At 69.1% G+C, this 57171-nt stretch carries 49 protein-coding genes, 1 tRNA gene and 1 pseudogene (2 of these 51 running past the window's edge); 27 read left to right on the top strand and 24 right to left on the bottom strand.

Features of this window, described 5'->3' with window-relative positions; genetic code table 11:
- Window positions 1-68: the start of a PucR family transcriptional regulator gene (locus tag BC102111_RS00505; protein WP_101623354.1), read on the bottom strand. Its footprint begins 1090 nt before the window's first position; 68 of the gene's 1158 nt are visible here — the first part of the coding sequence; its start codon is at window positions 66-68; its stop codon lies beyond the left edge, outside the window.
- Between the two features lie 201 nt (window positions 69-269).
- Here BC102111_RS00505 and BC102111_RS00500 point away from each other — a divergent pair, with 201 nt between their 5' ends.
- Both BC102111_RS00500 and BC102111_RS00495 read left to right on the top strand, forming a co-directional pair.
- Window positions 270-1601: an MFS transporter gene (locus BC102111_RS00500; protein ID WP_101623353.1), complete on the top strand. Its 1332-nt coding sequence runs from the start codon at window positions 270-272 to the stop codon at window positions 1599-1601.
- Between the two features lie 31 nt (window positions 1602-1632).
- Complete coding sequence (locus tag BC102111_RS00495) at window positions 1633-2904, top strand: M20 family metallo-hydrolase (protein ID WP_101623352.1); 1272 nt, start codon at window positions 1633-1635, stop codon at window positions 2902-2904.
- 137 nt (window positions 2905-3041) lie between these two features.
- On the opposite strand, the gene BC102111_RS00490 is transcribed toward BC102111_RS00495, so the two are convergent.
- The 4 genes from BC102111_RS00490 to BC102111_RS00475 all read right to left on the bottom strand — a co-directional run bounded on the left by BC102111_RS00490 (window position 3042) and on the right by BC102111_RS00475 (window position 7337).
- Window positions 3042-3758: a hypothetical protein gene (locus tag BC102111_RS00490; RefSeq protein ID WP_101623351.1), complete on the bottom strand. Its 717-nt coding sequence runs from the start codon at window positions 3756-3758 to the stop codon at window positions 3042-3044.
- Window positions 3759-3858: 100 nt separating this feature from the next.
- Window positions 3859-5706 (bottom strand): selenocysteine-specific translation elongation factor, encoded by a 1848-nt coding sequence (gene selB, locus BC102111_RS00485; RefSeq protein ID WP_101623350.1) that lies wholly within the window; start codon window positions 5704-5706, stop codon window positions 3859-3861.
- A complete protein-coding gene (gene selA / locus BC102111_RS00480) occupies window positions 5706-7166 on the bottom strand; it encodes an L-seryl-tRNA(Sec) selenium transferase (RefSeq protein WP_101623349.1) in 1461 nt (486 codons plus the stop codon). Before selA ends, selB begins: the two co-directional genes overlap by 1 nt.
- A gap of 75 nt (window positions 7167-7241) precedes the next feature.
- A tRNA-Sec gene (locus tag BC102111_RS00475) sits at window positions 7242-7337 on the bottom strand.
- A 160-nt stretch (window positions 7338-7497) separates the two neighbouring features.
- Between BC102111_RS00475 and BC102111_RS00470 the strand changes: the two genes are divergently transcribed.
- From BC102111_RS00470 to BC102111_RS00460, 3 genes are all read left to right on the top strand, one after another.
- The gene (locus BC102111_RS00470; RefSeq protein ID WP_101623348.1) at window positions 7498-8436 is read left to right on the top strand and encodes an SMP-30/gluconolactonase/LRE family protein; all 939 of its coding nucleotides are present in this window, start codon (window positions 7498-7500) and stop codon (window positions 8434-8436) included.
- Between the two features lie 96 nt (window positions 8437-8532).
- Window positions 8533-9585, top strand: coding sequence for a glucose 1-dehydrogenase (locus BC102111_RS00465; protein ID WP_101623347.1), 1053 nt, complete (start codon window positions 8533-8535; stop codon window positions 9583-9585).
- A 2-nt stretch (window positions 9586-9587) separates the two neighbouring features.
- Window positions 9588-10295, top strand: a complete 708-nt coding sequence (locus BC102111_RS00460; protein WP_101623346.1) for a YczE/YyaS/YitT family protein — start codon at window positions 9588-9590, stop codon at window positions 10293-10295.
- A gap of 87 nt (window positions 10296-10382) precedes the next feature.
- On the opposite strand, the gene BC102111_RS00455 is transcribed toward BC102111_RS00460, so the two are convergent.
- The 3 genes from BC102111_RS00455 to BC102111_RS00445 are packed head-to-tail and all read right to left on the bottom strand — an operon-like array spanning window position 10383 to window position 14372.
- On the bottom strand, window positions 10383-11168 hold the full coding sequence (locus BC102111_RS00455; RefSeq protein ID WP_101623345.1) for a ferritin-like domain-containing protein: 786 nt from the start codon (window positions 11166-11168) through the stop codon (window positions 10383-10385).
- Window positions 11158-12162 (bottom strand): hypothetical protein, encoded by a 1005-nt coding sequence (locus tag BC102111_RS00450; RefSeq protein WP_101623344.1) that lies wholly within the window; start codon window positions 12160-12162, stop codon window positions 11158-11160. Before BC102111_RS00450 ends, BC102111_RS00455 begins: the two co-directional genes overlap by 11 nt.
- Window positions 12156-14372, bottom strand: coding sequence for an HAD-IB family hydrolase (locus tag BC102111_RS00445; protein ID WP_101623343.1), 2217 nt, complete (start codon window positions 14370-14372; stop codon window positions 12156-12158). The genes BC102111_RS00450 and BC102111_RS00445 overlap by 7 nt, the downstream gene beginning before the upstream one ends.
- A 130-nt stretch (window positions 14373-14502) precedes the next feature.
- Here BC102111_RS00445 and BC102111_RS00440 point away from each other — a divergent pair, with 130 nt between their 5' ends.
- The 5 genes from BC102111_RS00440 to BC102111_RS00420 all read left to right on the top strand — a co-directional run bounded on the left by BC102111_RS00440 (window position 14503) and on the right by BC102111_RS00420 (window position 20249).
- A complete protein-coding gene (locus BC102111_RS00440; RefSeq protein WP_101623342.1) occupies window positions 14503-15300 on the top strand; it encodes an SDR family NAD(P)-dependent oxidoreductase in 798 nt (265 codons plus the stop codon).
- A 160-nt stretch (window positions 15301-15460) separates the two neighbouring features.
- A complete protein-coding gene (locus BC102111_RS00435) occupies window positions 15461-16399 on the top strand; it encodes a lysophospholipid acyltransferase family protein (protein WP_146001375.1) in 939 nt (312 codons plus the stop codon).
- Window positions 16396-18165 carry an FAD-binding oxidoreductase gene (locus BC102111_RS00430; protein ID WP_101623340.1) on the top strand — a complete coding sequence of 590 codons (1770 nt, stop codon included), beginning with the start codon at window positions 16396-16398 and terminating at the stop codon, window positions 18163-18165. Before BC102111_RS00435 ends, BC102111_RS00430 begins: the two co-directional genes overlap by 4 nt.
- Before the next feature lie 33 nt (window positions 18166-18198).
- Window positions 18199-19197, top strand: coding sequence for a selenide, water dikinase SelD (selD, locus tag BC102111_RS00425; protein ID WP_101623339.1), 999 nt, complete (start codon window positions 18199-18201; stop codon window positions 19195-19197).
- 8 nt (window positions 19198-19205) lie between these two features.
- Window positions 19206-20249 (top strand): ankyrin repeat domain-containing protein, encoded by a 1044-nt coding sequence (locus tag BC102111_RS00420; protein WP_101623338.1) that lies wholly within the window; start codon window positions 19206-19208, stop codon window positions 20247-20249.
- A 47-nt stretch (window positions 20250-20296) separates the two neighbouring features.
- Here the strand turns inward: BC102111_RS00420 and BC102111_RS00415 are convergent, their stop codons facing one another.
- The gene (locus tag BC102111_RS00415) at window positions 20297-20899 is read right to left on the bottom strand and encodes a TetR/AcrR family transcriptional regulator (protein WP_101623337.1); all 603 of its coding nucleotides are present in this window, start codon (window positions 20897-20899) and stop codon (window positions 20297-20299) included.
- A gap of 135 nt (window positions 20900-21034) precedes the next feature.
- On the opposite strand from BC102111_RS00415, the gene BC102111_RS00410 reads away from it, so the two are divergent.
- Window positions 21035-22258: an MFS transporter gene (locus BC102111_RS00410; RefSeq protein WP_101623336.1), complete on the top strand. Its 1224-nt coding sequence runs from the start codon at window positions 21035-21037 to the stop codon at window positions 22256-22258.
- A gap of 45 nt (window positions 22259-22303) precedes the next feature.
- Window positions 22304-23944, top strand: coding sequence for an amidohydrolase (locus BC102111_RS00405; protein WP_101623335.1), 1641 nt, complete (start codon window positions 22304-22306; stop codon window positions 23942-23944).
- A 329-nt stretch (window positions 23945-24273) separates the two neighbouring features.
- Here BC102111_RS00405 and nrfD read toward each other — a convergent pair whose 3' ends face one another.
- From nrfD to BC102111_RS00370, 6 genes and pseudogenes are all read right to left on the bottom strand, one after another.
- On the bottom strand, window positions 24274-25653 hold the full coding sequence (gene nrfD / locus BC102111_RS00400) for an NrfD/PsrC family molybdoenzyme membrane anchor subunit (protein WP_101623334.1): 1380 nt from the start codon (window positions 25651-25653) through the stop codon (window positions 24274-24276).
- Window positions 25650-26756, bottom strand: coding sequence for a 4Fe-4S dicluster domain-containing protein (locus BC102111_RS00395; RefSeq protein WP_009376796.1), 1107 nt, complete (start codon window positions 26754-26756; stop codon window positions 25650-25652). Before BC102111_RS00395 ends, nrfD begins: the two co-directional genes overlap by 4 nt.
- 506 nt (window positions 26757-27262) lie before the next feature.
- Window positions 27263-30427 (bottom strand): annotated as a pseudogene (fdnG, locus tag BC102111_RS00390) (formate dehydrogenase-N subunit alpha); the annotation flags it as partial.
- A gap of 47 nt (window positions 30428-30474) precedes the next feature.
- Window positions 30475-31212, bottom strand: a complete 738-nt coding sequence (locus BC102111_RS00380) for a class I SAM-dependent methyltransferase (RefSeq protein ID WP_101623332.1) — start codon at window positions 31210-31212, stop codon at window positions 30475-30477.
- The gene (locus BC102111_RS00375; RefSeq protein ID WP_101623331.1) at window positions 31209-31625 is read right to left on the bottom strand and encodes a thioredoxin family protein; all 417 of its coding nucleotides are present in this window, start codon (window positions 31623-31625) and stop codon (window positions 31209-31211) included. Before BC102111_RS00375 ends, BC102111_RS00380 begins: the two co-directional genes overlap by 4 nt.
- Window positions 31626-31693: 68 nt before the next feature.
- The gene (locus BC102111_RS00370) at window positions 31694-32443 is read right to left on the bottom strand and encodes an ABC transporter permease (RefSeq protein WP_197907825.1); all 750 of its coding nucleotides are present in this window, start codon (window positions 32441-32443) and stop codon (window positions 31694-31696) included.
- Between the two features lie 300 nt (window positions 32444-32743).
- Between BC102111_RS00370 and BC102111_RS00365 the strand changes: the two genes are divergently transcribed.
- The 8 genes from BC102111_RS00365 to BC102111_RS00330 all read left to right on the top strand — a co-directional run bounded on the left by BC102111_RS00365 (window position 32744) and on the right by BC102111_RS00330 (window position 42434).
- Window positions 32744-32947 carry a cold-shock protein gene (locus tag BC102111_RS00365; RefSeq protein ID WP_009376805.1) on the top strand — a complete coding sequence of 68 codons (204 nt, stop codon included), beginning with the start codon at window positions 32744-32746 and terminating at the stop codon, window positions 32945-32947.
- A 496-nt stretch (window positions 32948-33443) separates the two neighbouring features.
- A complete protein-coding gene (locus BC102111_RS00360; protein WP_101623330.1) occupies window positions 33444-34817 on the top strand; it encodes a putative PEP-binding protein in 1374 nt (457 codons plus the stop codon).
- A gap of 209 nt (window positions 34818-35026) precedes the next feature.
- Window positions 35027-35806 carry a DeoR/GlpR family DNA-binding transcription regulator gene (locus BC102111_RS00355; RefSeq protein ID WP_101623329.1) on the top strand — a complete coding sequence of 260 codons (780 nt, stop codon included), beginning with the start codon at window positions 35027-35029 and terminating at the stop codon, window positions 35804-35806.
- 161 nt (window positions 35807-35967) lie between these two features.
- On the top strand, window positions 35968-37212 hold the full coding sequence (locus BC102111_RS00350; RefSeq protein WP_232252524.1) for an XdhC family protein: 1245 nt from the start codon (window positions 35968-35970) through the stop codon (window positions 37210-37212).
- On the top strand, window positions 37209-38138 hold the full coding sequence (locus BC102111_RS00345; protein WP_232252525.1) for an FAD binding domain-containing protein: 930 nt from the start codon (window positions 37209-37211) through the stop codon (window positions 38136-38138). The genes BC102111_RS00350 and BC102111_RS00345 overlap by 4 nt, the downstream gene beginning before the upstream one ends.
- Window positions 38135-41005 carry a molybdopterin-dependent oxidoreductase gene (locus tag BC102111_RS00340; RefSeq protein ID WP_101623327.1) on the top strand — a complete coding sequence of 957 codons (2871 nt, stop codon included), beginning with the start codon at window positions 38135-38137 and terminating at the stop codon, window positions 41003-41005. Before BC102111_RS00345 ends, BC102111_RS00340 begins: the two co-directional genes overlap by 4 nt.
- On the top strand, window positions 41002-41715 hold the full coding sequence (locus tag BC102111_RS00335) for a nucleotidyltransferase family protein (protein ID WP_101623326.1): 714 nt from the start codon (window positions 41002-41004) through the stop codon (window positions 41713-41715). Before BC102111_RS00340 ends, BC102111_RS00335 begins: the two co-directional genes overlap by 4 nt.
- A 50-nt stretch (window positions 41716-41765) precedes the next feature.
- Window positions 41766-42434, top strand: a complete 669-nt coding sequence (locus tag BC102111_RS00330; protein WP_101623325.1) for an HAD family hydrolase — start codon at window positions 41766-41768, stop codon at window positions 42432-42434.
- A gap of 16 nt (window positions 42435-42450) precedes the next feature.
- On the opposite strand, the gene BC102111_RS00325 is transcribed toward BC102111_RS00330, so the two are convergent.
- From BC102111_RS00325 to BC102111_RS00310, 4 genes are all read right to left on the bottom strand, one after another.
- The gene (locus tag BC102111_RS00325; protein WP_223289833.1) at window positions 42451-42894 is read right to left on the bottom strand and encodes an acyl-CoA thioesterase; all 444 of its coding nucleotides are present in this window, start codon (window positions 42892-42894) and stop codon (window positions 42451-42453) included.
- An 80-nt stretch (window positions 42895-42974) separates the two neighbouring features.
- Window positions 42975-43421, bottom strand: a complete 447-nt coding sequence (locus BC102111_RS00320) for a DUF6841 family protein (RefSeq protein WP_101623324.1) — start codon at window positions 43419-43421, stop codon at window positions 42975-42977.
- Between the two features lie 20 nt (window positions 43422-43441).
- Window positions 43442-44233 (bottom strand): SDR family NAD(P)-dependent oxidoreductase, encoded by a 792-nt coding sequence (locus tag BC102111_RS00315; RefSeq protein ID WP_101623323.1) that lies wholly within the window; start codon window positions 44231-44233, stop codon window positions 43442-43444.
- Complete coding sequence (locus BC102111_RS00310; RefSeq protein ID WP_101623322.1) at window positions 44230-44958, bottom strand: type 1 glutamine amidotransferase domain-containing protein; 729 nt, start codon at window positions 44956-44958, stop codon at window positions 44230-44232. The genes BC102111_RS00315 and BC102111_RS00310 overlap by 4 nt, the downstream gene beginning before the upstream one ends.
- 94 nt (window positions 44959-45052) lie before the next feature.
- Between BC102111_RS00310 and BC102111_RS00305 the strand changes: the two genes are divergently transcribed.
- The 4 genes from BC102111_RS00305 to BC102111_RS00290 all read left to right on the top strand — a co-directional run bounded on the left by BC102111_RS00305 (window position 45053) and on the right by BC102111_RS00290 (window position 49258).
- Window positions 45053-45625, top strand: a complete 573-nt coding sequence (locus tag BC102111_RS00305; protein WP_232252526.1) for a TetR/AcrR family transcriptional regulator — start codon at window positions 45053-45055, stop codon at window positions 45623-45625.
- Window positions 45626-45797: 172 nt separating this feature from the next.
- Window positions 45798-46706 carry an acetoacetate decarboxylase family protein gene (locus BC102111_RS00300; protein WP_101623321.1) on the top strand — a complete coding sequence of 303 codons (909 nt, stop codon included), beginning with the start codon at window positions 45798-45800 and terminating at the stop codon, window positions 46704-46706.
- A 30-nt stretch (window positions 46707-46736) separates the two neighbouring features.
- The gene (locus BC102111_RS00295; RefSeq protein ID WP_101623320.1) at window positions 46737-48317 is read left to right on the top strand and encodes a succinic semialdehyde dehydrogenase; all 1581 of its coding nucleotides are present in this window, start codon (window positions 46737-46739) and stop codon (window positions 48315-48317) included.
- A 2-nt stretch (window positions 48318-48319) separates the two neighbouring features.
- Window positions 48320-49258, top strand: coding sequence for an NAD-dependent epimerase/dehydratase family protein (locus BC102111_RS00290; protein ID WP_101623319.1), 939 nt, complete (start codon window positions 48320-48322; stop codon window positions 49256-49258).
- Here the strand turns inward: BC102111_RS00290 and BC102111_RS00285 are convergent.
- The 5 genes from BC102111_RS00285 to BC102111_RS00265 all read right to left on the bottom strand — a co-directional run bounded on the left by BC102111_RS00285 (window position 49218) and on the right by BC102111_RS00265 (window position 55293).
- Complete coding sequence (locus BC102111_RS00285; protein ID WP_101623318.1) at window positions 49218-50225, bottom strand: LysR family transcriptional regulator; 1008 nt, start codon at window positions 50223-50225, stop codon at window positions 49218-49220. The two genes, BC102111_RS00290 and BC102111_RS00285, sit on opposite strands and share 41 nt — an antisense overlap.
- Window positions 50226-50298: 73 nt before the next feature.
- The gene (gene dnaB / locus BC102111_RS00280; protein ID WP_009376829.1) at window positions 50299-51636 is read right to left on the bottom strand and encodes a replicative DNA helicase; all 1338 of its coding nucleotides are present in this window, start codon (window positions 51634-51636) and stop codon (window positions 50299-50301) included.
- A gap of 164 nt (window positions 51637-51800) precedes the next feature.
- The gene (locus tag BC102111_RS00275) at window positions 51801-53177 is read right to left on the bottom strand and encodes an FtsX-like permease family protein (RefSeq protein ID WP_101623317.1); all 1377 of its coding nucleotides are present in this window, start codon (window positions 53175-53177) and stop codon (window positions 51801-51803) included.
- Between the two features lie 26 nt (window positions 53178-53203).
- On the bottom strand, window positions 53204-54568 hold the full coding sequence (locus BC102111_RS00270) for an FtsX-like permease family protein (protein WP_101623316.1): 1365 nt from the start codon (window positions 54566-54568) through the stop codon (window positions 53204-53206).
- Window positions 54568-55293: an ABC transporter ATP-binding protein gene (locus tag BC102111_RS00265; RefSeq protein ID WP_232252527.1), complete on the bottom strand. Its 726-nt coding sequence runs from the start codon at window positions 55291-55293 to the stop codon at window positions 54568-54570. Before BC102111_RS00265 ends, BC102111_RS00270 begins: the two co-directional genes overlap by 1 nt.
- Before the next feature lie 189 nt (window positions 55294-55482).
- Between BC102111_RS00265 and BC102111_RS00260 the strand changes: the two genes are divergently transcribed.
- The 3 genes in view from BC102111_RS00260 to BC102111_RS00250 are tightly spaced (at most 55 nt apart) and all read left to right on the top strand, a layout consistent with a single transcriptional unit that may run on beyond the window.
- The gene (locus BC102111_RS00260; protein ID WP_101623315.1) at window positions 55483-55875 is read left to right on the top strand and encodes an ArsR/SmtB family transcription factor; all 393 of its coding nucleotides are present in this window, start codon (window positions 55483-55485) and stop codon (window positions 55873-55875) included.
- Window positions 55872-56261 carry a VOC family protein gene (locus tag BC102111_RS00255; protein WP_101623314.1) on the top strand — a complete coding sequence of 130 codons (390 nt, stop codon included), beginning with the start codon at window positions 55872-55874 and terminating at the stop codon, window positions 56259-56261. The genes BC102111_RS00260 and BC102111_RS00255 overlap by 4 nt, the downstream gene beginning before the upstream one ends.
- A 55-nt stretch (window positions 56262-56316) precedes the next feature.
- Window positions 56317-57171: the 5' portion of an FUSC family protein gene (locus BC102111_RS00250; protein ID WP_232252528.1), read on the top strand. 207 nt of this gene lie beyond the right edge of the window; only the first 855 of its 1062 coding nucleotides appear in the window; the start codon lies at window positions 56317-56319; the stop codon falls past the right edge of the window.

Here is a 57171-nt window from a genome sequence, read left to right as displayed (position 1 = left end):
AGTTCGAACCACCGCTGCCGATCGCCGGGCAGCGGCCGATCATGTAGGCGGCCGTCGTTCGCACTCATGTCGTCAGTGTATGTGCATATGCACAATCCCGACCGGGATAACTGCGGCATTTCTCCGTGGAGACCGAGCGATCTCACTCGGTAATGTTCTGAGTCACACAGTCGTCCGCCACCACCCGCCCACCCGAACGCCCGACCCACGCAGGCGGACGCCCGCCCCCACAATCGCAGAACCGCCCACGCAATCGACGGAGATCACGCATGAGCAACGACCCCACCACCTCGGCGATCGAATACGACGCGACGCAGGAACTCAGCGTCAAGGACGCGAACAAGGTCGCCGTCGGGGCACTCATCGGCACCGCGCTCGAATGGTATGACTTCTTCCTCTTCAGCGCCGCCGCCGCGCTGATCTTCAACGTCCAGTACTTCACCTCGGAGAACGCCACCGCCGCAGCCCTCGCATCGTTCGCGACCTTCGGCGTCGGTCTGGCCGCGCGGCCCATCGGCGGCATCATCTTCGGTCGGATGGGTGACAGGATCGGACGTCGTCGGGTCCTCATGATCACGATCGTCGGCATCGGCATCGTCACCGGCCTCATCGGCATGCTCCCGACGTACGCGGCGATCGGGTTCGCCGCCCCGGTCCTCCTCGTCCTCCTGCGCATCGCGCAGGGTCTCTTCGTCGGCGGCGAATGGTCGGGGGCGATGACGCTCGTCGTCGAGAACGCCCCGCTCCACCTGCGCGCCCGCTACGCCGCGATCCCGCAGATCGGCTCGCCGATCGGCACGATCCTCTCCTCGGGCGGCTTCTTCGTCATGACCCTGCTCCTCTCACAGGAGAACTTCAACTCGTGGGGCTGGCGGATCCCGTTCCTCGTCGCCATCCCGCTCCTCCTCGTCGCCGTCTACATCCGCAGCCGCCTCGAGGAGTCCCCGGTCTTCCGCCAGCTCGAGGAGTCCGGTGAGGTCGAGAAGAGCCCGATCTCGACGACGCTCAAGCGCAGTTGGAAGCAGATCATCGTCGGCATGGCTGCGGCACTCCTCGGCGTCGGCGGCTTCTATCTCGTCACCGCCTTCTGCGTCTACTACGGCGTGAACATCCTCGGCTACGATGACTCGCTCCTCCTGCTCGGCAGCATGGTCGCCGCCGCGGTCGAGATCCTCATCCTCATCTGGGGAGGGATGCTCGGGGCGAAGTACGGCGCGAGCAGGGTCATCCTCTGGGGCGGAATCGCCTCGGCGGTCATTGCGGTCCCCGCGTTCCTCCTCTTCGAGTCCGGTCAGCCGGTCCTCATCGTCATCGCGATGACCATCGCCGTCGGTGCGCTCTCCCTGCCGTATGCGGCATCGGGCACGGTGCTCACCGGGCTCTTCCCCGCGACGACCCGCTACACCGGGGTGGGCATGGCGCAGAACGCCGCGGGCATGCTCTCGGGCTTCATCCCGCTGCTCGCGACCGGGTTCGTCGCCTCGGCGAACGACCATTGGTGGCCGGCCGCGGCGATGCTCGTCTTCCTCTCCCTCTTCACGGCGTTCGCCGGAGCGATCGCGCCGAGGCTGAGCGTCGACCTCCCCGGCTTCAAGCACTGAGCACTCGGCTCCCGCACGGAAAGTCCACACGATGAACGAGAACCCCAGCACCCCGACCCAGGCCACCCGCGACGCAGACTTCCTCGCCGACTGGGCCGTCCACTCCCGCTTCGGCGCGGTCGAGGGGACCAACGGGGTCGATCGGCAGGCCGCGAGCGAGGCCGACGGGCAGCAGCGGACGTGGTTCGCCCGGCTCCTCGAGGACCACGGGTTCACCGTCGAACGGGACGCGATCGGCAATCAGTTCGGACTGCTCGAGCTCGCCCCCGGCGCCCCGTACGTCCTCACCGGATCGCACATGGACTCGCAGCCGACGGCCGGTCGCTTCGACGGCGCGTACGGCGTGATGGCGAGCGCGCACGCGTGCTTCGCGATCGCCGATGAACTCCGCGCCGACCCCTCGCAGGCGCGGTTCAACCTCGCCGTCGTCAACTGGTTCAACGAGGAGGGTTCGCGGTTCAAGCCCTCGATGATGGGCAGCAACGTCTTCACCGGCAAGGCCGACCTCGAGGCGGCGCTCGCGACGACCGACCCGCACGGGGTCACCGTCGCCGAGGCGCTCGATGCGATCGGCGAACGCGGGGACTTCACCGCCCCGGAGATCGCCTCGTACGCCGAGATCCACGTCCAGCAGGGGCGCAGCATGGAGGAGGACGGCGTGACGATCGGGCTGGTCGATGCGACGTGGGCCGCGCACAAGTTCGAGTTCCGCGTCCACGGCGCGCAGGCCCACAGCGGGTCGACTCTCATGGCCGATCGGCGTGATGCGCTGCTCGGCGCGGCGCGACTCGTCGTCGCCGCACGCGAGCTCGTCGACGAGTTCGAGCCCGGAGCGCTGCACACCGCGTGCGGTGAGCTCAACGTCTACCCGAATTCGCCGGTCGTCGTCGCGAGCGAGGTCGAGCTCCTCCTCGACCTCCGCTCCCCCAGCGCCGAGGTCATCGCCGCCGCCCATGCCTCGCTCATGGGCACGGTCGCGAAGATCTCCGAGGAGGTCGGGGTCGACATCGAGATCACCGCCGAGCACAGCTGGGATCAGAACCCCTACGGCGAGGACGGCGTCGAGCTCGCCCGCGCGGTCGCCGATGACCTCGGGCTCACCTCGGCGACGGTGATGACGGTGGCCGGGCACGACTCGACGAATCTCAAGGACACGGTGCCCACGGTCATGCTCTTCGTACCGAGCGTCGCCGGGATCTCGCACAACCTTGAGGAGTTCACGAAGGACGAGGACCTCCTCTCCGGTCTCCATCACCTCACCGAGGTGGTCCGGCGGTTGGCAGGCGGTGCGCTTGCGGGGTGAGGGGTGCGCACGGGGCGGATCGCGAATCGGTCATCGCTCGGTTCCGATCCACATGGCATGGATCGATCCAGCGCGGTGGGATCGAAACCGAGCGGTTGCCGGCGGTCAGCGTCCCGGCGGGTTCGCGCCGACGCTCCTCAGTCGTCGTCCGGGCCGAGCGCGAAGTCGACGACGGTGACCACCGCGTCCTCGGGCATGTCGGGATAGTGGCCGCGCAGACCAGCGACGTACTCCTCGACCACGCCGACATCGTCGACGCCCAGGTCCTCAGGAGTGAGATCGCGCAGAGCGACCTTCGAGGTGCGCAGGACCTCCCCTTTCAGAGGTCCTCGCTCGTCGTCCTCGAAGTAGAGGATGGCAGGACCCTCCTCGACCCACTCCCTCCATCGCACCGTCGTGGTCTTCGTGCCGGCGACGACGCTGTCGTAGTAGCGCGCATTGAAGCGGAGGATCCGCGCCGCCTGGGCATCGGGGTGGCGGTAGGTGTCGGGCAGCAGCTCGCGGATCGCTCGGATCGTCGGTCGCTCTTCGCTCGGCACGGCGACGGTGACGTCCGGGTGGAGATCGAGGAGCACCTGTCGGCACCGCCCGCAGGGAGGGATCACGCCGCGGCCGTCATCGCCTGCCGCAGCCACGGCCACGAGCGGTCCGGCATGAGCAGCGGCAGCAACGCCGAGGGCGACGAGTTCGGCGCACGGTCCGCCCGTGAAGTGGAAGACGTTGACCGCCGTGAAGATGCGCCCACGGGTATCCATGACTGCTGCGGCCACCGTGTGGTTCGGGTTGCCGACCAAGGTCGCCGCCAGCGACTCGGCGGCGGCGATGACGCGACGTTCGGACGTGAGAGGTTCCATCCCCCAATTGTGCCGCCTCCCCAATTGTTCCGCCGGAGCTCGGACATCTGGTCAGCGGCCCTGACTGCACCGCGGACCGCCTGCCGCTTTCCAGCCCGTCCTACCGCACGACCTCGCGATGCGAACCGTCGAGCCGCCTCGTCCACCCGCGGGAGTCGAGGTGCTCGAGCAGCGGGATGACGACGCGCCGCGTCGTCCCCAGCGCCTGCCTGGCCTGACTCGTCGTGAACGGCTGATCGAGTCCCGCGAGCAGTCGCATCGCCTGCGCCGGGGTCCGCGGGGAGACGACGACACCGTCGCCGAGGCGCAGCACCCTCCCCGCCTTCTCGGCGACCGCGAGCTCCCGCGCTCCCAGGCGAAGCGCCCGCAGATCATCGGCCTCGGGCGCATCGAAGGGATTGGCCTTGAGACGTTGTTCGACCTCGGCGACACCCGCCTCCGCAGGGCCGAGATCCGCGCGGTGACCGGGTGGGCGGACCACGCCGTCGGCCGCCTCGAGACCGGCCCGTCGGATCACCTCGGCGACGAGCGCGCCGATCCCGGTTCCGCTGCCTGGGGACGCGGCCGGCTGCGCCCCAGCACTCGGCAGCGGCGGATCGACCCGACGCAGGGCCCCGACGACGGCTTTGACCGGCACGCCCGGGGCCATCGGCTGTGCGGCGAGCTGCTTCGCCACCACTTCCTTGGCCGCCGTCACCCACGCCTGGAGTGTCGGAGCGTGCACGAGCCAGGCACCCAGCGCCTCGACATCGGAGGGCAGCGTCTCGGGCACCGTCAGGCCGAACCGCACGAGGACCGCGCGTTCGACGGCTCCGCGCCGAGCCACCTCGGCGAGGACGTCCCCGGTCACCGGCCGCGATGCCAACGCAGCGGCCCGCCGCGCCCCGTCGCCGCGTCGTCCCAGCTCAGGCGGGTCGACGTCGAGGACGACGACGCCGGCGAAGACGTTGCGGCTGCCGGGGTTGCGCAGCACCATGCGGTCGCCGAGTTGCAGCGGCAGCGGTCGCTCGAGGGTGAGCCTGGCATGCTCGGCGTCGAAGGGGCGCAGGCGCACGGGCACGGCGGCGGTGCCGATGTGGAGCATGAGCTCGTGGACGCCGTCGGCGAGCGCCTCCCCCATCGTCCGGCGCACGTCGAGCACCTCGACGATCGGCCACGCATCGGGCGTGATGAGGGCGTCACCTCGGTGGATGTCGTCGACGGGGACGTCGCGGACGTTGACGGCGACGCGCGCGGCGGGGGTGACGACCTCGGCGGAGGATTCCCTGCTCTGCATCCCGCGGATCCCGGTGACGAGGTCGACGGACTCGCCGACGACGCGCACCCGGTCGCCTGCGCGCAGGGTTCCCGCGGTGAGCGTGCCGGTGACGACGGTGCCCGCCCCGGTGATCGAGAACGCCCGGTCGATCCACAGCCGCACGCGCGCGTCCGCGTCCGGAGCGGGGGTGGCGGCGGTGACCTCGTCGAGGCGGGCGATGAGTTCGTCCATGCCCTGCCCCGTCGTCGCCGAGACCGTGACGATCGGCGCATCGGCGAGCGTCGTCCCCCGCAGCTCGGCCCTCACCTGGGCTTCCGTCTCCGTGACGGTGTCCGGCGCGAGGTCGGCGCGGGTGACGACGATGAGCCCCCGGTCGATCCCGAGGGCTGCGATCGCGTCCCGATGATCGCTCGACTGCGCCTGCCAGCCCTTGTCCGCGGCGATGACGAAGCAGACGATCGGCGCCGGACCGACCCCGGCGAGCATGTTCGCGAGGAACCGCTCGTGCCCGGGGACGTCGACGAACGCGAGCTCCCGACCCGAGGGCAGCGTCGTCCACGCGAACCCGAGATCGATCGTCAGCCCGCGCCTGCGCTCTTCGGCCCACCGGTCCGGTTCCATCCCGGTCAGGGCTTTGACCAGGGTCGACTTCCCATGATCGACGTGCCCGGCCGTCGCGACGACGAACATCAGGTGCCCTCGCCGAGGCGGTCGTTCGCGGCCGTCTGCGTCGCGGTTTCCGTGATGCCGGGTCCGCCCTGACCGCGGTCAGCCGCTGCGCCGGTCCCGCCGAGGCGCTCGGCGGCCGCCCGGATCGCATCGGCGAGCGCATCGTCGGAGGTTTCGGGAACGCTGCGGAGGTCGACGAGGCACACGCCCTGGTGGACGCGGGCGACGACGGCCGGATCGCCGAGGCGCAGCGGTTCGGCGAAGTCCTCGGGAAGCTCGAGCGCCCACCCGGGTAAGGGGACGCCGGGAGCACCCCCGCCGCCGACGCGACCGTCATGAGGAACGACGGTTCCGCCGACCGCCTCGGCGAGTCGTTCCGTGCGTCTGCGCAGGTCGACCGGGTCGAGGTGGAGGGCGTCGTGAACGGGGTTCGAGGCTCCTGAGATCGTCGCCTCGATCGCCGCAAGCGTGAGCTTGTCGGTGCGCATCGCGCGGGCGAGCGGGTGCCTCGCGATCCGCTCGACGGCCTCGGTCCGGCCGAGGATGAGGCCGGCCTGCGGTCCGCCGAGGAGTTTGTCGCCGGAGACGATGACGACGTCGGCCCCGTCCCGGAGGGCGGTGTCGATGTCGGGTTCGTTCGGCAGAACCGGGTCGGGGGTGAGGAGCCCGCTGCCGAGGTCGGCGATGAGAGGGAGCTTGTGCTCGTCGGCGAGGCCGCGCAGCTGCGACAGGGTCGCCTCGGCGGTGAAGCCGTCGACGCGGAAGTTGCTCGTGTGGACCTTGAGCAGGCTCGCGGTCGCCGGGCCGACGGCCGCGGCATAGTCGGCCAGGTGGGTCCGATTCGTCGTGCCGACCTCACGGAGGCGAGCGCCGGTGGTGACCATGAGGTCGGGCAGACGGAAGCCGGCCCCGATCTCGACGAGCTCCCCGCGGCTGACGACGATCTCATCCGGGACGGTGGTTCCCGGACCGGACCGGCCCGGCGAGGTCGAATCCGCAGCGTCCCCACTGCCCCGCAGCGCTGTCACGGCGAGGAGCAGGGCGGCGGCGCCGTTGTTGACGACGAGCGCGTCCTCGGCGGCGGGGCAGGCGCGCAGCAGCGCCGCCTTCGCCCCGACGCCGCGCTTGCTCCGCTTGCCGGATTCGAGGTCCATCTCGACGTCGACATAGCCGGCTGCATCGCTGACGGCCTGCTGCGCCGCAGGTGAGAGCGGTGCGCGACCGAGGTTCGTGTGGACGATGATCCCGGTCGCGTTGAGCACGGGGGTGAGCGATGAGGCCGAACGCGTGGTCACGGCCGCGATGACGGTGGGGGTCACCTCGGCGACGGGAAGCTTCCCTGACCGGGCGGAGTCCTGGGCGTCGGCGATGAGGGCACGGATCGTCGCCTCGCCGAGGCGGTCGCGGGCGGCGGCGACCTCGGGCAGGGCGAGGAGATGATCGGTGCGCGGAATGCTCCGGCGGGGGTCGGCCTCGACCATGGCTGCCTCCTCCTCTGTGCCGACGCGCACACGCTCACGTCCCGTTCCGGCAAGCATCCTTACCGGCGATGTCTGTGGCGGAGGCGGACGGGAATCGAACCCGCCAGACCGAGATGCTCGGTCTCACCGGTTTTGAAGACCGGGGGGCCCACCAGGACGCCAGACGCCTCCGGAACGAACTCTACCGGGTACCGCGGACATGGCGATCCACCGCGGTCGGACCCCATCCCGCAAGGGGCGTTGACTGAGGTGAGCGGCGGCAATAGCGTGGACCCCACGACCGACGTCCCCGACCGACCCCGTCCAGCGCCCCTCCCACAAGGCAGGAAGCATGCGAGCAGAGCTCTTCGTCCCTCCCGTCGCCTTCCACGCCGAAGGTCCCGTGTGGTGGCCCGACGACGGTTCACCGGTCGCGAACACGCTGCGCTACGTCGACATGCTCGCCGGACGGATCCTCACCGTGCGACCCGAAGCGCTGACCGCCGACGTCAGCGGCACCTCCGCCGGGTCAGTTCTCACACCGGTGGCCCCCGACATGGTCGACGCGCTCGACGTTCCCGGCCCGGTCGCCGGATGCCTGCGCCCCCGCGTCGCCGGCGGCATCGCCGTCCTCACCGAGCACGGACTCAGTGTCTCCGACGATCCCGCCGGCGGGGCATGGACGGAGATCGCCGAGGTGGTCACCGACCCCGACGTCCGCTTCAACGACGGCGGGTGCGACCCGGCCGGACGATTCCTCGCAGGCACAATGCGCTACGACCAGGGCAAGGGCGGCGGCGCCCTCTACCGGATCACCGGCGACGGCTCGGTGAACACGGTCTTCGACGACGTCACCATCTCCAACGGCATCGCGTGGACCTCGGATGAGCGCCGCGCCTTCTACAACGACACCCCCACCCGCAGCACCTGGGTCCTCGACTGGGACGAGTCGGCGGGACTGAGGAACGCCCGTCGCGTGTTCACCCTCGACGACGATGACCCGGCCGGCGGACCGGACGGACTCTGCGTCGACACCGAGGACAACGTGTGGACGGCGATCTACGGCGGCTCCCGCGTCGAATGCCGCGACGCCGCGGGCACCCTCCTCGAGGTCGTCGACCTTCCCGTCACCAATGTCACCGCCTGCACCTTCGGCGGACCGGATCTGCGCACCCTCTTCATCACGACGACCCAGGAGAACGTCGAGCCGGGCACCCAACCGGGCGCAGGAGGCGTCTTCGCCGTCACCCCCGGCGCCACCGGGGTCCCCGCAGCGCCGTTCGACGGGTGAGCGACGTCGCCTGACGAGCCGCCCGACCAGGCGACACCCACTCACGACCCACGCGACACCCACCCACGACCCCGACCACGACCACGAAGGACCCCGATGAGAGCACTCACTATCACCCCCGGCACCGCTGACTCGCTCGCCGTCACCGACATGCCCACGCCCGAGCCCGCTGCCGACGAGCTCCTCGTCACCGGCCTGGCGATCGGGGTGTGCGGCACCGACCGCGAGCTCAACGGCGGGCAGTACGGGTGGGCGCCTCCGGGTGAGGAACTGCTCATCATCGGCCACGAGTCCCTCGGCCGCGTCGAAGCCGCCCCGGAGGGATCGGCCTTCGCCCCGGGCGACCTCATCGCCGGGGTCGTCCGGCGCCCCGACCCCGTGCCGTGCCCGGCGTGCGCGCACGGCGAGTTCGACATGTGCCGCAACGGTGAGTACACCGAACGCGGGATCAAGGAGCTGCCGGGATTCGGGTCCGAGCAGTGGGTCGTCAAGCAGGACTTCGCCGTCAAGCTCGACCCGAGCCTCGGGCGCACCGGCGTGCTCATGGAGCCGACCTCGGTCGTCGCGAAGGCCTGGGATCAGGTCTTCCGCGTCGGCGAGCGCGCGTTTTTCGACCCGTCGTCCGTCGTCATCGTCGGCGGCGGGACGATCGGGTTGCTCGCGGCCCTCCTCGGCCGGCAGCGCGGGCTCGACGTCCATCTCTACAACGCCACCCAGCGGGACAACAAGGAGGAGCTCGTCAACCGCCTCGGCGGGCAGTTCCACTCCGGTGATCTCCCCGGCGTCCTCGCCGAGGTGAAGCCCGACATCGTCCTCGACACGACCGGGGACTCGGCGACCCTCGCCGACATCCTCGAGGCCGTCACCCCCTACCAGGTCGTCTGCCTCCTCGGCATGCACGACCCGCAGGAGCCCACGCGACTCGACCTCGCGAGCATCGGGAAGACGATCGTCCTCGACAACGTCGCGATCGTCGGGTCCGTCAACGCCAACGTCGACCACTGGAAGCAGGCAGCCGCGGCGCTGGCCGCCGCCGACGACGAATGGCTGACCTCCCTGCTCTCCCGCACGGTCCCCCTCTCGCAGGCGCTCGGGGCCTTCGAACATCACCCCGGCGACATCAAGGTCGTCATCGACCTCCAGGCCTGACGATGGCGGCCGCGGCGAAGGAGAGAGCTCCCGGATCCCTGGCGCTGCGGTCGCTCTACGCGCTCGCCGGAGTCGTCCTCATCGGCCTCGGCGCCGCCATCCTCCAGACCGGAGGGGTCGGTGTCGACCCGTACACGGCGCTCAACATCGGCATCAGCGAGCGGATCGGATGGTCGCTCGGGGCGTATCAGCTGCTGAGCAACCTCATCCTCTTCATTCCCGTGCTCATCTTCGCTCGCCGCTACATCGGCATCGGCACGGTCATCAACATGACGCTGACCGGGTTCTTCATCGACCTCTTCGCCGGTCTCCTCGCTCCGCTCACCGTCGCACCGGGCGATCACGGGGGTGCGACGATGTTCTTCGCGATCGGCATCGTCGTCTTCGCGTTCGGTGCCAGCGGATACATCTCCGCCGGGGTCGGGACCGCGCCCTACGATGCGATCGCCCCGATCATCGTCGACCGCACCGGGTGGAAGTACCAGCGGGTGCGCGTCCCGCAGGACCTCATCGTCCTCGTCGGCGCAATCCTCGTCTCCGGTCCCGTCGGGGTCGGCACGATCATGACCGCGTTCTTCTGCGGCCCGCTCATCGCCTTCTTCTCCTCCCGCGTCAACGAACCCCTCGTCGCGCGGCTGACGAAGGGCCGGGCACTGAGCGACTGCCATCCCGAGGCCGGGAACCCGGCCGATCCGACGAAGCTCATCTGATCCCTCCCCCGTTCACATTCCCTCGCCGAGGTGGTGCGGATTTCGCATGCGCCGCCGAGGCGGTGCCGGAGTCCGGTGCCGCGCCTCTCAGTCGATGCCGAGGCGGGCGAAGGCGCTGCGGAAGATCGTCAGGTCCCCGAGACCGGGCAGCTTCTGCACGCGTTTGTCGAGCTTGTCGAGTTCAGCGGTCTGGTTCCGGAAGAGGTGGGTCATCACGTGCTTGACCTCGGCGTCGTCCATCATCCCCGAGCCCACCGGCTTCCACAGCCTCCCGAGCGCCAGTCGCACGATCCTCTGCGCGCGCGGGTTGTCCTCGAGCCGTTCCTTCGCCTGCGTCGAATAGAACGCGACGTGGCGGGTCTCCTGCTTGGCGATGCGCTCGAGCAGCGGCGAGAGCACCGGGTGGTCCTGCATCGCCGCCATCCGACGGTAGCCTGCGGTGGCCGAGAGCTCGTTGGCTGCGCCCCATGCCATGTGGACGGCGATGAAGTCGGAGCCGACCATGTTCGACAGCAGCGACTGCTTCGCCGGACCGAGGGCGAGCTTCCAGCCCAGTCCCGCCCGCTTCGCCTTGATCTCGTCGTAGTCGACGTGGATGCCGTGCTTCTTCAGCACCGCGGCGAGCGCCTCGCCGTGCCAGAACTCCTCCCGGTTCCACATCGTCATGAACGCCGCCGGCGCGTCCTCCCGGTGCGAGGGGGTGACGAGGAGCTCCCGGACGAAGCACGTCGTGTGGTACTCGACGTCGCACATGTAGCGGACCGTGCGCAGCGTGTCCGCATCCAACGGCATCGCGTCGAAGACGTCGAAGTCGAGGTCCGACCATTTCACCGCCTCGGACGTCTCGGCATAGGTGTCGAAGTCAAAGGCCATTCTCACTCCTGTCTCGAACCGGTCGGCTGCGGTTGGGCCGCAGGCGACTGCCCGCGGTGCCGGGCCGTCCGTCCTTGGTCACCCTCCGTCGGCCTGGACTACCCTGCCGTCGGCGCGCGGTGCGCAGCGCCGCCCGGACCTCGTCCGCCGACGGCTGAGGGTTCCCGGCGAGCTGCTGCCCGATCACCGCATCGGAGGCGGTGAGCGCCCGCCGGTCGGAGCCCTCGGCGAAGAGGCTCGCGAGTGCCGCCGCCTCGTCGGGCTCGGGCACACCGACGACGCGCAGCGGCGCCCAGGGCCAGCCGAGGTGGATCCGGGCGAGGACGGCTTCGCGCCGGGACCGGGTGATGCGGGCGATCGCCTCGGTGCGGAAGAACCGCACGATCTCCTCGCGACGCTCGACCACCTCAGCGAGGACACGGCGGGCCTCCCCGTTCAGCCGCGGAAGCAGGGCGGCCTCCGCGACCTGGAGGGCGCCCTCCTGGACGGCGAGCCGGGCCATGTGGCCGGCGGTGACGGGCTCCCTGACGACGCCCCCGACGATGGGAGCGACGATCGGCAGCGCACGCTCGACCCAGACCTCGCGCAGCCTGGTCGACGGCACCCGCGAGGGCGCGGGGGATCCGGTCGCGCCACCGGCATCGAGGACGTCCCGCAGCGCTTTGGCCAGCCAGTATCGCTCATATCCCCACGCGGTGACGAAGGCGGTGATCCGGGCTTCGTTCGCCGTCCATGAGGCCAGCAGCGCCCGGGTCTCGGCGAGCGCAGAGTTCTCCAAGCGCCAGAGGAATCCCAGGTCACGGGCCGCCTCGGCGGGCAGATCGATGCGCTCACGGTCGACGGGGATGCGACCCCGCGCCTGCTCGAGGTAGCCGGGGACGTCGAAGTCGGTGACGAGGACCGTCGGATGGTCCGCGTCGGAGAACAGGCGTCCGTCGACGTGACCCGGCGGATGCTCGACGTCGACCGCACTCCGGCTTCCCTGCATCACCATTCGAGCACCTTCCATCGCTTCTTCAGGGCATGTCCGTAGAGGCCGAGGTCGGGGGTGACGGCGATCGGCTCGCCGACGAGCTCGAGCCACGCGGCATCGGCGAGCGAATCGCCGTAGCCGGTCGACTTCGCGAGGTCGGCGCCGACGCCGCTCGCGTACTTCCGCAGCCAGTTCGCGCGGGCTTCGTCGACGAGCGGCGGAGTCGCGAGGTACCCGGAGAGCACGCCGTCCGAGGTGACGTCCATGCGGGTGGCGACGACCTCGTCGAAGAGGTCGGCGAGCGGTTCGACGAGGACTTCGAGAGCACCGGTGACGAGCACGGTGCGGTGTCCGGCTGCGCGGTGCTCGTCGATGAGGGTGCGGGCCTGCGGGCGGATCGAGTCGCGGATCCGCTCCCCGAGGCTGCCCGCGATGACCGCGCGCAGCTCGTCGAGGCGGAAGCCCCGGTAGCGCCGGTTGACCATGCGGATGAGCTCGGAGCGGTCACGGGATTCGGCGCGCAGGAGCCCGGGGACGATCCCGGCGATGCCGGCGAGCGCTCCCGGCCAGCGGTGGGGAGGCTGGGTGGCGCGGACGACAGCCGCATACTGCCGGACGATGTTCGTCGAGATCACCGTGCCGTCGAGGTCGAACACGGCGAGCGCATCGCCGGCAGGCAGCAGCCCCGCCGAGGTGGTGCGGTCCTGCCTCGTGCGCGCCCGGTTGCGGGCGTAGGTGCGGGTGAGTTCGGTGATGGCGGGCAGGTGGATGTCCTTGAAGTACCGGTCCCACTCGATGTCGGTGACGTCGAACCCCCGCTCGGGCGCAGTGTCCGCGGGCAGTCGTTCGTGGAGTCGGCGGGTGGCCGCGTCGTCGAAGACCATCTCGGTCTTCGTGTACTGCCGGTAGAGGTCGGCGAACTGGCGCAGAGACCGCAGCCCCGCATCGACGCGGCTCAGATGCGAGACCCACCCGCGGGTGCGCCGGGACGACGGCAGCCGGTCGACGACGGCCCGCCCGAGACGTGAGCCCAGTTCCTTGAGGCGGATGCGCTGTTCGATGAGCTCGGAACTCGGGAAGCTCCATTCGGGAACCGGGGTCGGTTCGCCCTCGGGGTCGGGGATCGGGCGGTCGAGGAAGTACTCGCGCACCGTGCTCACCATCTGGTGGAACGGCAGGGGATTCGACGTGCCGGACACGACATGGAAGTACCGGGCCCCCGCCTCGGCGGCGGTGGATTCGTCCTCTGCGGCGAGCGCGAGGATGACGTTGACGACGAAGTCGACGGGGATGATGTCGAGGACGGAGTCGGCATGGCCGGGGAACTCGGTCAGCCCGCCGTTCGCATAGGCCATGATGAGCGGGTCGGCGACTTTGAAGCCGTCGATCCAGCCGGGGTGGGGCAGGCGGAGCGCGGATTCGATGATCGAGGGCCGGACGAAGGAGACCCGGTGGCCCTGGTCGGCCCATTCGGCTTCGGCGACGCGTTCGGCCATCGCCTTCGTCAACGTGTAGACGTCGGTCCAGCCGAGGGATTCGGCGCGGGTGCGGCCGAACTCGACGAGGCGGTCGGCGACGAAGGCCTCCCGCGCCGCCTCGGCGGACGCGGCGACGGCCTTGGGTCCCATCCGGGAACTCTGGGCGCGGGCGCTGCGGAGGAAGCGGCGCAGCTGTTCGGGAGCACGGGATTCGGCTTCGACCCGGTCGCGGGCGAGTTCGGCGGCCGCGGACTCGGCGCGGTGGTCGACGTTGTGGCTGAGCCGACGCTCCTGGGCGAGGCCCTTGGAGATGCCGCCGACGTACGCCGTCGAGACGTGGATGACGTGCGGGTCCTGCCCGGTCTCGCGCAGGGCCCGGTAGAGGCGCTCGACTCCGGTGACGTTGGTGCGGAACGCCTCGTCGATGGGGGCGTCGAAGGACACCGACGACGCGGAGTGGATGACGACGTCGAAGGCGTGCGGCAGCGGCGGCAGGTCGGTGAGGTCACCCTCGAGGACCTCGACACGCGCCGTGAGAGCATCCCGCACGGCGGCCTCACCGGCCCGTCCGATCCAGGTGGCGAAGACCGGTTTCGTGAGCAGCCGTTCGAGGCGCTGCCTGCCCGACCGGGTGCCCCGGGGACGCACGAGAGCGGTGATGGTGACGTCCGGCCTGCTCTCGAGCAGGGCCTGGAGCACCGCCTGACCGAGGAATCCCGTCACGCCGGTCAGGAGAATGCGGCTGGATGTCATGTGCTGCCTATCGGGTCGCGCGGAAACGGTCTCGGATGCTCATTCGGAGCCGGCGGGGAATCGGATGGGTGGTGCGGTCACCCTCAAGGTCATCGCGGAGTATGACGCAGGTCACTGTATCGTAACAAGCATGCATGTCGCTCTGATCACGGGAGGCACCGCGGGCATCGGTGCCGCGTTCGCCCGTGCCTTCGCCTCTCGCGGCCTCGGACTCGTCCTCGTCGCCCGCGATGAGGGCAGGCTCGAGACCTTCGCGGCCGACCTGCGCTCGGCCTTCGGGATCGAGGTCGAGACGCTCATCGCCGACCTCGCCGACCGTGACGACCAGACGCGGGTCGCCGCGCGCATCGAGGACCCCGGGTCGGACCGGCCCATCGACGTCGTCGTCAACAACGCCGGGTTCTCCGTGCGGGCGAGCCTGCTCGCCACGGACCTCGAGGAGCATGACCGCGGCTTCGAGGTGATGCAGCGGGCGGTGCTCGTCATCGGCGGTGCCGCGGCCCGGGCGATGACCAAGCGCGGACGCGGGTGGATCATCACCGTGTGCTCGGTGAGCTCGGGCCTGACCCAGAACAACTACACCGCGATCAAGGCCTGGGCGCTCAACTACTCGGAGTCGCTCGCTGTCGAGACCGCCGGCACCGGGGTGACCGTGACGGCGCTCGTGCCCGGCTGGGTGCGCACCGAGTTCCATGCCCGCGCCGGCATCGCCGGGACCTCGATCCCCGATGTCCTCTGGCTCGACCCCGACGACCTCGTCGAGGAGTGCCTGCGCGACGTCGCCAGGGGTCGGACCGTGAGCGTACCGCAGCTGCGCTGGAAGGCCATCGTCGCAGGCCTCCGGATCGCCCCCCGGTCGGCGATCCACCGACTCTCGAGTGCTCTCACCTCCCGCCGGAACGAGGAGAGAGACCGCCGTGGTGCCTGAACGCGAGCCCCACGACCGTGCGTACGTGGGGCTTCGCTCGCACGACGTGCGCCATCCGCGCGAGCGGCTTCGTCCGCGCGTGGGGCACCGTACGAGGGACGGGGAGAATTTCCTCGCCGAGGCGGCATCCGGTTCTGGGGTCGGCTCCGAACCCCGGGCGATGAGAGCAGAGAGAACACCCCAGGGTCAGTCGCCCGCAGTCGTGCCGGCGGCGGCACCGACCGAGGTGCCGACGACCCCGCCGTCGCGGGACGCAGCACCCCCACCTCCGCACGCCCCGTCCACGGCGATGTACCGCTCCCGGGCGCGCGCGGCGCTGCGCTTCGTCCTCCAGCGCGTCCTCTTTCGCGGTCTCGTCCGCTCGACGATCACCCCCTCGGCACGGATCGATCCCGAGGTGCGCGGCCTGCGCGGTGGGTTCCTCGTCGTCGCCAACCACACCTCGCACCTCGACGCGCCGCTCATCGCGCAGAGCCTGCCGCGAGGACAGGCGCGTCTGCTCGCCGCCGGGGTCGCCTATGACTACTTCTTCACAGCGTGGCACAAGCGGATGTTCGTCCGACTCCTCTTCAACGCCTTCCCCGTCTACCGGGAGGGCTCCCACGGCAGCTCCGAGACGCCCCGCGCCCTGCTGCGCTCAGGTGTGCCCGTGCTCCTCTTCCCCGAGGGCGGGCGTCAGCAGAACGGGTTCGTCGCCGACTTCAAGGTGGGGGCGATCAAACTCGCCGTCGACACCGGCGCGCCCATCGTCCCGACGGCCGTCGTCGGCGGTTCGGAGGCGATGCCGAAGGGCACGAGCTGGCCGGTGCCCGGCCGCCGACCGGTGCGCGTCATCGTCGGCGCCCCCGTCGTCGCCCAGCCCGGGGAGTCGCTGCCGGCGCTGACGGCGCGGGTCCAGTGCCGGGTCGAGGAGCTCTTCGACGCCGGGGCCGACGAACTCGGCCTCGCCCGACTCACCCACCGACGTGTCCCTGGCGACGAATCCGGGCGCACCGACCGTGCCCCGCAGCCCGACAAGCAGGGCGCGGCAGAGAAGCAGGCCACAGCCGACAGACCGGGCACCACAGATCACACCACCGACGAAGGGACGAGGACGTGAGCGCACCGCTGAGCGTCGACGAGGTCAGGCGACACCGCTGGTGGGGCTGGGGCGCCGACGGCGTCGAGTTCCGCTGGGAGACGAAGCCCGCCTTCGCTGCGATCGCGAAGGAGAAGGTCGGCCTCGACCTGTGGAACGCCCCGCGCCCGCGCATCCCCGACCTCGGCGGGTTCGACGTTCCCGCCTCACGGGTGAGCGAGGATGGCCTCGCCGTCCTCGCCGAGGCGGTGGGGACCGAGAACGTCAGCGTCGACGACGAGCTGCGGGTCATCCACTCCTTCGGGCGCTCCCTGCCCGACCTCTACCGTGTCCGGAACGGGACGATGCCCCGTCTCACCGATGTCGTCGTCCATCCCGGCAGCGAGGAGGAGATCGCCGAGGTGCTCACCGCGGTCCTCGACCACGATCTCGTCCTCATCCCCTACGGGGGCGGCTCGTGCATCTCCGGTTCGGTCACCCCCGACCCCGACGAGGAGCGACCCATCGTGTCGCTCAACCTCGGTCGGATGCGGCGCGTCCTCGAGGTCGACGAGTACTCGGGCCTCGCGCGGGTCGAAGCCGGCGCGTACGGACCCGACCTCGAGGAGCAGCTGGGCGTCCGCGGGTGGACCATGGGGCACTTCCCCGATTCGTTCAGCTATTCGACGCTCGGCGGGTGGGCGGCGACCCGGTCGTCCGGGATGCAGTCGGACAGGTACGGCGACATCGAGGACATCGTGCGCGGGATGCGCGTCGTCCACCCGCGCGGAGTCGTCGTGAGCAAGCCGATCCCCGGCCGGGACTCCGGCCCCTCGGTCCACGAGATGATCCTCGGCAGTGAGGGCCGCCTCGGCGTCATCAGCGAATGCACGGTCCGGATCCACCGGAAGCCGGAGGTGAGGGAGGTCGTCGCCTACCTCTACCCGGATTGGGCGTCCGGGGTCGAGGCGATGCACGACATCGCGCGCTCGGAGGCCAACCCGACGTTCACCCGGCTCTCCGACGGACCCGAGACGCGGTTCAGCCTCGCCATGGTCTCGGAGCCGACGACGGTGAAGTCGAAGCTCACCGCCCGCGGTCAGGACGCACTCTTCGCCTATCTGCGCTCGCGCGGCTGGGACACGACGGAGGGGATGTGCCTGTCCTACGTCTGCTTCGAGGGCTCGAAGGAGCACGTCGGACGCGAGAAGACCGCGGTCAAGAAGATCGTCGCAGGTCGCGGCGGAATCAGCCTCGGCACCGGGCCGGGCGCGATCTACGACCAGAAGAAGTTCGACACGCCCTACCTGCGCGACTTCCTCCTCAACTACCGGGTCTTCGGCGACGTCTGCGAGACGGGGGTGAGCTGGGCGAACCTCAAGGACATGCATGCGCGCGTGCATGAGCGCTTCGCCCAGGTCCGCGCCGAGATGGGCGGCCCCGGCTTCATGTTCTGCCACATGTCCCACAGCTATCACGGAGGCGCGTGCCTCTACTTCACGTTCGCGATCCCCTACACCGAGGAGGACACCGCGCTCGCGGAGTACCGAATGGTCAAGGAGGCCGTGCAGCAGGAGTTCATCGACTCCGGGGGAGGGCTCTCCCACCACCATGGGGTCGGCACCGAGCATCGTCCGTGGATCGTCGACGACATCACCGAGGCGGGCGCGTTCATGGTCGATTCCCTCTTCCGCGCCACCGATCCCGGACGCAACCTCAACCCCGGGAAGATCGTCGCCGAGGCGGTGCCCAAGGGCCGTACCGACGCCGGGTCCCAGCGCGATCACGCCGCCGATCCGACCCTATGAATCTCGTCGGCCCGCCCTGCTAGGCTCGCGCACATGGACACCTCGATCGACGTCTCGGAGTACCGCCTCACCGGTTTCGCCCACGGCGGCGGCTGTGCGTGCAAGATCCCCCCGGGCGAGCTCGAGGACGCCGTCCGCGGCCTCACCGGGCAGACGAACCCGCAGGTCATCGTCGGTCTCGACGACGGCGATGACGCCTCAGCGGTGCGGATCCGCGAGGACCTCGCAGTGCTGAGCACAGCCGACTTCTTCACCCCCGTCGTCGACGATGCCTACGACTGGGGGCGGATCGCGGCGGCGAACGCGCTCTCGGACATCTACGCGATGGGCGGGACCCCGGTCACGGCGATCAACCTCGTCGGGTGGCCGCGCGAGGTCCTGCCGTTCGAGCTGCTCACCGAGGTGCTCCGCGGAGGCCTCGACGTCGCCGCCGAGGCGAACTGCCCCGTCGCCGGCGGTCATTCGATCGACGACCCCGAGCCGAAGTACGGCATGGCCGTCACCGGGGTCGCCCATCCCGAGGCGATCATGCGCAACGACGCCGCCGAGGCGGGACTGCCGATCACCCTGACGAAGCCGATCGGCGTCGGGATACTCAACAATCGGCACAAGCAGACCGGCGAGGTCTTCCCCGAGGCGATCGCGACGATGACGGAACTCAACGCATCCGCGTCCCGGGAGGCTGTGGCCGCAGGCGTCCGCGCGGCCACCGACGTCACCGGCTTCGGACTCCTCGGCCACCTCTTCAAGATGGGGCGGGCCTCGGGGGTCGGTGCGGTCATCGACACGGCAAAGGTCCCCCGCCTCGGCGGGGTCGATGAGTCGATCGCGGCAGGATTCGTCTCCGGCGGCACCCGCCGCAACCTCGACTGGGTGCGCCCGCACCTGATGACCGACGACACCGTCACCGAGGACGATCTCCTCCTCCTCGCCGATGCGCAGACGTCCGGCGGCCTCCTCGTCGTCGGCGAGCTGCCCGGCTATCCCGTCATCGGCGAGACCGTCGCCGGGTCGGGCATCACCGTCCGCTGAGGAGAACGATGGCGACGACCCTGCCCAAGGACTTCCGAGAATACGGCGATGCGTATTCCCCGACCGAGCTGCAGGAGATCTTCGAGTCTCGGCCGCTCGATGCCCCCGGCGGATACCGCAAGCAGACGGCTCTCGCCTACAGCACCGTGACCGCCGAGGGCGTCACCTGGCTGCTCGACCACGGTGCCGACATCGAGGCCGAGGACCAGTTCCACGCGTCGCCGCTGGTCACGCGAGCCGCGGCGGGCGATCTCGAGGTCGTCGACCTGCTCATTAAGCGCGGGGCGGACCCGATCAGAGCCGGAAGCAGGCACACGCCGCTGTGTGCTGCGGCGGCCAACCACCGCGTCGACGTCGTCGCCTTGCTCCTCGAGCGGGGGGCAACCCTGACCGAGACGGATCCGCTCGGGTGGACGGCACTCGATCTCGCCGCCATCCGCTGCGAACCGTCGAAGGTCGAACGAGGACTGCCCGTCGTCCGGCTCCTCGCCTCCCGGGGCGGAACTTTGAGCGAGGACGCTCGCCCGTATCTGTGCAAGGCGATGACGACGCTGTACCGGTACCAGGCCGCCGGCAATGCTCGCATCGCGACGGTCGACGCTATGACAGATCTCCTTGAGATGTTCGATATCGACCTGCCTGCACGCCCTCGCGTGCTCGCCGACGGCGAGGCGATCACCGTCACTACCTCGGGATGGACGAAGCAGTTCTCAGAACTGTGGGGGATCCTTGTGCCGGGCTCCGGACCCTCCGCGAGTGTGCAGGGTGAGGTCATCCGCATCGCCGGTCGGATCGGTCATGAGATCCTCGACAACGGCGGGGCGAACTGGGATCGCGACTTCGCGGCGATGGCGACGGCATTCTCCCGGCATGTGCGGAGCGGGGTGCCGCTTTCGGACGATGGTCTGCGCGCCGTCGATGCCGCACTCGCCCAGGTCCGGGGCGGCGGGCTCTCGGAGCAGGCTGTCGACACGCTCACCGAGCAGAGCGTGGCCTGGGTCCTCGTCAACCCCGAGCGCCGTCCCCTGGACACGCCCGACTACCTCCGCTGAACACGTTCACTCGCGCTTCGCGCTCCCGTAAGCCGGTCCGCGAACCCTCACCCCACCCGCGCTTCGATGCCGGCGATGATGATGTCGAGGCCCCGTCGATAGAGCTGTTCGTTGCGCGCGGTCCCCGTCGGATGCGCGGCGATGAGGTCGGTGAGCGGGGAGTCCTCGTCGTCGGCGTCGAAGATCTCCGTCGGTGAGAGCGCATCGATCGCGACCCCGAACGCGAAGGCGTCGAGGACCTCGACGGTCGAGAGGACCTCGCCCTCGGGCAGCCCCGCCCGCTTGAGAGCAGAGACGAGGGATTCGTAGAGGCGCAGGGTCTGCGGTTCTTCGATGGTCACGCCGAGGAGGTGGATCATCACCCGCGGATGGTCGGCGTAGAGGCGCCACAGCGAGCCGACCCCCGCGCGCACCGCGTCCTGCCACGTGTCCCCGTCCGGCGTCGGCAGCACGTACTGGCCGCTGAGTACCTCGCGCATCGCGTGGACGATGCCCTCCCGCCCGTCGACGTGGTGGTAGAGCGAGGAGAGGCTGACCCCGAGCCGCTTCGCGAGCGGCTGGATCTTGAGCTCCTGCCCGGAGTCGAGCATCTCGATCGCGGCGAGCGCGATCTTCTCTCGGCTCAGCAGCGGTGAGGTCGGTCGTGCCATCGAGTGCTCTTTCCCGGGTCGAGGTCGGCAGTGGCTGGTCGGCGCCGATGGATTGACATCGACGGGTGTGGCATGCACCATACTAGTTAACCGAAAACATTTCGGTTAACTGAGTTTCTGGCAAAGGGGCCGTCCATGACTTCACCGACACCGACCCAGGCGAGCGCCGTCGACGATCCGCGCGTGCCGCTGGGACTGCGCAACGGCGCGGCGATCTTCCTCGTCTCGCTCGCCGGTCTGATGATGGCCAATCTCGCCCCGCTCATCATGTCGGTCCTCGAGGACGTCGGCTTCGACGTCATCGCCTCCGGCAACATCCTCACGTGGGCGCTGCTCGCCTCGGCGGTCGTCGGCCTCGCCACCTCGCGGTTCGCCTCCGGCTCCCACCGTCGCACGCTCGCCTCGATCGGGCTCATCGTCGCGATCATCGGCTTCCTCGTCGCCGCCTTCGCAGGCTCCCCGGGCGCGGTGGTCACCGGCTTCATCATCGGCGGGGCCGGGGTCGGCACAGCGATCTCGAGCTCGGGCGCGGCGATCGCGGCCGTCCGCAATCCCAACCGGGTGAGCGCGACGAGCGGGGTCGTCAACCGTCTCCTCGTCATGGTCGTCCTCGCCCTCATCCCCGTCATCGGGCTCGCCCAGATCACCGTCTTCGGTGCCCTCGCCCTGCTCGCGGCGATCAGCCTCGCCGTGACCGTGTGGCTGCCCGACACCCCCGACTACTCGACCGCGGACATCGTCGCCGAGGCGCCCGCCGGGTCCCGCACGCCGCGCACGGTCATGCTCGCCGGCATCGGCGTCCTCATCGTCTTCCCTGTGTGGGGCACGAGCGAGGACTCCGTGTGGACGCTCGCACCCGTCCTCGGCGACGCCGTCGGTCTGAGCGAGCAGAGCCTCGGCTTCGCGCTCAGCGCCGCCGCCGGCGTCGGGGCCGCGGCGATGCTCGTCGTCACCCTCCTCGGCACCCGGATCGGACGGGCTGTGCCGCTCGCCGCTGCCCTCCTCCTCGGCGGGATCACGAAGATCTGGATCGGGATGACCACGGATGCGCTCACCCTCGCCGTCCTCATCGTCGTCGTCAACACGATCTACGCGTTCGCGTTCGTCCTCTTCATCGCCACCGCCGCCGGCCTCGACGCGCGCGGCAGCTGGTCGGGCCCCCTCATCGGCGCCTACATCGTCGGGTCGAGCTTCGCCCCGATCATCGGCGCGTGGGTGATCGAGTCCGTCGGCATCGCGAACTTCGGCCTCATCATGGGCATCGTCAGCTTCGTCGTCATCATCCCGACCGTGTGGATCGCCCGCGTCTCGACCCGCGTCGAACGCACGCTCAGCCACCTCGGCGAGGACCCCGCCTGACCGCGCCCGCCGTCCCCGCACCCTGCCCCTCCACGGAAGGACACCATGACCACCGTCTTCACCAACGCCACCGTCTTCACCGGGGATGAGCACTCCCCCCTCGCCGAGGCGGTCGCCCTCGACGCCGGCCGTGTCCTCGCCGTCGGGGACCGGGAGTCCGTCGTCGCGGCGGCCGGGCCGGACGCCGAGGTCACCGACCTCGGCGGGGCACTCGTCACCCCCGGCATCGTCGAGGCGCACACGCACCTCGCGATGTTCGGCCAGGCGCTCGACAAGGTCCAGCTGCGGGACTGCACGAGCCTCGAGCAGATCCAGGACCGGCTCCGACAGGCACGGAAGGAGCAGCCGGATGCGGAGTACCTCCTCGGCGCGAGCTGGATGTTCGAAGCCGTGCCGGGCGGGGAGCCGACCGCGGCGATGATCGACGAGGCGGTCGCCGACATCCCCGTCGTCCTCGATTCCAACGACGTCCACTCGACGTGGGTGAACACGGCCGCGCTGAACGCGATGGGCATCGACGCGACGACGCCGGATCCACCCGGCGGCCGGATTGTCCGCGACAGCACGGGGGCGGCGACCGGGTTCTTCCTCGAGAGCGCGGCGATCGAGTACGTGTGGGCCTACCTCGATGAGATCACCACCGACGAGGACCGGGATCGGTTCCTCGACCTCGCGTTCGCGACCTACCTCGAGACCGGGGTGACGGCGGCGACGGATATGGCTCTCGGTGAGACCGAGCTCGCGACGTTCCTCCGCCGGCTCGAGCGCGACGGCCGGCTGCCTTTTCCTGTGAGCGCGCACTGGCTGCTCCGACCGACCGGTGATCCAGAGGCTGACCTTGCCGCCGTCGCCCGCGCCGCCGAGGTGCGCGACCTCGTCGCCGAGCGGTTCGACACGGACTCGTTCCGGATCACCGGGGTGAAGTTCATCCTCGACGGGGTCATCGATGCGTGCACCGCGGCGATGCGAGCACCGTACGCGGACGGGTCGAATGCCGAGCCGATCTGGTCGTTCGAGACCGCCGCACCGGTGGCGGCGGCCGCGGACGCCGCAGGTCTGCAGCTGGCCATGCACGCGATCGGGGATCGGGCGAGCGAGATCGCGCTCGACCTCGTCGAGGAGTGTGTGCGGGTCAACGGCCCGAAGATCCGGACTCCGCGCATCGAACACCTCGAATCGTGCACAGAGGCGACGATCCGGCGCATGGCGGCCCTCGGGGTCACCGCATCGATGCAGCCGGTCCACTGCGATCCGGCGATCATGGGCAATTGGAAGGCGATGCTCGGCGACGAGCGTGCGGAGACCGGTTTCCCGTGGCAGAGGTTCCGGGAGGCGGGAGTGCCGATCGCACTCGGCACCGACGCTCCGACCGCGCCCCATGAGGCCGCCCACAATCTCTTCATCGCCCTGACCACGCGCTCGGCTCTCGAACCGGGACCCGCCGAGTACCATCCCGAGCGGGCCTTCACGCCCGCGCAGGCGCTCGACGGGCTGACCCGGGCCGGGGCGCAGGCAGGCGGCTTCACCGACGGAGTCGGCGAGATCCTCCCCGGCGGTCGGGCGAATCTCATCGTCGTCAGCGTCGACCCGTTCGCCGGCGACCGCGACGAACTCCTCGACTCCCGCGTCTTGCGCACGATCGTCGACGGCGACGAGCTCTGGCGGGACCCCGCGGTCGACGGGTAGGGAGCGCAGAAGCGACGGGCGGGTTGGTCGTACCGCTCCTGCGAAGACCTGCCGCTGAGGGTAGGACATGACTGCCGAGGTAAGTCGTGATGCCCAGGGTGCCTCTCGGCGACCCCCGTCAAGCACCCCGTCGGTGCAGCCGCACAAACAACCCGTGCAACGCTCGGATTAGGCGCTCAGGGTTGTTCGTGCGCAGCCACGCGGAGGACGTGGCGTTCCGCCGCGGAACTGCCGCTAAGGGTATGACGTGCCGCTGCAGGTGCGTCGCGACGACGCTCCTCACCCATCCAGCGCACGCAGCCGCACACACTCCCCGAGCACCGCGCTGGTCACGCGGTGGTGATCGAGTCGTCGGTGATGCCGCGGGCGCGGCGCTCGGCGAGGCGGGCGCGCTGGGGTTCGATGACGTGGCGCGGATCCTTCGTCGACTCGATGCCGGCTTCGAGCACACCGAAGCGCGTGTACGCCGAGGCGGCGGCCAGTGCCGCACCGCTGACCACGGACAGCGTCCGCAGCAGAGTCCGCGTCTTCCAGCTCCGGCCAGCCTTGTTCGCGGCCACCGTCGCGGCGCCCGAGGCGGCGACGCGACCGGCCGCCCCGCTCGCCGCGGCCTTGACGACTCCCGCGCCCTTGAGAGACGCGACACCCGAGACCAACCCGGAGGCAGCGCCCTTGGCCGCACCCTTCGCGACGCCGAGCGCCTTGTCCCCGGTCCGCGATCCGAGCTTCTTCGCAAACACGCGGGCTCCGACCTCGACGACGGCGGCGCCGATCGCGCCGGCGATGAGGAGCTTCTCGGCCCGGTGGAGTTTGTGACCGGGTTCGCCGTCCTCCATCGGTTCGACCTCGACCGGGTGCATGCGCTTCTTCATCTGCGACATCGCGTACATGTCCCCGGCCGACCCCATGAGCGCGAGCAGGCGCGCCGGTTCGGCCTCGCGCACCGGCGAGAGCGCCATCGCCGCACCACCGGCGGCCAGTGACGCCGAGGACACGAAGACATACGGCAGTCCGTTGCGGCCGGCCGCGTTCCAGGTGGGCACCGCGGTGTCGCCGAGGAGCACGGCCGTATACGCGGCCAGCGGGGTCGCGAACAGCGCCGACTCGAGGGCCGCAGGCAGCTCGAGGGCGTGGAGCAGCTTCCGGAACGGACCGAGCGGGATGAGCTTCTCCCTCGTCAGCCGGTCGACCTCGATGACGGACGTGATGCCCGCCCCGACGCCGAACCCGGAGAGGATCCACGTGCCGAGGCTCATCGGGGAGCTCACCTTGACCACGCGCATCATGTTGATGAACCGCTCGGGACGCCCGAGGTCCTTGACGAGCGCGGCACCGCCGACGGCGGTCGCGGTGATCGCGGTCAGCCGGGTCGCCGCCCGCATGCCCGGCCGGTCGCTCAGCTGCGAGCCGAGCCCGAGCAGCGTCGACCCCCCGGCGAGGCCGCCGAGGAAGAGGTAGAGCGAGATCTCATGTCCCCATGGCGGCGGTTTGACGATGGGCCGACCGTAGTAGGACGTGAACTCGACATCCTCGACCATCGGCATCTCGCGTCCGCCGTCGGCGCCGCGGTTCTGCCAGCCGCCGCCGGAGCCGCCCTGACCACCGGAACCGCGGCCAGACCCGGGCCCTCCACGACCGCCTCGGCGACGCTTCTTCCGGCCGCCTTCGGGCTCAGGGGGACGGTAGGAATCGTATTCGGATGTGCTCATGGACGTCGGCTCCCGAGGAAGGACAGACCGGCCGCGGCGATCATGCCGAGCGCGGCGATGCCTGCGGTGGCGAACATCGCGGGCAGGTCCTTCGTCGCGACCCTGGGGTCCGGCGGCAGGCCGTAGACCTCGGGTTCGTCGAGGAGGAGGAAGACCGATCCGGTGCCGCCCACGCCGTCGTTGGGGTTGGCCCCGTAGAGGCGCGCCTCGGTGAGTCCCTTCGCATGGAGCTCGGCGACGCGGTCGTGCGCCTGGGCGACCATGTCCTCTCGGTCGCCGAACTTGATCGACGTCGTCGGGCAGGTCTGCGCGCACGCCGGGGTCTGACCCTCGACGAGGCGGTCGTAGCAGAGCGTGCACTTGTTCGCCGTGTGCATGTTCGGAATGTCGTCGGTGTCCAGGGGCCGCTCGTTGCCGTTGCGGTCCGTGGGCGGACGGATCGTGCCGTCGTCGCGGCGTTCGATGACGCCGAACGGGCAGCCGGCCACGCACGTGCCGCAGCCGTTGCAGACATCGGCCTGGACGACGACGGTGTCGAACTCGGTGCGGAAGAGCGCACCGGTCGGGCAGACGTCGAGGCAGCCGGCGTGCGTGCAGTGCTTGCACACGTCCGAGGACATCAGCCAGCGGAAGTCCGCGGTGTCCGGCGGCGTCGTGTCGACGCCGTCGAAGTCGACGGGGTCGAGGGCTCCGGGGGCGAGCAGGTCGACGTCGAGCTGCGGCGACGACGGCAGACCGCCGCCTGCTCCGCCCACCGGCTGGGGGCCTGAGGTCTCATCCGTGCGCGGGCGGATCCCGGGCATGCCGAGGTTGACGAGCTTGCGACCCGACTCCCTCGCCGCTTCGATCTGCTCCTTGCCCTGTTCGATGAAGGCGACGTGACGCCACGTGTTGGCACCGAGCTCACCCGTGTTGTCGTACGACATCCCGAGGATCTCGAAGTTGCCGTCCTGCGGGTTGTGATTCCATTCCTTGCACGCGACCTCGCACGCCTTGCAGCCGATGCAGATCGAGGTGTCGGTGAAGAATCCCTTGCGGTGGTGCGTCGAGTCGTGCCAGTGGCCGTCCGCGACGGTGCCGCCATCCAGCGTCGGTGCCGCCATCAGTCGTCCTCCTCTTTCTCCTCAGCGCGCTCATCGTCGCGTCTGCGTGCTCGCTTCTCGTACTCCCAGGCGTTCGCCGGCTGCTCGGGATCGACCGGTTCGTACGGTCGGCCCTCGGCGTCGTAGCCGAAGTCCGGGTCCCCGTCGGTCGGGTCGCCGTCGACGGCGAAGTTCGCGTCGACGCGCTTCTTCGGCTGGTCGTCGGTGCTTCCCGCCTGAGCCTCGGACCCGCCGACCGCATCGGTGCCTCCCGACGATGTCGGGCGATCCGAACCGGCCGAGCCCCCGCCCTGGCCGTCCACGGCGTCGGACGAGTCGCCGGAGTCCGTGACCTCGCGGTGCCCCTTCGCCGAGGCGCCGCCGGAGTCTCCGCTCTCGTCGGCACCATACGTGCGACCGGGGGTGACGCCGACCGCGGAGTCGCCTCCACGCTCGTTGTGTCCGCCGGTCGTCGCCGGAGATCCCGCGGCGGCCGCCTCGTCGACGACCTCCGGCGGCACGGTGACGAGTTCGTTGCCCGATTCGGGGGTCAGCCCCGCCTCACGCTGGAACTTCTCGACGAAGTCGACGAGCTCGGGGCCGCGCGGTCGCCGGCCCGCCATCGCGGTGCCCGCGACGTACTTGCCGTTCTGGATGAAGACGTTGGGGTCCATCGTCACGCCGAGGAGGTCGTTGGCCGAATCGCCGTCGACCCACGCCCCGTCGCCGCCGACGCCCCAGTGGTAGGGCAGGCCGATCTGGTGGACGGTGCGTCCGCCGATGGTCAGGGGCGTCATCCGCTCGGTGATGAGGACACGGGCCTCGATCGCTCCGCGTGGGGAGACGAGTGTCGCCCACCCGTACGGCTCGAGGCCGAGTTCCTCGGCGAGTTGCGGTGAGACCTCGCAGAACATCTCCGGCTGGAGCTCGGAGAGGTAGGACAGCCACCGTGACATGCCGCCGGCCGTGTGGTGCTCGGTGAGCCGGTAGGTCGTGAACACGTAGGGGTAGACCTCGGAGCCGGGGAAGCCGGCGCCGGGCGCGGACAGGTTGTCCTCGCGACGCATGATCTTGCGCAGCGGGTTGTTCTGCTGGGTGTAGAGCGGGTTGCTCGTCCCCGACTCCTGCGGTTCGTAGTGGGTCGGCAGCGGACCGTCGACCATGCCGCTGGGCGCGAAGAGCCAGCCCTTGCCATCGGCCTGCATGATGAACGGGTCGTCGCCGTCGAGTTGGCTGGGCCCGCCGAAGGGGACGTCGGAGTGCGCTGAGGGCTCGCGTTCGAGAGGGAAGTCCGGTTCGTCGGCACCGACCCAGCGGCCCTTCTCCTCGTCCCACCACACGAGCTTCTTCCGCTCCGACCACGGCTTGCCCTCGGGGTCTGCCGAGGCGCGGTTGTAGAGGATGCGCCGGTTCGCCGGCCACGCCCACGCCCACTCCAGGGCCATCTCGTCCTGTTCGGTGCGCGGTTTGCGCCTGGCGGCCTGATTGACGCCGTCCTTGTAGATGCCCGCGTAGATCCAGCAGCCCCCGGCGGTGGTGCCGTCGTCGGTCATCTCGGTGTAGACGGAGAGAGGCTGCCCGGCCTTCTCGCCGCTGACATGGTAGCCGTTGATCTCCCGGAGGACGGCCTCGGCGTCGACCTCGCCGTCCTCGTCGAGGGGGTAGTCCCACGTGAGGTCGAGGAGCGGCCGGTCGCGCGGATCGTCGGAGTCCTTGAGCTTCTCCCGCACGCGATTGCCGAGTTCGAAGAAGAACTCGAGTTCGCTCTGCGCATCGCCCGGCGGATTGACCGCCTTGTGACGCCACTGGACGAGGCGCTGGGTCTGAGTGAACGTCCCGGCCTTCTCGGTGTGGTTGGCGGCGGGGAGGAAGAACACCTCGGTGTCGATGTCCTCGGTCTTCAGCTCCCCGGTCGCGATCTCCGGGCCGTCCTTCCACCACGTGGCGGATTCGATGAGGCTGAAGTCGCGCACGACCATCCACTTGAGATGGCTCATCGCCATGCGCTGCATGCGCCCGTTCGCCGATCCCACGGCCGGGTTCTGGCCGAGGATGAAGTAGCCGTCGACGCCGTCGTTGAGCATGCGCACCTGGGTCTGGTAGGTCCCGTGGGCGCCGTTGATCCGCGGCAGGTAGTCGAAGGCGAAGTTGTTCTCCGGTGTCGCCGCATCGCCCCACCAGGCCTTGAGCAGGTTGACGACGTAGCTGCGTCCGTTGGCCCAGTAGCCCTTGTGGGTCTCCGGGGTGCCGACGGCGGCGACGTAGTCGTCGAACGTGTCATGGACCCCGGCGCTCGGCATCGGCAGGTAGCCGGGCAGGAGGTTGAACAGCGTCGGGATGTCCGTCGAGCCCTGGATCGTCGCGTGTCCTCGCAGCGCCATGATGCCGCCGCCCGGGCGGCCCATGTTGCCGAGCAGGAGCTGGAGGATCGAGGCGGTGCGGATGAACTGCGCGCCGAGCGAGTGCTGGGTCCAGCCGACGGCGTAGGCGAAGCACGTCGTCCGGTCGCGTCCGGAGTTCGTCGTGATCGACTCGAGCAGATACTCGAAGTCGGCCTCCGAGATGCCGCAGTTGTCGGCGACCATCTCAGGGGTGTAGCGCGAGTAGTGGCGGGCGAGGATCTGGAAGACGCTGCGCGGGTCCTTGAGGTTGGGGTCGCGCAGGGCCACGCCCGCCTCGTCGGTCTGGTAGGCCCACGTCGAGTTGTCGTACGAGTTCGTTGCCGGATCGTAGCCGGAGAAGAGCCCGTCGAGGTCCTCGGGATCGAGGTAGTTGTCGCTGATGAGGTTCGTCGCGTTCGTGTACGCGCGGACGTACTCCTCGAAGTAGAGCCCGTCGGAGATGACGCGGTTGATGAGCGCACCGAGGAGGACGATGTCCGAGCCGGCCCGGATCGGGACGTGCTTGTCGGCCACCGCCGTGGTCCGGGTGAAGCGCGGATCGACGTGGATGATCCGTGCACCCCGAGCCTTGGCCTCAGTCACCCACTGGTATCCCACCGGATGGCATTCGGCCATGTTCGAGCCCTGGATGACGATGCAGTCGGCATTCGCCATGTCCTGGACGGGCTGAGTGGCGCCGCCGCGCCCGAACGAGGTTCCCAGACTGGGAACCGTGGCGGAGTGTCATATGCGGGCCTGGTTCTCGATCTGGATCGCCCCGGCCGCGGTGAAGAGCTTCTTCGCGAAGTAGTTCTCCTCGTTGTCGATGGTCGCCCCGCCGAGGCTGGCGATCCCCATCGTCCGCCGCAGCGGGTGGCCCTTGTCGTCGACGTCCTCCCAGTGGTTGCGGCGGGCGTCGATGAAGCGGTCGGCGATCATGTCGATCGCGGTGCTCAGGTCGAGCTTCTGCCAGTCCCTGCCCTTGGGGGCGCGGTAGAGGACTTCGGTCTGTCGGGAGGGGTTGTTGACGAGCTGCTCGCTCGCCGAGCCCTTCGGACACAGGCGTCCGCGGGAGATCGGCGAGTCGGGGTCGCCTTCGATGCCGACGACCTTGTCGTCCTTGACGAAGATCCGCTGACCGCAGCCGACGGCGCAGTAGGGGCAGACCGACTGGACGACCTTGTCGGCCGTCGTCGTCCGCGGCACCGTGTTGCGCGTCTGCGGGGACACGACGGATTCGCCGCGTCCAGTGGGGTCGGACGAACGGAACTGCCGGAGTACCGGCCACTCGAGGAAGCTGAACCGAGCCATGGCGTCATCCTACCCCCGCGACCTCTACGTCGTGTAGTGAAGAATGCCTAAACTTTCCTTGCCACGAGGATGCCGTCGTCGAGGTCGACTGAGGACCCGTCCGGAGCGGTCACCGCACGGGTGCGGATCTCGCCGAGGTTGAGCTCCCAGTCCCCGGTTCCGCTCGCCTTGAGCAGGGCGAAGTCCTCCTCCGGACCGCGGAAGTCGTTCTCGGCGTGGGCGTCGTGACCAGCATGGGCGTCGTGGTCGGCATCGTGGTCGTGCGACCCGTCGTCACCGCCGGAGTGGCCGACGGCCCACGGCGGGATCCCGGCATGGGAGATGAGGATGAGGTGTCCGCCGGGGGCGACGAATTCGCCGAGGCGGGAGAGGAGCTCCTCGCGCGTGTCGGGAATCCGGGTGTGGAGGAAGCATCCGGTGACGAGGTCGAAGCCGCCTCGGCGAGGGAATGCTGCCGCTCTCCGGGCGTCGGTCGCTCCGGCCCAGTCGGTGAGGTTCGCGACCGCGAAGTCCGCGCTCGTCCCGGCGGCCGCAGCGGCGCCGCGGGCTCGGTCGATGGCGGTCGCGGACACGTCGATGCCCACCGCCTGCCAGCCTCGGGCGGCGAGCCAGAGGACGTCGGCGCCCTCGCCGCAGCCGACGTCGAGGCTGCGACCGGGCGAGAGGTCGAGCTCGGTGACGACGTCGACGAGGGAGGGGTTCGGGTCGCCCGACCACACCGCCTCGGTGCCGGCGTAGCGCTCCTCCCACTCACCAGCCGACCCCGGATGCAGTCTGCGGCTCACCTCTCCTGACCGGGTTCGGTCGCTCCCTCGTTCGCGCCGTCGGAGCCGGATGCGGCTTCGCGCTGGGCGATCTCGGCGCGGACGGCGTCCATGTCGAGGTCCTTGACCCCGGTGATGACCTGCTCGAGCTGCGGGGCGGCGAGCGCTCCGGGCTGGGCGAAGACGACGATGCCGTCACGGAAGGCGACGAGGGTGGGAATCGAGGTGACGGCGAAGAGCCCGGCGAGTTCCTGCTGGGCCTCGGTGTCGATCTTGCCGAAGGCGATGTCGGGATTGGCGTCGGAGGCCTGCTCGAAGACGGGGGCGAACTGGCGGCACGGGCCGCACCAGGCGGCCCAGAAGTCGAGGAGGACGATGGAGTTGTCGTTGATGGTCGTCTCGAAGTTGTCCTGGGTGATCTCGATCGTAGACATCTGGGCAGTCTAAACCCGGATCATGGGCGCTGTCTGCACATGGAGGCATCTGTCCTTTTCAGCAGGGTTCACTGTGCTGGTTCCGCCGGCTTGAGGGCGACCCCGGAGGCGACCTGCGTGGCGACGACGGCAGTGATCGCCCCGGCGAGCATGATCGCTGTGAGGACGACGATCTGGAACTGGGCGGCCTCGAGCGGTGCCGCGCCGGCGAAGAGCGCGCCGACGAACGCTCCGGGCAGGGTGACGAGCCCCGTGTTCTTCGTCTGGTCGAGGTTGGGCAGGAGGGCTTCGCGCACAGCGGTCTGCCGCAGCCGCTTCCCGGCCCGCCGAGGCTGGGCACCGAGGGAGAGCCACGCCTCGACCTCGCCCCAGCCGGTGTGGAGATCGGAGGCGAAGCGGCGCATCGACAGCGTGGCCACGGTCATCGCGTTGCCCGAGACGATGCCGGCGATCGCGATGACCCGTTCGAACCGGAGATCGACGAGTCCGAGGACGAGGACGAGCCCGAGGGTGACGAGGGTGCCGATGACGACGCCGAGGACGGCGCCGAGCGGTCCGCGCGGAAGCCCGCGGGCCCGACGCAGGGAGGTCACCGAGGCAGTCGTGAGCATGAGACCGACGAAGGCGGCGACCGACCACCAGGCGGTGAGCGCCCCGGACAGGAGCAGGGCGACAAGGGCGAGCTGGACGACGGCGCGCACGATCGCCACGACGGGCAGCCATCCGAGCCCCACCTCGGCGAACCGGAGGACGGCCAAGGTGATGACGAGGAGGACGGTGATGCCGCCCAGGAAGGGAAGGACCTCGGTGATCGTCACGAGGACAGTCTAGGATGCCGCGCGACCGTGCACCGGCAGACTCTGCTAGGGTGGGGGCATCGCTTCATTTCCCTCTTCTCCCTTCTCATACGCGTCGTGCATCGACGCCTCCCCCAGATCTCCGTCGGACCTGCGGTTCGTCCGCGCGTCCTCCGACGGAAAACTCACACCATACGGCCCGGCGATGTGCGGCACCCGCCGACCGTCGCTCGGACCCCTGTGTGTGAACAGCCGGATCCGTCTCGGATCCGACCATCAAGACCGCTCCGGCGGTCGCAGTTGAATAAGGATACAAAGAATATGACCACAGGTACCGTGAAATGGTTCAACGCGGAGAAGGGCTACGGATTCATCCAGCCTGACGACGGTTCGGCCGATGTCTTCACGCACTACTCCGCCATCGAATCGACCGGTTACCGCGAGCTCGTCGAGGGACAGAACGTCGAATTCGAGTCCGAGATGGGACAGAAGGGCCTCCAGGCCACGACCGTTCGCCCCCTCTGAGCCCACCAGCCCAGAGACTTCCTCGGGACGGTCGACGCCTCCGCGCTGATCGTCCCGACGCGGATCGGAGCGGCCGGTGACAGCATGTCTGCTGTCACCGGCCGCTTCGCATATGTGCCGGCACATATGCCGATCCTCTCGATGATCGAAGATGATCGAATCGTCACTCAACCGATCACAGCCCCGATGGCAGCGCCCCGACGATTTCCGTCGCCCGCGCCGCTGACGATGAGGCTGATAACGGGAGGGATGCTTCTCTGACCAGTGATTCTATGGCAATCCTCCCGGTCTGTTCAGCCTGCGGAATCCGTCGCCCCACGATGCTCACAGCGTGAGACTTTCGATCATTCCGTTGACTTTTTGTGCATTTTTATGCAACTCTGCTCATGTTCTTGGCGGAGTCCTTCGCTGTCGCACGGCAGACCCCGCGCTCGCTGCAGACCGTTGAGGAGTCAACGATGGCCACCCCGCTCTCCACGTCCGGGAGTCTCTCCCAGTGAGCGCCGAGGTGGTCACCGGACTCGGTGTCAGCCCGGGCACGGGCGTCGGCGTCGTGCAGCTCATGGCACCGAGGCTCGGACCCCCGCGCACGCAGACCCTGACCGAGAACGGAGAGTCGGAGGCGGCCGGCGGTGCCCCCGAGCTCCGTGAGCCCACCGTGCTCATCGCCCGCGATCTCTCCGCCGCGGACGCCGCCGGCCTCGATCCCGATCTCGTCGCAGGGCTCATCACCGAGGCCGGAGGTCCGATGAGCCACACGTCGATCGTCGCCCGGTCTCTGGGCATCCCCGCTGTCGTCGCCGCCGGAGCCACCGCCCTGCGCACCGGCATGCGCGTCCGCGTCGACGGCGGGACCGGCCGGGTCCGCGTCGCGGACGTCACGGAGTCACCCGCCCGCAGCACAGCGGCACCGGCCGCACAACGCAGCGTCGGCGGCACCCGCACCGCCGACGGATACCCTGTCGAACTCCTCGGCAACATCGGCGACGCAGCCGGAGCGGCCGAGGTGGCCGCGTGCGAGGCCGACGGAATCGGGCTCTTCCGCACCGAACTCGCCTTCCGCACGCGCACCCGGCAACCGAGCATCGAGGTCCAGGCGCGGCTCTACTCCTCTGTGCTCGCCGAGGTCCCGGAGCGCAAGGTCATCCTGCGCACCCTCGACACGGGCACGGACACGACGATGCCCCCGTCACACGGCCTCGGCGAACGCAATCCCGCGCTCGGGGTCCGGGGATATCGGGCGACGACGAATCTGCTCGAGGACCAGCTGCGGGCGATCGCCATCGCCGCCCGCGTGCAGGATGTGGACCCCTGGGTGATGGCGCCGATGATCTCGACCCCTGCCGAAGCCAGGGGTTTCCGCATGATCGCCCGGCGCTACGGCATCTCCCGTGCCGGGGTGATGATCGAGGTGCCCGCGGCAGCGGTGATGGCCGACGCGATCCTCGCCGAATGCGACTTCGTCTCGATCGGGACGAACGACCTCACGCAGTACACCATGGCAGCCGACAGGGAGCTTGGTGCCGTGGCCGAGCTCAACGATCCGTGGCAGCCCGCGGTTCTCCGCCTCGTGCGCACCGCCGCCGTGGCGGGAACCGCGCACGGCAAACCCGTCGGGGTGTGCGGCGAGGCGGCTGCCGACCCGCTCCTCGCATGCGTGCTCGTCGGACTCGGTGTGACCTCGCTGTCGATGTCGCCGCGGGCGCTGCCCGCGGTCGCTGAGGCGATCGGGGAATCCGACCACGGTCAGTGCCAGGCGATGGCCGTCGCCGCGCTCGGCGCCTCCTCGGCGAGCGCGGCGCGGGCAGCCGCCCGACATGCGCTCGCGACCGCCGACCTGCGCACCCCTGAGCCCACCCACCGAGCCTGAATCGCACCGACTGACGACCACTGCTGCCCACCAGCGAGGGAGACGAGGATGCTGCCGACGAGGACACGCCCGGAGGCGCGGGAGCGGCCACGCTCGCCGAACTCCTCGAGAATCCCCACTCACGGCATTCCGCCTGATCGCGGCGAGAAGCCGAGTGCTACGCTCATGCACAACATTCGGTATGCCATAGGAGCACAGGAGGTCGCGCGATGCGATATGAGCGTCTCAACGCAGTACTCGAGCTCCTCGCTGAGAACGATCACATGAGCGTCAACGAGCTCGCCGACAGGCTTGCGGTCTCGACGGCGACCGTCCGTCGCGATCTCGACCACCTCTCGGCACAGCAGCTGCTCACGCGCACGCGGGGCGGGGCCGTGTCCTCCGGGGTGGCCGACCTTCCGATCAAGTACAAGTCAGCGCAGCGGGCGAATGAGAAGGAGCGGATCGGTTCGCTCAGCGCCTCACTCGTCAAACCGGGCATGACCGTGGGGATGAACGGCGGCACGACCGTGAGCGAGACCGCGCAGGCGCTCGCCCAACGCGCCGATCTCGTCCACCACACCTACGACAGCCGGCTCACCGTCGTCACCAACGCCGTCAACATCGCCAACCTCCTCACGGTGCGCCAGCACATCAAGCTCGTCGTCGCCGGCGGGGTCGCCCGCCCCCAGTCGAACGAGCTCATCGGCCCGATCGCCTACGACGTCATCTCCCAGCTCAACCTCGACCTCGTCTTCCTCGGCGTCGACGGCGTCGCTCTCGGCTATGGGGCGACGACCCACGATGAGGGCGAGGCGAGCATCAACGGAGTCCTCGCCTCCCGCGCGAAGCAGGTCGTCGTCGTCGCCGACAGTTCCAAGATCGGCAAGAGCGCTTTCGTGCGCATCTGCCCGCTCGAGGACATCGATGTCCTCGTCACCAACGAGGACGCCGATCCCGAGGCGGTCGCCGAACTCACCGCCGCCGGGGTCGAGGTCCTTCTCGCCTGAGCACCGACAGAGGCCATCTGTATCGCAGTTCCTATATCACTATGTGAAAACCTTCTCTTGCCAGGCGGAAAAAGAGTGATCTAGGCTACTCGTACTGCCTATGGCGAGTCCACTGAACCAGGGGCTATCTACCGGGCGCTGCAGAAAGGAATGGTAGCCCCGTGTTGGATCGTCTCGACTCCTATTCGTCGACTCTGGAATCCCTCGAGCGGTGGGCCGTGGCCACGGTCGTCGCCGTCTCAGGATCCGTTCCCCGTCCCGTCGGCACCTCGATGGCCGTGCGCGACGATTCCCTGTCGATCGGCTCCATCTCCGGCGGATGCGTCGAATCGGCGATCGTCGAAGCCGCCCTCGCGTCTCTCGCCCGAGACGAGGCGATGATCTGCGACTTCGGCTTCAGCGACGAGTCGGGGATCACGGTGGGCCTGATGTGCGGTGGGGATATCAGCGTCCTCATCCAGCCGCTGGTCCACCTCGCGGAGGCGGTCCGGGCCCTCGTCGAGGACTCCGGGTCCACTGGGGCCCTCATCCGCGAGATCCCGCTTCATTCCTCAATGCAGGGCGGTCAGCTCCTCCCTGACCCCGCCCCTCACCCCCGTCGACACTCACCCTTGCCCGCTGTCGCGCTGCCCTCCGGAGCGTCCCCGGCTGAAACCCTCACTGAGTCACTCGGCAGCTCCGCTGCCGTCGTTGAGGAGCTCCTGCGCCGAGGCGGTTGCGGAGTCGTCGATGTCCGCGACGACTCCGTGCCCAACTGCCCAACCGTGCGCCGGCTCTTCGTCGAATCGCGCAGACCCCGAGCTCGGGTGCTCATCTACGGAGCCAACGACTTCTCCTCGGCCATCGCCCGCGCCGCCTCGCTCCTCGAACTCCACGTGACAGTCTGCGATGCGCGTCCGGTCTTCGCGACCCGCGCCCGCCACCCGGGAGCCGACGACGTCGTCGTCGCCCGACCTGGGGATCACTTCGCGGCCGAATGCGCTGCCGGTCGCATCGACTCCCGCACTGCTGTCATCGTGCTCACCCACGATCCGCGCTTCGACCTCCCGGTCCTCGACAAGGCCCTGCGGATGGATCTCGCCTACGTCGGTGCGATGGGTTCGCGGACCACGCACGAGCGGCGAGCACAGGAGCTCCTCCACGGCGGCCTTCCACACTCGGCGCTTGCCTCCCTCCACTCGCCGATCGGACTCGACATCGGAGCCCGCACTCCGGAGGAGGTCGCCGTCGCCGTCCTCGCCGAGCTCATCGCTGTGACGACCGGACGGGCCGCCTCGGCGGGGATCCGACAGCTGCGGGACACGTCGGGACCGATCCACGGTGCGAGTCCCACGACTCAGGGCCGCGGGACTCGATCCGAACGCACCCCACTGACGAGAGCGGAGGCGATGACCACGTGGATATGACCTGCGTCGATGAGGTGCTCACCTGTGCCGATCCCGAGCAGTGGCGACCTGGGGACAGTTGGCTCGCCGGGGGCACCGTGCTCTACTCGTATGGCACGGACATCACCCAGGGGCCGCCGCGGCGCCTCCTCGACATCGCCGGGACAGGATGGACACCGCTGCAGTGGCGGTACACCATCGACGGCGGACCCCTCGACCTTGAGATCGCCGCGACGTGCCGGATCGCCGAGATCTACACGATGGGCGAAGGCGAACACGTCTCGCGCCTTGCCCGGGATCTGCCGGGCCTCGACCTCTTCGCTCCGTGCTGCGACTCGTTCGTCGCCTCATGGAAGATCTGGAATCTCTCGACGATCGGGGGCAACGTCGCCACCGGACTGCCCGCCGGACCGATGATCTCCCTGCTCACGGGCCTCGATGCGGTCGCGCTCATCTGGGGTCCCGCCGGGTCCCTGCGCACGATGCCAGTCGCCGAGCTCGTCGTCGGGGAGGCGAAGACGCTGCTCGATCCCGGCGAGCTCATCCGCAGCTTCCATGTGCCCATCGAGGCTCTCGCCCAGCCGTGTGCCTTCCGCCGCATCTCCCTGACCGAACGCGGGCGGACAGCCGCCCTCGTCATCGGCCGCCGGGTCGGTCCCGACCGCCTGCGACTGTCGATCACGGGAGCGACGAAGCGGCCCCACATCCTCGATCTCGGACCCGACGCCGCCGACCCTGCCACCTACGCGGGCCTGCACCGGGCCATCACCGAGACAGTCGACGGCGAATGGCACGACGACATCCACGGCACCCCCGTGTGGCGGGAGGCGATGACGCACCGTCTCGCAGCGGAGATCCTGAGCGAACTCATCGATCCCCGGTGCCCTCAGCCATGGTTCGCTGGCCGGACGACAGGAGACATCACGATGACACGGAGCCCGAGATGACGACGAGGCACAATGATCCCCGCGCGCAACAGACCGCATCTTCGACGGCCACAGTCGACGGGCGTGCGGTGCCCGTGGCCACCGAACCGGGACAGTGCCTGCGGACGTGGCTGCGCGACCACGGAGCGACGGGGGTGAAGAAGGGCTGCGACGGCGGGGACTGCGGGGCGTGCACCGTCATCGTCGACGATGAGGCCGTCCACTCCTGTCTCTACCCGGCCCACCGGGTCGCGGGGAAGTCTGTGACGACTATCCACGGACTCGGCACCCCCGACGACCTCCACCCGGTGCAGGAGGACTTCCTCGCCGCCGGCGGATTCCAGTGCGGTTTCTGCACGGCGGGAATGATCTGCACCGTCGCCTCGATGTCGGAGGAGGAGAAGAAGGATCTGCCGCGCAGTCTCAAGGGCAACGTCTGTCGATGCACGGGGTATCGGACGATCGAGGACGCCGTGGCCGGACATCGGAACGTCGACCCCGGATGCAGGGGAGTCGGCGCAAGCACCGGGGCCCCCGCAGGACCTGGCGTCGTCACCGGCACCGTCCGATACACGATGGACATCAGACCTGAGGAACTGCCTGCTCCGCTTCTCCACGGTGCCCTCGTCCATTCCACCCGGGCGCATGCGCGCATCGTCGGAATCGACACGTCGAAGGCGCTTGACGAACCCGGTGTCGTCGCCGTCCTCACCCACGAGGACGCCCCGCCTGGACGCTTCTCAACCGCCCAGCATGAGATCGTCGAGGACGATCCGAAGGACACTCGCGTCTTCGACGATGTCGTGCGGTACTGGGGTCAGCGGGTCGCAGTCGTCGTCGCCGAGACCCAGCGCGCTGCCGAACGCGCGGCCCGCCTCGTCGCAGTCGATTATGAGGACCTGCCGGCAGTCTTCGACGTCGAGACCGCCGATGCCCCTGACGCCCCGACGATCCATCCCGACGCGGGTCCGGATTCGGGTATCGCGAGACCCGACGACAACGTCCTCGCCGAAGTCCACCACGAGATCGGAGACGTCGAGGGCGCGCTCGCCAATTCAGCGGTCACCCACGAGGCGACCTATCGGACGCAAAGGCTCTCCCATATGGCGCTCGAGACCCACGGGTGCCTCGCGTGGATCGAGGACGACGGTCGGTACGTCGTTCGCAGCAGCACACAGGTGCCCTTCCTCGTCCGTCGTGCTCTGTGCCGGACCTTCGAGCTCGAGACCGATCGAGTGCGCGTCTACTGCGAACGCGTCGGGGGAGGCTTCGGCGGAAAGCAGGAGGTGCTCTGCGAAGACGTCGCGTTGCTCGCGACGATGGCGACGGGACGACCGGTGAAGCTCGAACTCTCACGCAAGGAGGTCTTCACCTCGACGACCGTGCGCCACCCCTTCCGAATGCGGGTGCGCGCCGGAGCCGACGCCGGGGGCAGGCTCACAGCGCTGGCCGTCGACGTCCGGTCGAATACCGGAGCCTACGGCAATCACGGTCCCGGGGTCCTCTTTCACGGGGTGGGTGAATCGGTGGCCGTCTACACCGCGCCGAACAAGAAGGTCGACGCCATGGTCCTCTACACGAACACGATGCCCTCGGGGGCGTTCCGCGGGTACGGACTGAGCCAGATGATCTTCGCCGTCGAATCGACGATCAGCTCCCTGGCCGCGAAGCTCGGCATCGACGAACTCGAGATGCGCAGGATCAACGTCATCGGCCCGGACGATCCGATGCTCAGCACCCATGACGAACCCGAGGAGGATCTCCTCATCGGCAGCTACGGACTCGACCAGTGCATCGAACTGGTGAACACCGCGATGGCGCGCGGGCGCACCCGCTGGGCCGAACACATCGCCGCCGGCCACGAAGAACACCTCGACGATGAGTGGAGAGTTGGAGAGGGGCACGCGATCGCGATGATCGCGACCGCCCCGCCCCGCGGGCACATCGCCCACGCGCACATCAGCCTCGGCGAGTCCGGCACCTACGTGCTGCGGATCGGCACAGCCGAGTTCGGCAACGGGACCTCGACCGTGCACGCTCAGCTCGCCTCGACCCTTTTGGGGACGACGACGGACCGGATCACGCTCAGGCAGTCAGACTCCGACATCGTCGAACACGACACCGGAGCGTTCGGGTCAACGGGCACGACGATCGCCGGCAAGGCCACCGACCTCGCGACGAAACACCTGCTCAGTCAGCTCCGGGCGCTCGCGGCTCCCCGCCTTGGTGCACGACCCGAGGACATCGTCATCGACGGCGAGCATGCCCACGCCCTGATCCCGCCTGAGCTCAACGCACGGTTCTCCGCAGTCGTTGGTCCCACCGTCTCCCGACCGTCAGTGGCGCTCGACGCTCTGTTGGCCGAATCCCTCGCCTCCACGGGTGCCCCGCCGACAGGTGACGGGTACTGGGGTGGGGAACCGCGGTCAGTGGCGTTCAACGTCCACGCTTTCCGGGTGGCGGTGAACATGAGTACCGGGGAGGTGCGGATCCTCCAATCCGTCCATGCCGCCGACGCCGGGGTCGTGATGAACCCCAACCAGTGCCGCGGACAGATCGAGGGCGGCGTCGCCCAGGCGATCGGGGCCGCGCTTCACGAACGGATCATCGTCGACGAGGAGAACGGCAGGCCCATTACCGACATCCTCCGCCAGTACAAGGCACCGAACTTCGCCGACATCCCCCGCACCGAAGTGTACTTCGCTGACACCCAAGACGAGCTCGGCCCGCAGGGTGCCAAGTCGATGAGCGAATCCCCTTTCAACCCCGTCGCACCCGCCCTGGCGAACGCGATCCGGTCGGCGACCGGCGTCCACTTCACAGACACTCCATTGACGAGAGATGTGATATTCGCTGGCCTTGCAGATGCGGGGGTCCTTCTCCGATGACACCCGTCGCACTCGTCCTCGCCGCCGGCAGCGGACGTCGCCTGGGCTCAGGGCCGAAGGCGTTGCTGCCATGGGAGGACACCGTCCTCGTCGTCCGGGCCGTGCGCACCGCTCTCGCCGCTGGGCTCAGCCCCGTCGTCACCGCCGGTCCCCGACGGGGACGGATCGTCTCTCACCTCGCCGAGGCGGGGCTCGACTTCATCCCGGTCGTTGCCGTTCCCGATGCCGAGTCCGGAATGGCGGCCTCGTTCCGCGCGGGCATCGATGCGATCTCATGGCGAGGCGGTGACGCGACGCCGGCGCCAAGTTTTCACGCGGTCCGTGTCCCGAGTGACGACGCAACCCCGGTTGTCGTCATGCTCGTTGACCAGCCCGGCATCGGCGATGCCGTGCTCACTCGACTGTGCGCGCACCTCGACGCGGTCTCCGGTCGGGTCGTCCGAGCCGCGTGGGCTGGCGCCCCGGGTCACCCTGTCGTTATGACATTGGCGCAGACCAGAGAAGCCGCGAAGCTGGCCGCCGGCGACGAAGCCGGGCGGACGTGGATGCGCAGGCATCGCCACCTCGTCGATCTGGTCGAATGCTCGGACATCGGTTTGGGAGCGGACATCGACACTCCGGCCGACCTACGGGAATGGCAGATGCGCATGGGGCCGGACTCCGGTGCGGAGTCTGCGGGAGCGGCGGCGATGCGACACGGAGGCCGCTGATCGGTAGCGTAGGGGGTCCGGGAACGAATCCACTCCAAGGCGGTGCTCCGATGTCCGATGTCCCCACGACCGTCGTCTTCGACTTGGGCCAGGTCCTCGTCGGCTGGGACCAGACCGGTCCCCTCTCCGATGAGATGAGTCGGGCCGAGTGGGAGGAGTTCGCCGCCGCGGCTGACTTCGCCTCCCTCAACGTCTCCGCCGACAACGGGGCCACCGTCGCCGAGGTGGTCGACCGCGCCGCCCGGGTCGATCCCCGGCATGGGGAGATCGTCGCCCGCTACTATGAGCGCTTCGAACACTCGCTCACCGGCCCGATCCCGGGGATGGCCGACATCGTCGCCGAGCTCAAAGGCGCGGGCGTCCGGCTACTCGGGCTCTCGAACTGGTCGGCCGAGACGATCCATCACGCGCCCGTCGCCGCCCCGGCGATCAGCGAGCTCGAGGACGTCGTCGTCTCCGGTCGGGAGAAGCTCATCAAACCCGATCCGGCGATCTTCGAACTCCTCCTCTCCCGCTTCGGCCTCGACCCGGGCCGCACGGTCTTCGTCGACGACCTCGAGGCCAACGTCGAGGCGGCCCGCCGGCTCGGGATCATCGGCATCGTCTTCACCGGCGCCGACGACCTGCGCACCGAACTCGAGTCCCTCGGAGTCCTCGACGCCCCGAGCGGACCGGTCGCCGGCGAGCGCACCGCTCCCGGCGGGTCCCCTCGCCGCTGAGGGGTCCCCTCGACTCTCATCCGTTCTCGGCGGTCATCCGGTCGCGCTTGTACGTGATCGTGGTGTAGCCGTGCGGCATCGGCGTGCCGAACTCGTCGACGCCGACGAAGACGAGCCGGTCGATGCTGAGGATGACCCTGCGGGTGATCATGTTGCGTACCTTCGCCCGCATCGTCAGCGACGTGCGCCCGAAGTGGGTGGCGACCAAGCCCATCTCGATGATGTCGCCTTCGCGGGCAGACGATTCGAACTCGATCTCGGAGATGAGCTTGGTGACGACGCGGTGGTTGCCGAGCTGGACGATCGCATAGATCGCGGCCTCCTCGTCGAGCCAGCGCAGCAGGCTGCCGCCGAAGAGCGAGCCGTTGGCATTGAGGTCCTCGGGCCGCACCCATTTGCGCGTGTAGAAGTTCATCCCGCCGGTCGTCTCGGCCCTGGCCGTGAGAGTCGTCTCGCTCATGCGGCCAGCGTAGCGAGCGGATGTTTCACCGGTTTTTCGACCATGTGTCAGGCAGTGACGCCCGCCGACACGCGGGGTGGTCACTCCTCCTGAGCGAAGAGGTCGACGCCCTTCTCGGCGGCGAGCGCCTGGAGCTTCTCCACGTCGTCGGTCTGCACGCACACGGTCGCCCGCAGCCCCTCGTCCTCCCGCCGGAGCAGGTAGTGGGCGACGCTGTCCGTGAGCCGGGCGCCGTCGGCGTCGAAGAAGTCCCAGCGCACCCGGACCATGATGAGCCCCTCGGTCAGGTGATCCTCGCCGAGGAGGTCGTATCCCACGGAGGCGAGCCCGAGCTTTCGATAGACGGGGTAGGACTGCTCGAGTCCCTGGGCCATCGCCTCCCGGGAGTCGAGGACTCCGGAGAACGTCTCGTCGACGATCATGCCGGGGATCGACCACAGCCCGGCGGCCGCCTCGGCGTCGAAATCGCTCAGCGACCGCGCATAGCGGTCGAGGTATGCGGTGATCTCTGCGGTGTCGATGCTCATACGACCACCCTAAAACCAGGTCATTCGAGGGCACGACGGGCCGCGTAGAGCGCGATCCGGCGCGGCATGAGACCGGCGGCGGCGACCATCGCCCGGTTGGACAGTCCCGAGATGACCGACCGCGGCTGCGGGTGGTCGAGGGCGGAGAACGCGACGGACACGACCTTCTCCGGGGTCTCGAAGTTGATCGGCTGGGAGAAGTCGCCGCCGGCGACGGCGAAGAACTCCGTGCTCGTGGGTCCGGGACTGAGCGCGAGGACGCGGAGGCCGCTCCTGCGCGTCTCCTCGGCGATCGCCTCGGTGAGCGAGAGGACATAGGCCTTCGTCGCCCCGTACGCAGCCATGCCCGGCGTCGGTTGGTATGCCGCAGCGGAGGCGACGTTGACGAGGACGCCCCGGTCAGCACTGAGCAGTTGCGGCAGCAGCGTCCTGGTCAGGCGAGTGAGGGCGACGACGTTGAGGGCGAGCATCTCGTCGAGGCGGTACGCATCGGTCTCGGCGAACGGGGCGGTGATGCCGAAGCCGGCGTTGTTGACGAGCGAGTCCACGGCGATTCCGTGGGTCTCGAGGTCGGAGAGGAGACCGTGCACCCCGTCGGAGGTTGCGAGGTCTTGAGTGAACACGTTCACCGTGATGCGGTGCGCGGCCGTGAGTTCATCCGCGAGCGCCTCGAGCCGATCCCGGCGCCGGGCGACGAGGACGAGGTCGGCCCCACGCGCGGCGAACTGGCGTGCGAACTCGGCGCCGAGACCCGAGCTCGCGCCGGTGACGAGCGCGGTGGTGCCGCGGTGGTCGAGCGGTGCACGCCTCATCGGGCTGCTCCCGTGCCCGCTGTCTGTCCCTCGACATCGGCGAGGATGCGGTCGGCGAGCGCCTCGGCGGATGCCGGGTTCTGTCCCGTGTAGAGGCTGCCGTCGACGACGACATGGGGGCGGAGCGGCATGATGCCCTTCTCATAGTGGATGCCCGCGTCCTTGACCGCGTCCTCGAGCAGCCACTTCGCCTTCCAGGCGAACGGGTTGAGCCGTTCCTCGACATTCGACAGCCCGGTCATCGTCCGCCCCGCGAAGGCGTTCGTGCCGTCGTCGTTCGTCGCTGCGAGGACGGCGACCGGGGCGTGGCAGAGCAGGGCGAGCGGTTTGCCCGAGGCGAGTCTGCGCTTGAGCAGTTCGCCTGAGACCGGGTCGACCGCGAGGTCCTCCATCGGACCGTGGCCCCCGGGGTAGAAGACGACGTCGTAGTCGGCTTCATCGACGGAGTCGAGGGCGACCGGATGGTCGAGGACGTCCTTGATCGACTCGAGATAGTCGCGGATCTCCTGGCGCTTCTTCGGCCTGCCGCCGGCGACGCCGAGGCTGAGCTCGTCGAGGGTCGGGGCGACGCCGCCCGGGGTGGCCACGGTGATGTCCCATCCGGCCTCGGAGAAGACGCGGTAGGGTTCGGCGACCTCCTCGGCCCAGTAGCCGGTGGGGTGGACGGTGCCGTCGCGCAGCGTCCAGCCGGTGGCTGCGGTGATGACGAAGAGAACCGAGGTCATGGGAATGCCTTCCGGGCGCAGATGCCGCCGACCTCCTCGGCCGACCGGCTTGGTAAAGTTAACGGTGTCTACAACGTATGGGGGAACCACAGCAGTGTCAACGCCGACCACCGAGAAGCCACGTCACCACCACGGCAATCTCCGCGCCGCCCTCGTGGCGGCGGGGATCGAAATGCTCGAGGAAGGAGAGTCGTTCTCGCTGCGCGCCGTCGCGCGCAGGGTCGGGGTCTCGCAGGCCGCGCCCTATCGCCACTTCGGCAGCAAACAGGACATCGAGGCCGCCATGGCCGAACACGGGTTCCGCGAACTTCAAGCGGCGCTCCGCGCCGTCATCGACGCGACCGAGGCCGGGGAGGTTCCGCTCGTCGATCTCGCACTCGTCTACATCCACTTCGCCGAGGACCATCCCGCGCTCTACGCGCTCATGTTCGGCTCCGAGCTCGCCGACGACGAAGCCCGCCGTGAGGCGTGCGCGCAGGTCTTCGCGCTCATCGAGGAGGTCACAGCCAAGATCCACCCTGACCGGGACGCCCACGGAATGGCGACCGCCGGCTGGGCGCTCGCCCACGGCATGGCCACGCTCCACCTCGAGGGCACCCTGGGCCGCAATGACGACGACTTCGACGACCGCGTCCGCGCGGCCTTCGCCGCCGTCGCCGCCGACTGAGGCGCCGTCGCCGGCTGAGGCGCCGCCCCCGCACCGCGCATGTGCGCCGCCCCCGCAGCCTGAGTACGAGATCACCACCCCAGGGGAATGATTCCCTCCATCTCGATGTTGACACCGTTAACTTCGGCTGGCTACTCTCGACCCGGGAGTACCGAAGCGAATGGGAGTGACAATGAGCATCGACCGCGATACCTCCACGACAGTGACCCTCGGCAACCGCACCGTGTCCGTCCCCACCGGCGGACTCTTCGACCGCTACCGGATGCAGACCGACCTCGACGAGGTGGCCCGCGACCCCCGAGTGGGCGGCGTCGACTTCTTCCGCGACCAGCCCAAGGTCGAAGTGCAGTCGGCGATCGGACCGACCTTCACCCCGAACTTCTACTACGCGATGTCGAGTGCACGTCTGACGATGCTCGCTCCGACCAGCGCCCTGCGCGATCGCCTTCCCGCGCCTCTCGATCCGCTCGAGGTCGTCCCCGGCTTCGGCCTCGCCTCGCTCATCCTCTTCCGCTACGACGTCGCCGACATCGACTTCTACACCGAGGCGGCGGTGGGGATCGCGGTCAAGCCGCCCCACCACGGTCCGCTCGGGGCCATCGACCTCATCGCGGCGCTGAAGAACAACCATCTTGACTCCTACGTCCTCTCACTGCCGGTGAATACGGAGATCGCCCAGGTCCGAGGCCACGACGGCTACGGCTTCCCGAAGTGGGTCACCGACATCGACGTCGACATCACGGCGCAGTCGGTCTCCGGACGGGTGCTCAACGACTCAGGTGGCACCGACGTCGAACTCCACGCGCCGACCCCGCGGCAGAAGCGGCATCGCGCGGGAACCGCGGTGTCCTCGCTGACGTCGTACACGCACTTCGACGGCGGCTGGCACGGAACGTTCAACCAGACGAATGCCCTGGTCTCGGGGACGACGCTGTTCCCGCGGGACATCGACCTCCGCCTCGGCGAGGGACGGGTCTCCGACGATCTCCGTTCGCTGCGCACGGGTCGCACGCTCATGTTCGATGTCATGACCCACGGCCAGGCGGCACTCCACATGCCCCGGGTCATCTCACTCGACTGACCTCCTCATACGTTCGAAAGGCAGACCACCGTGTCCACTCTCACCGCCGCCCGGCGGCTCACCCCGAGGATCACCACCGACCGGCTCGCGGCCCTGGCACGCCGCGTCGAGGTGGCCGATCCCGCCTCCACTCAGGACGTCACCAATGCGATGACCGGTGAAGTCCTCGGCACCGTGCCGCACGGCACCGAGGCCGACATCGTCGCCGCAGCAGAGCGCGCCCGCAGAGCCCAGCAGGCGTGGGCCGAGCGACCGATCAAGGAGCGCGCCCGCGTGCTCCTGCGCTTCCACGACCTCGTGCTCGCCCATCAGGACGAAGTCCTCGACCTCATCCAGCTCGAGAACGGCAAGGCCCGTCGGCACGCGTTCGAGGAGATCATGGATGTCGCCATCAACGCCCGCTACTACGCGCATACCGCCGAGCGGATCCTCCGACCCAAGCGCCGGCAGGGTGTGCAGCTGGGGCTGACGAAGGTCTGGGAACTCCACCACCCGAAGGGTGTCGTCGGGGTGATCTCCCCGTGGAACTATCCGCTCACGCTCGGCATCAGCGATGCCCTTCCGGCGATCGTCGCCGGCAACGCCGTGCTCGCCAAGCCGGACGCGCAGACCCCGTTCTCCGCCCTGTGGGCCGTCGAACTGCTCGAACGGGCGGGCATGCAGCCCGGCCTCGTCCAGGTCGTCACCGGTTCGGGTGCCGAGCTCGGCCGGCCGATCATCGAGAACTCCGACTTCCTCATGTTCACCGGTTCGACCGCAGTCGGTCGGACGGTCGCGGCTCAGGCCGGGGAGAACCTCATCGAGTCCTCGATGGAGCTCGGCGGGAAGAACGCCCTGCTCGTCCTCGACGATGCCGATGTCGACAGAGCCGTGTCCGGGGCGCTGCGGGCGAGCTTCTCCAACACCGGTCAGCTGTGCATCTCGATGGAGCGGATCTACGTTCCCGGCGTCCTCTGGGACGAGTTCACGACGAAGTTCGCCGCGGCGGCGCGTGCCATGACCCTCTCGGCCGGTCTCGACTACTCGGGGGACATGGGATCGCTCGTCTCGCAGAAGCAGCTCGACACCGTCGTCCGCCATGTCGAGGATGCGAAGGCGAAGGGAGCGACCGTGCTCGCCGGCGGGAATGCCCGCCCGGATCTCGGCCCCTTCTTCTTCGAGCCGACCATCCTCACCGATGTCGACGCGTCGATGGAGGTCTTCGCCCACGAGACCTTCGGTCCCGTCGTCAGCCTCTACCGCGTCGCCGACGAGGAGGAGGCGATCGCGAAGGCCAACGACAGCGACTACGGACTCAACTTCAGCGTGTGGACCTCGGATGAGGACCGTGGTGTCCGGGTGGCGGCCCGTCTTCAGGCGGGAACCGTCAACGTCAACGACGCCTATGCCGCCGCGTGGGGCTCCGTCGACGCTCCGATGGGAGGGATGAAGTCCTCGGGACTCGGCCGACGTCACGGGGAGCACGGCATCCTCAAGTACACGGAATCGCAGACCATCGCCGCCTCGCGACTCCTGCCCGTCGGTGCACCGGACAAGGCCGATCCCGCACGCTACGCCCGCATCGTCTCCGGCGCGCTGCGCGTGCTCAAGCACATCCCGGGAGTGAAGTGATCATGCAGACCATCCTCGGAGCCGGCGGACCCATCGCCGATGAGCTCGCCCGCGAGCTCCACCGGAACTTCACAACAGACATCCGCCTCGTCAGCCGGCGACCCAAACAGGTCAACGGCACCGATGAGCTCGTCGCCGCCGACCTCATGGACCCGGTCTCGACCGAGCGCGCCGTCGCGGGCAGCGAGATCGCCTACCTCACCGTGGGACTGCCGATGGATTCGGCGCTGTGGGAGGAGAAGTTCCCGGTGATGATGAGGAACGTCATCGACGCGTGCAAGGTCCACGGCACGAAGCTCGTCTTCTTCGACAACACGTACATGTATCCGGGCACGCCTGCCCCGCAGACCGAGTCGACGGGATTCGCGCCCGGCGGCCGGAAGGGTCGGGTGCGGGCGGAGATCGTCACGATGCTGCTCGAGGAGATGGCCGCTGGGACGATCGAGGCGCTCATCGGTCGGGCCCCGGAGTTCTACGGGCCGGGGAAGACGAAGAGCTGGTCGAACATGCTCGTCTTCGACCGGATCAGGGCGGGCAAGCGCCCGCTGGTGCCGGTGAGCGCGCGCACGAAGCGCTCGCTCATATGGACGCCGGATGCCTCGCGGGCGCTCGCGCTCCTCGGCAACACCCCCGACGCGTACGGGCAGACGTGGCATCTGCCGATCGATGAGAACCGGCAGACCTACCGGCAGCTCATCGGAATCGCCTCGGCGGTCACCGGGCGGAGGATCGGGTACACGGTGCTGCCGCTGTGGGTGTTCAAGATCGGGAGCCGGTTCAATCCGATGCTCGCCGAGGCGGCCGAACTCCTTCCCCGGTACCGCGGGGACAACGTGTTCGACACCGCGAAGTTCGCCTCCCGATTCCCCGACTTCGCCGTCACCACCTACGAAGAGGGAGTCAGGGCGATCCTCGCCGAGCCGGCTGATCGGGCGCACTGACGAGAGCGGCGCCGCCGGACCCAGCACTGTCGGGTCCAGCACTGCCGGGCCCGGCCGGAGTGTCCGCCCGTCTGCTCCGGCCGAGCAGCGCCTCCGCCTGCGAGACGGTCTCCTCCCGCAGCGCCTGGACAACGGCGGCGACCGCGGGACGGCGCAGCGAATCCGTGCGCAGGACCATCCAATACGGCAGGCGTTCGGAGAGCTCGCCCGGCAGCAGCCGGACGAGGTCGGGATGCCGGTCGGCCATGAAGCACGGGAGGAACCCGATGCCCGCGCCGGCGCGGGTGGCCTCGACGTGGACGAATACGTTCGTCGAGGTCACACCGTCTTTCATCGACGGCACGAGTCGCCGGGGAGCATCGAGGTCGTCGACGTGGAGCATCGCGTCGACGAAGTAGACGAGCTGGTGCTCCATGAGTTCGTCGACGGTGCTCGGGGTCCCGCACTCGGCGAGGTAGTCGCGGGCGGCGTACATGCCCAGCGCGTACTCCCCGAGTCGCAGCGCCTCGGCGCGGTGGGCCTGGGGTTCGCCGACGACGATCTCGATGTCGAGGCCCGACCGCTGCTGCAGCGCCTGCCTCGTCACCGTGATGATCTCGACGCTCAGCCCCGGATGAGCTCGCCGCAGCTTCGCGACCGCCGGGGAGGCGATAAAGGCGCTGAACCCGTCGGTCGCCGACATCCGCACGACCCCGGTGATCGGGTCGGGGGTCTGTCCCGATTCGCCGAGGCTGTGGACCGCGGACTCGACCTGTTCGGCGACGCGGACGGCGGAGGCTCCGAGTTCGGTGAGCTCCCAGCCCTCGGCGGAGCGGGAGAGCACGCGGCCGCCGAGCGACTTCTCGAGGGCGGCGATCCGCCGGGAGATCGTCGTGTGGTTGACCTTGAGAACCCGGGCAGCCGACGCGAACTTCCCCGACCGGGAGACCGCGAGCAGCACGAGCAGGTCGTTCGGCGTCGTGTCCATGACTGCCATCGTACAAAGCGGCTCAGGCGTCGGCGGAGCCCTCGCGGTAGATCTTGGCCCGCGTGATCTTCCCCTACTGCGGCATGTTGACGAACCGGGACTTCGCTCCCTGGAACGCCACGGCGATGTCACCGGTCGGTCCGGCACGGTGCTTGGCGACGATGATGTCGGCCTCACCGGCTCGTTCGTGCTCCTTGTCGTACATGTCCTCACGGTGGATGAGGAGGACCATGTCGGCGTCCTGCTCGATCGAGCCGGATTCGCGCAGATCGGAGATCATCGGGCGCTTGTCGGTGCGCTGCTCGCTGCCGCGGTTGAGCTGGGAGAGCGCGATGACGGGAACCTCGAGCTCCTTCGCGAGCAGCTTGAGCGAACGGGAGAACTCCGAGACCTCCTGCTGACGCGATTCGACGCGCTTGCCCGAGCTCATGAGCTGGAGGTAGTCGACGCAGACCATCTTGAGGTCGTGCTGCTGCTTGAGCCGGCGGCATTTCGCGCGGATCTCGGTGAGCGCCATGTTCGGCGAGTCGTCGACGAAGAGCGGGGCATCGTTGATGCGGGCCTCGGTCGCAGCGAGGTTCGTCCAGTCGTGGGGGCTGAGCTCACCGCGGCGCAGGGACTGCAGCGGGATCTCCGATTCGGCCGAGAGCAGGCGCATGACGAGCTCGTTCTTGCCCATCTCGAGGGAGAAGAAGACGGCGGCCTGCTTGTGGTGGATCGCCGCCGAGCGGATGAAGTCGAGGGCCAGCGTCGACTTGCCGACACCGGGGCGCGCGGCGATGACGATCATCTGCCCGGGGTGGAGGCCGTTGGTGAGCTGGTCGAACTCGGTGAACCCGGTCGGCACACCCGCGGTCTGCCCATCCGTATCGCCGTTGCGTTCGATCTCCTGCGCCACCTCGCCGAGGATCTCGGAGAGGATGACGTAGTCCTCGGTCGTGTGCTTCTCCGTGACCCGGTAGATCTCGGCCTGCGCGTTGTTGACGACGTCATCGGTGTCGCCCTCGGCGTCATAGCCCATCTGCACGATCCGCGTGCCCGCCTCGACGAGGCGGCGCAGAACGGCGCGTTCGCGCACGATCGTCGCATAGTACGCGGCGTTCGCCGCGGTCGGCACCGAGGCGATGAGCGTGTGGAGGTAGGCGGGCCCGCCGATGCGCGAGAGGTCACCGGTCTTCGTCAGGTAGTTCGCGACCGTCACCGAGTCCGCGGGCTCACCGCGCGAGTAGAGGTCGAGGATCGCCTCGTAGATCGTCTCGTGGGCCGGACGGTAGAAGTCGTCGCCGGACATCGACTCGACGCAGTCGGCGATCGCGTCCTTCGACAGGAGCATCGCCCCGAGGACGCTCTCCTCGGCCTCGACGTCCTGCGGAGGGGTCCTCAGGCCGTCGAACTCCTGATCTGTCGTCACTCCCAAGACTTCCTCCCTCGCCGTTCCACGGCCCCGACCCGGATGCAGTGCCATCCCACTTTACCCGGGCCCGACTCGGGATCGACAGCGATCCTCGTCACCGCCTCGGCGACCGAACGAAGGGCCCGCCGAGGCGGTGCTGCGGTGGTCCTGCCAGACGTCCCTCAGACCCGGGCGCGCCCGGCAGTCGCCACCGAGGCGAGAATCGGCTTCGCGAGTTGGAGGCCGAGTCTGATGACGACGATACCGACGACCACTGACGCGAGGATCGTCAAGAACGTGACCGGCTTGAACACGAGCGCCGCACCGGCCAGGGGCAGGACGAGGAGGAGGCCGAGTCCACCGGCGAGCAGGCTCACCCAGACGACCGGGGAGAGCACGGCCCGCACGAGGGCTGCGTGCATCGTGTCGACATCCATGCCCGCGGCATAGAGGTCGGCGAACGTGTCGGCCCGGTCGTAGATGTCGGCGACCTGGTTGATGAGCGCCGAGACGGCGATGAGGACGATCGAGATGCCGAGGACGAGGAGGATGCCGGTGAACATGTCCTCGAAGAACACCCCCACCTCGGCGGGAGCATCGGTCGCGGGATCCTCGACGGTGTCCATCCCCACCTGCATGAGCGCGATGCCCGATCCGCCGACGGCCGCGACGAACGCCGTCATCGCCAGCCCGGAGACCCGGCGCCAGAATCGCTTCGGCTCGTCGGAGACGAGGCGGGCTGCGATGAGCCTGGCCGACGACGAGGCCCGGGTGCCGGCGATGTGGGCGAACCACCGCATGAGCAGCCCGCCGAGGAGGTCGACGACGATGAGCCCGAGGAGGAACACCGTGAGGATCGCAGCGATGACCACGGCGAACCCGAGCTCCGCGGACTTCGCGAGGAGGAGGCCGACCGGCAGGAGGAGGATCGCGACGGTCACGGCGATGACCCGGCCGAGCGGGAACTTCCGGTCAAGCGACTTCGTGCGCACTCCGAGCGGGGAGACCGTGACCTTCCGCAGCCCGACGAGCGCTGAGAGGACGCAGACGAGGATGAGGAAGACGACGACGCCTGCGAGCAGCAGCGGCGGCATGAGCATGTTCGCATACCCGATCGGCCGACCGAGGAAGTGGATGAGACTGACCGGCCACGCGAGCACGAGGTAGCCGCCGACGCCGAGGACGATGCCGCACACGGCGGGGACGAGGGGTTCGGCGACGGCGAGCGCGACGATCTCCGAGCGCCTGGCCCCGAGCAGGGACATCGTCGAGAGCCGCTCGTCCTGCCGCCGCGCCGAGAGCGTCGCCGAAGCCGACGCCAGGGTGCTCGCCGGGATGACGAGGAGCACCGTGGCGAAGGCGGCGAGGAACTTGTACATTCCGTCGATCCCCTCAGCGTCGGGGATCGGGGGGATCTGGAAGAACATCCACGCCCCCGCGGCGACGGTGAGGAAGAGCGTCGCGCAGGCGAAGAACGCGCTCATCACGAGCAGCGAACTCGGGGAGGTCACGGTCCTGCGACCGAGGACGACGGGGAGGACCTTCGTGGGTGCCGACATGGCTGACTCCTGTTCGGGCGGTCGCCTCAGGCGGCGACCGCGGTGACGCGGCGGACGAGGGGGCGGGTGAACTGCAGTCCCAGCCACACCATCGCGACTCCGCCGGCGACGACGGCTGCGACGACGCCGATGGTCATCGGATCGCCGAGGTCGCCCGCCGAGGCCATGGCCGCTGCGAGCAGTCCGCCGAGGACGAGGGAGACGAGGGTGACGAGGAGGATCGGTGACATCACCGCGCCGACCGTGACCCGGTGCATCATCGACTGCGTCATCCCGGCCGCATGGAGTTCGCGGTAGGTCGTGGCGCGGTCGAGGATGTCGGCGGCCTGGTTGATCGTCGCGGAGACGACGATGAAGACGAAGGCGATGGCGAGCGTGAGGACGAGACCGGTGAAGACGTCGTCCCCGGTGTACTGGAGCGGACCCATGGCTGCGATCTCCTCCGGTGACATGTCACCGGCGTTGCCGCGCATCATCGCGGCCCCCGCACCGCCGACGACGGCGATGAAGGTGATGAGCGCGAGACCCGCCACCCGACGCCAGTACTGCGCGGGGGCGTCGGCGATCATCGATGCCGAGAGCATCGCGGCGGGCCGGCGGGCGATGCGGCTGCTGATCGCGGCGTGGATCATCATGATGAGCACGCCGAGGACGTTGATGAGCAGGAGGGCGATGCCGATCGTCGCGATGCTCGCAATGACGACGACCATCTGCCGCTGTCCGTCCTGGAGGGAGAAGACGAGCGCTCCGACCATGCCGAGCGCGAGGACGATGACGGTGATGATGCGCACGAGCGGGAACTTCCGCGCCAGGGACCGGGTGCGCACCCCGAGCGGGGAGACGATGACCTTCCGCAGTCCCAGCAGCGCCGAGAGCAGGCAGACGAGGAGGAGCCCGACGACGACGGCCGCGAGCAGCCAGACCGGCATGAGCAGTGCCGAGTAGCCGAGCGGGACGCCGGTGAAGACGAGGAGGCTGAGCGGGTAGGCCAGCAGCAGGTAGCCGCCGATGCCGGCGAGGATGCCCGCTGCGGCGGGAACGAAGGGTTCGGCGACGGCGATGAGTCGGATCGTGCCCTTCGAGGCCCCGAGCAGGGAGAGGGTCGAGAGCCGCTCATCCTGACGGCGGGCGCTGAGCTTGGCCGAGGCGACGCCGAGGCTGACGGCGGGAACGATGAGGAAGACCGTGGCGAGGACGGCGAGCATCCGGTAGAGCTCGGCCACCTCGGCGTATCCGGGGACCTCGGGGCGGTCGTTGAACGCCCAGGCACCTGCGGCAACGGTGAGGAAGAGGGTCGAGCAGGCGAAGAACGCGATCGCGACGAGACGGGCCGTCGGCGAGGTGAACGTCTGCTTCGAGAGGACGGTGGAGAGGACATTCATGGTCGGCATCACCCGTTGTTCGTCGCGTACTGCGCGGCGGAGTCGGAGACGATGCGGCCGTCGGCGAGGCGCACGACGCGCGAGCAGCGGGCGGCGACGTTCTCGTCATGGGTGACGACGACGAGGGTCGAACCGCGTCCGGTCGTCGAGGCGAGGAGTTCGGAGAGGACCTCCGACGAGGTGCGGGAGTCAAGAGCTCCGGTGGGCTCGTCGGCGAAGGTGACGACGGGCTGGGTGACCTGGGAGCGGGCGATGGCCACGCGCTGGGCCTGACCTCCGGAGAGCTGTCCGATGCGCTTGGTCAGGTGCTCGCCGAGGCCGAGGCGCTGCAGCCAGGCACGAGCGTGCTTGGTCGCCTCCGTCCGGGGCATGCCGGCGAGCATCGCGGCGAGTGCGACATTGTCCTCGGCGGTGAGTTCGGGCAGGAGCAGTCCCTGCTGGAAGACGAAGCCGAAGACCTCGCGGCGCAGGGCGGTGCGACCGGACTCCTTGAGCCCGGTGATGTCCGCGGCGGCGCTGCGGTCGGTGGGCAGCAGGCGGATCGAGCCCTCATCGGGACGGATGATTCCGGCGAGGCAGTGGAGCAGGGTCGTCTTGCCGGACCCCGAGGGTCCCATGATGGCCAGGGACTCGCCGAGGCCGATGTCGAGGCCGACTCCGGCGAGGGCGTAGGTCTGGTTGTAGTGCTTGACGACATTGGAGGCGGTGATGATCGCGGGCATGTGTGTGTTCATATCTCCATGGTTTCGTCGATCGTTCTCAGCGGCCATGCAGTCCTCCCACTGCTCGCGGTAGGAAAACCCGACTCTCCTGGTGGGGGAACTGCGGGGACTGTGACCTGGGACAACAGATCGGCCTGATTCGACACCTTCAGTGACCTCAGACCATTGACAGGCAAGTGAACACTTGCCTATGGTGGCGGGGTGACGGACCTCTTCAAGGCGATCGCCGATCCGACCCGGCGGACCATCCTCGACGAGCTCGCCGAGCGCGACGATCAGACCCTGTTCGAGATCTGCTCGCGCCTGGCGAACAGGCACGGGCTCGGCCTGTCCCGGCAGGCGGTGTCCCAGCATCTCGAGGTCCTCGAGTCCGCCGGCCTCGTCGTCGCCAGGAGAGAGAGGCGCTACAAGTTCCACCGGCTCGATCCCGAACCGCTGCGCACAGCGTTCGACCGGTGGACCGGAGGGCAGCAGGCGGCAGCGCAGTCCGACGGCACCGCCCGCCCAGCACAGTACAGCCCAGCACCGGACCGCCCAGCACCAGCCACCCCAACCCAAGGCACCGCAGACCCAAGAGAAGGAGACCCATCATGAAGGCACAGTGGATCAGCATCCCTGTCGAGGACCAGGCCCGCGCGCTCGAGTTCTACACCGGCAAGCTCGGCTTCGTCCTCAAGCACGACGTCCCCGTCGGTGAGGCGCGCTGGCTCACGGTCGTCTCACCCGAGGCGCCCGACGGCGTCGAGGTCGTCCTCGAGCCGATGGGGCACCCCGCGGCCCGCGAGTACGCCTCGGCGCTCAAAGCCGACGGGATCCCGATCAACCAGTTCGCCGTCGACGACGTCGCCGCGGAGTACGAGCGGCTGACCGGCCTCGGCGTATCATTCACCCAGAAGCCCCTCGAGATGGGGCCGATCACCACCGCCGTGCTCGACGACACGGTGGGCAATCTCGTCCAGCTCATCCACCAGGAGGAATGACCGCGCCCCGGTGCGACCGCCGAGCACCTGGCGGGTGGCGGTCGGCACCACAGCCATGAAGAGGATCATCGACTACCTGCGGGGCACACTGCGCCTCGAACCCGGCGATGACGACCGGGGGGCACCGATCCGAGTCGGCCTCGGCGTCGCGATCCCCTCGCTCGTCCTCCTCATCCTCGGGTACGAGCAGTTCATCATCTACGCAGTCTTCGGTGCCTTCTGCGGCATGTACGGCCGCGGCGAGCCGCACCAGCTGCGACTCATCCACCAGCTCCAGGCAGCGGTCCTCCTGCTCTCCGGAGTCGTCATCGGCGTCATGCTCGCGACGATGGACACACCCGTGTGGGGGCTCATCGGCATCGAGGCGTTCTTCGCCGCGGTCGGGTCGATCATCGCCGACCGCGCGCGGATGCGCCCGGGAGGACCGTTCTTCGCCATCTTCGCCCTCGGCGCCTGTGCCTCGGTCGAACCGCTCGCCCCACCGTGGGTGCCGATCGGCATCAGCGTCCTCGCGGCGGCCTTCGCGATCGCCATCGGCTTCCTCGGATGGTTCCGCACCCGCACCTGGCGGCCAGGCTCCCGGCGGGCGATCACCCCGCTGCGCAGCCCGCATGCTCCGCGCATGGTCAGGCACGCTGCCACGTATGCGGTGGCGGTCGCCTCGGCGGGGATCCTCGGCACGCTCATCGGACTCGATCACGCGTACTGGGCGATGGCCTCGGCCGCCGTGCCGCTGGCCGCGGCCGAGCTTCCCGGCCGCATCTCCCGCGGCGTCCACCGGGTCCTCGGGACGTTCTCGGGACTCATTCTCACCGCGCTCATCCTCTGGCCGGACCCCTCACCGGTGTGGCTGGCGATCCCGGTCATCCTCCTCCAGTTCCCGACCGAGTACCTGATGATGCGCAACTAC

The organism is Brevibacterium casei CIP 102111, from assembly GCF_900169275.1.
GTDB lineage: Bacteria > Actinomycetota > Actinomycetes > Actinomycetales > Brevibacteriaceae > Brevibacterium > Brevibacterium casei.
The sequence above is the reverse complement of the archived record's forward strand: the minus strand, read 5'-3'. Positions and strand labels throughout refer to the sequence as shown.

Bases quoted from the DNA above. Each gene is read 5' to 3' on its own strand.
- BC102111_RS00325 (WP_223289833.1), bottom strand. From the start codon at position 42,894: ATGAGCGAGACGACTCTCACGGCCAGGGCCGAGACGACCGGCGGGATG.
- BC102111_RS00405 (WP_101623335.1), top strand. From the start codon at position 22,304: ATGACCACCGTCTTCACCAACGCCACCGTCTTCACCGGGGATGAGCAC.
- BC102111_RS00490 (WP_101623351.1), bottom strand. From the start codon at position 3,758: ATGGAACCTCTCACGTCCGAACGTCGCGTCATCGCCGCCGCCGAGTCG.
- BC102111_RS00265 (WP_232252527.1), bottom strand. From the start codon at position 55,293: ATGAACACACACATGCCCGCGATCATCACCGCCTCCAATGTCGTCAAG.
- BC102111_RS00495 (WP_101623352.1), top strand. From the start codon at position 1,633: ATGAACGAGAACCCCAGCACCCCGACCCAGGCCACCCGCGACGCAGAC.
- selB (WP_101623350.1), bottom strand. From the start codon at position 5,706: ATGTTCGTCGTCGCGACGGCCGGGCACGTCGATCATGGGAAGTCGACC.
- BC102111_RS00285 (WP_101623318.1), bottom strand. From the start codon at position 50,225: ATGGACACGACGCCGAACGACCTGCTCGTGCTGCTCGCGGTCTCCCGG.
- BC102111_RS00410 (WP_101623336.1), top strand. From the start codon at position 21,035: ATGACTTCACCGACACCGACCCAGGCGAGCGCCGTCGACGATCCGCGC.
- BC102111_RS00460 (WP_101623346.1), top strand. From the start codon at position 9,588: ATGGCGGCCGCGGCGAAGGAGAGAGCTCCCGGATCCCTGGCGCTGCGG.
- BC102111_RS00450 (WP_101623344.1), bottom strand. From the start codon at position 12,162: ATGGTGATGCAGGGAAGCCGGAGTGCGGTCGACGTCGAGCATCCGCCG.
- BC102111_RS00270 (WP_101623316.1), bottom strand. From the start codon at position 54,568: ATGCCGACCATGAATGTCCTCTCCACCGTCCTCTCGAAGCAGACGTTC.
- BC102111_RS00465 (WP_101623347.1), top strand. From the start codon at position 8,533: ATGAGAGCACTCACTATCACCCCCGGCACCGCTGACTCGCTCGCCGTC.
- selD (WP_101623339.1), top strand. From the start codon at position 18,199: ATGGACACCTCGATCGACGTCTCGGAGTACCGCCTCACCGGTTTCGCC.
- BC102111_RS00290 (WP_101623319.1), top strand. From the start codon at position 48,320: ATGCAGACCATCCTCGGAGCCGGCGGACCCATCGCCGATGAGCTCGCC.
- BC102111_RS00355 (WP_101623329.1), top strand. From the start codon at position 35,027: ATGCGATATGAGCGTCTCAACGCAGTACTCGAGCTCCTCGCTGAGAAC.
- BC102111_RS00365 (WP_009376805.1), top strand. From the start codon at position 32,744: ATGACCACAGGTACCGTGAAATGGTTCAACGCGGAGAAGGGCTACGGA.
- BC102111_RS00455 (WP_101623345.1), bottom strand. From the start codon at position 11,168: ATGGCCTTTGACTTCGACACCTATGCCGAGACGTCCGAGGCGGTGAAA.
- BC102111_RS00470 (WP_101623348.1), top strand. From the start codon at position 7,498: ATGCGAGCAGAGCTCTTCGTCCCTCCCGTCGCCTTCCACGCCGAAGGT.
- BC102111_RS00375 (WP_101623331.1), bottom strand. From the start codon at position 31,625: ATGTCTACGATCGAGATCACCCAGGACAACTTCGAGACGACCATCAAC.
- BC102111_RS00330 (WP_101623325.1), top strand. From the start codon at position 41,766: ATGTCCGATGTCCCCACGACCGTCGTCTTCGACTTGGGCCAGGTCCTC.
- BC102111_RS00335 (WP_101623326.1), top strand. From the start codon at position 41,002: ATGACACCCGTCGCACTCGTCCTCGCCGCCGGCAGCGGACGTCGCCTG.
- BC102111_RS00435 (WP_146001375.1), top strand. From the start codon at position 15,461: ATGAGAGCAGAGAGAACACCCCAGGGTCAGTCGCCCGCAGTCGTGCCG.
- BC102111_RS00340 (WP_101623327.1), top strand. From the start codon at position 38,135: ATGACGACGAGGCACAATGATCCCCGCGCGCAACAGACCGCATCTTCG.
- selA (WP_101623349.1), bottom strand. From the start codon at position 7,166: ATGGTCGAGGCCGACCCCCGCCGGAGCATTCCGCGCACCGATCATCTC.
- BC102111_RS00345 (WP_232252525.1), top strand. From the start codon at position 37,209: ATGACCTGCGTCGATGAGGTGCTCACCTGTGCCGATCCCGAGCAGTGG.
- BC102111_RS00395 (WP_009376796.1), bottom strand. From the start codon at position 26,756: ATGGCGGCACCGACGCTGGATGGCGGCACCGTCGCGGACGGCCACTGG.
- nrfD (WP_101623334.1), bottom strand. From the start codon at position 25,653: ATGAGCACATCCGAATACGATTCCTACCGTCCCCCTGAGCCCGAAGGC.
- BC102111_RS00415 (WP_101623337.1), bottom strand. From the start codon at position 20,899: ATGGCACGACCGACCTCACCGCTGCTGAGCCGAGAGAAGATCGCGCTC.
- BC102111_RS00255 (WP_101623314.1), top strand. From the start codon at position 55,872: ATGAAGGCACAGTGGATCAGCATCCCTGTCGAGGACCAGGCCCGCGCG.
- BC102111_RS00310 (WP_101623322.1), bottom strand. From the start codon at position 44,958: ATGACCTCGGTTCTCTTCGTCATCACCGCAGCCACCGGCTGGACGCTG.
- BC102111_RS00275 (WP_101623317.1), bottom strand. From the start codon at position 53,177: ATGTCGGCACCCACGAAGGTCCTCCCCGTCGTCCTCGGTCGCAGGACC.
- BC102111_RS00300 (WP_101623321.1), top strand. From the start codon at position 45,798: ATGAGCATCGACCGCGATACCTCCACGACAGTGACCCTCGGCAACCGC.
- BC102111_RS00320 (WP_101623324.1), bottom strand. From the start codon at position 43,421: ATGAGCATCGACACCGCAGAGATCACCGCATACCTCGACCGCTATGCG.
- BC102111_RS00500 (WP_101623353.1), top strand. From the start codon at position 270: ATGAGCAACGACCCCACCACCTCGGCGATCGAATACGACGCGACGCAG.
- BC102111_RS00445 (WP_101623343.1), bottom strand. From the start codon at position 14,372: ATGACATCCAGCCGCATTCTCCTGACCGGCGTGACGGGATTCCTCGGT.
- BC102111_RS00440 (WP_101623342.1), top strand. From the start codon at position 14,503: ATGCATGTCGCTCTGATCACGGGAGGCACCGCGGGCATCGGTGCCGCG.
- BC102111_RS00315 (WP_101623323.1), bottom strand. From the start codon at position 44,233: ATGAGGCGTGCACCGCTCGACCACCGCGGCACCACCGCGCTCGTCACC.
- BC102111_RS00420 (WP_101623338.1), top strand. From the start codon at position 19,206: ATGGCGACGACCCTGCCCAAGGACTTCCGAGAATACGGCGATGCGTAT.